The sequence below is a fragment of the Tenacibaculum amylolyticum genome (genome assembly GCF_964511145.1).
Taxonomy (GTDB): domain Bacteria; phylum Bacteroidota; class Bacteroidia; order Flavobacteriales; family Flavobacteriaceae; genus Polaribacter; species Polaribacter amylolyticum.
This window is the reverse complement of sequence record NZ_CAZEFZ010000066.1, coordinates 1-57,671: the sequence shown is the minus strand read 5'-3', so window position 1 is coordinate 57,671 and position 57,671 is coordinate 1. Positions and strand designations below refer to the sequence as shown.

47 protein-coding genes and 2 tRNA genes (1 of these 49 running past the window's edge) are annotated in these 57,671 nt (G+C 31.9%); 25 read left to right on the top strand and 24 right to left on the bottom strand.

Annotated features, from left to right (window positions below; translation table 11 throughout):
* The 4 genes from ACKTTC_RS15500 to ACKTTC_RS15485 all read right to left on the bottom strand — a co-directional run.
* A protein-coding gene (locus tag ACKTTC_RS15500; RefSeq protein ID WP_408040758.1) for an ABC transporter permease crosses the window boundary here: on the bottom strand, positions 1–852 show its 5' portion. The gene continues 225 nt to the left of window position 1, outside the view; the window shows 852 of its 1,077 coding nt (coding positions 1–852); the start codon lies at positions 850–852; its stop codon lies off the left edge, out of view.
* Positions 852–2,102, bottom strand: coding sequence for a mechanosensitive ion channel family protein (locus ACKTTC_RS15495; protein WP_408040757.1), 1,251 nt, complete (start codon positions 2,100–2,102; stop codon positions 852–854). The genes ACKTTC_RS15500 and ACKTTC_RS15495 overlap by 1 nt, the downstream gene beginning before the upstream one ends.
* 63 nt (positions 2,103–2,165) lie before the next feature.
* Complete coding sequence (locus ACKTTC_RS15490; protein ID WP_408040756.1) at positions 2,166–3,011, bottom strand: restriction endonuclease; 846 nt, start codon at positions 3,009–3,011, stop codon at positions 2,166–2,168.
* Positions 3,012–3,031: 20 nt separating this feature from the next.
* Entirely contained in the window at positions 3,032–3,736 is a 705-nt protein-coding gene (locus ACKTTC_RS15485; RefSeq protein ID WP_408040755.1) for a queuosine precursor transporter, read from the bottom strand.
* A gap of 65 nt (positions 3,737–3,801) precedes the next feature.
* On the opposite strand from ACKTTC_RS15485, the gene fabD reads away from it, so the two are divergent.
* Positions 3,802–4,686 carry an ACP S-malonyltransferase gene (gene fabD / locus ACKTTC_RS15480; protein ID WP_408040754.1) on the top strand — a complete coding sequence of 295 codons (885 nt, stop codon included), beginning with the start codon at positions 3,802–3,804 and terminating at the stop codon, positions 4,684–4,686.
* A gap of 241 nt (positions 4,687–4,927) precedes the next feature.
* Here fabD and ACKTTC_RS15475 read toward each other — a convergent pair whose 3' ends face one another.
* From ACKTTC_RS15475 to ACKTTC_RS15445, 7 genes are all read right to left on the bottom strand, one after another.
* Positions 4,928–6,487: a M16 family metallopeptidase gene (locus ACKTTC_RS15475; RefSeq protein ID WP_408040753.1), complete on the bottom strand. Its 1,560-nt coding sequence runs from the start codon at positions 6,485–6,487 to the stop codon at positions 4,928–4,930.
* A 234-nt stretch (positions 6,488–6,721) separates the two neighbouring features.
* Entirely contained in the window at positions 6,722–6,937 is a 216-nt protein-coding gene (locus ACKTTC_RS15470) for a hypothetical protein (RefSeq protein WP_408040752.1), read from the bottom strand.
* Positions 6,938–7,056: 119 nt separating this feature from the next.
* Positions 7,057–7,260, bottom strand: a complete 204-nt coding sequence (locus ACKTTC_RS15465; protein WP_408040751.1) for a hypothetical protein — start codon at positions 7,258–7,260, stop codon at positions 7,057–7,059.
* A 577-nt stretch (positions 7,261–7,837) separates the two neighbouring features.
* A complete protein-coding gene (locus tag ACKTTC_RS15460; RefSeq protein WP_408040750.1) occupies positions 7,838–11,932 on the bottom strand; it encodes a VPS10 domain-containing protein in 4,095 nt (1,364 codons plus the stop codon).
* A gap of 168 nt (positions 11,933–12,100) precedes the next feature.
* Positions 12,101–16,651 (bottom strand): T9SS type A sorting domain-containing protein, encoded by a 4,551-nt coding sequence (locus ACKTTC_RS15455; RefSeq protein WP_408040749.1) that lies wholly within the window; start codon positions 16,649–16,651, stop codon positions 12,101–12,103.
* A gap of 322 nt (positions 16,652–16,973) precedes the next feature.
* A complete protein-coding gene (gene galE / locus ACKTTC_RS15450; protein WP_408040748.1) occupies positions 16,974–17,990 on the bottom strand; it encodes a UDP-glucose 4-epimerase GalE in 1,017 nt (338 codons plus the stop codon).
* 189 nt (positions 17,991–18,179) lie between these two features.
* Positions 18,180–19,328: a DegT/DnrJ/EryC1/StrS family aminotransferase gene (locus ACKTTC_RS15445; protein ID WP_408040747.1), complete on the bottom strand. Its 1,149-nt coding sequence runs from the start codon at positions 19,326–19,328 to the stop codon at positions 18,180–18,182.
* Between the two features lie 69 nt (positions 19,329–19,397).
* On the opposite strand from ACKTTC_RS15445, the gene ACKTTC_RS15440 reads away from it, so the two are divergent.
* Positions 19,398–21,779, top strand: a complete 2,382-nt coding sequence (locus tag ACKTTC_RS15440; protein ID WP_408040746.1) for a penicillin acylase family protein — start codon at positions 19,398–19,400, stop codon at positions 21,777–21,779.
* 68 nt (positions 21,780–21,847) lie between these two features.
* Here the strand turns inward: ACKTTC_RS15440 and ACKTTC_RS15435 are convergent, their stop codons facing one another.
* The 6 genes from ACKTTC_RS15435 to ACKTTC_RS15410 are packed head-to-tail and all read right to left on the bottom strand — an operon-like array spanning position 21,848 to position 27,137.
* Entirely contained in the window at positions 21,848–22,579 is a 732-nt protein-coding gene (locus ACKTTC_RS15435; RefSeq protein WP_408040745.1) for a nitroreductase family protein, read from the bottom strand.
* A 25-nt stretch (positions 22,580–22,604) separates the two neighbouring features.
* A complete protein-coding gene (locus ACKTTC_RS15430; RefSeq protein ID WP_408040744.1) occupies positions 22,605–23,999 on the bottom strand; it encodes an aldehyde dehydrogenase in 1,395 nt (464 codons plus the stop codon).
* Entirely contained in the window at positions 23,996–25,036 is a 1,041-nt protein-coding gene (locus ACKTTC_RS15425) for an alkane 1-monooxygenase (RefSeq protein WP_408040743.1), read from the bottom strand. Before ACKTTC_RS15425 ends, ACKTTC_RS15430 begins: the two co-directional genes overlap by 4 nt.
* A gap of 25 nt (positions 25,037–25,061) precedes the next feature.
* Positions 25,062–25,751: an RluA family pseudouridine synthase gene (locus tag ACKTTC_RS15420; protein ID WP_408040742.1), complete on the bottom strand. Its 690-nt coding sequence runs from the start codon at positions 25,749–25,751 to the stop codon at positions 25,062–25,064.
* Positions 25,752–25,757: 6 nt separating this feature from the next.
* Complete coding sequence (gene yihA / locus ACKTTC_RS15415; RefSeq protein ID WP_408040741.1) at positions 25,758–26,369, bottom strand: ribosome biogenesis GTP-binding protein YihA/YsxC; 612 nt, start codon at positions 26,367–26,369, stop codon at positions 25,758–25,760.
* Positions 26,370–26,372: 3 nt separating this feature from the next.
* Entirely contained in the window at positions 26,373–27,137 is a 765-nt protein-coding gene (locus ACKTTC_RS15410) for an alpha/beta fold hydrolase (RefSeq protein WP_408040740.1), read from the bottom strand.
* Between the two features lie 198 nt (positions 27,138–27,335).
* On the opposite strand from ACKTTC_RS15410, the gene mraZ reads away from it, so the two are divergent.
* The 18 genes from mraZ (at position 27,336) to ACKTTC_RS15320 (ending at position 47,035) form a co-directional block, all read left to right on the top strand.
* Positions 27,336–27,797: a division/cell wall cluster transcriptional repressor MraZ gene (gene mraZ, locus ACKTTC_RS15405; protein ID WP_408040739.1), complete on the top strand. Its 462-nt coding sequence runs from the start codon at positions 27,336–27,338 to the stop codon at positions 27,795–27,797.
* Positions 27,790–28,689 (top strand): 16S rRNA (cytosine(1402)-N(4))-methyltransferase RsmH, encoded by a 900-nt coding sequence (gene rsmH, locus ACKTTC_RS15400; RefSeq protein ID WP_408040738.1) that lies wholly within the window; start codon positions 27,790–27,792, stop codon positions 28,687–28,689. The genes mraZ and rsmH overlap by 8 nt, the downstream gene beginning before the upstream one ends.
* On the top strand, positions 28,690–29,016 hold the full coding sequence (locus tag ACKTTC_RS15395) for an FtsL-like putative cell division protein (protein ID WP_408040737.1): 327 nt from the start codon (positions 28,690–28,692) through the stop codon (positions 29,014–29,016). It begins immediately after the preceding gene.
* A 57-nt stretch (positions 29,017–29,073) separates the two neighbouring features.
* A complete protein-coding gene (locus tag ACKTTC_RS15390; protein ID WP_408040736.1) occupies positions 29,074–31,035 on the top strand; it encodes a penicillin-binding protein in 1,962 nt (653 codons plus the stop codon).
* Positions 31,036–32,487, top strand: coding sequence for a UDP-N-acetylmuramoyl-L-alanyl-D-glutamate--2,6-diaminopimelate ligase (locus tag ACKTTC_RS15385; protein ID WP_408040735.1), 1,452 nt, complete (start codon positions 31,036–31,038; stop codon positions 32,485–32,487).
* Between the two features lie 14 nt (positions 32,488–32,501).
* Positions 32,502–33,728 (top strand): phospho-N-acetylmuramoyl-pentapeptide-transferase, encoded by a 1,227-nt coding sequence (gene mraY / locus ACKTTC_RS15380; RefSeq protein WP_408040734.1) that lies wholly within the window; start codon positions 32,502–32,504, stop codon positions 33,726–33,728.
* The gene (gene murD / locus ACKTTC_RS15375) at positions 33,728–35,062 is read left to right on the top strand and encodes a UDP-N-acetylmuramoyl-L-alanine--D-glutamate ligase (protein ID WP_408040733.1); all 1,335 of its coding nucleotides are present in this window, start codon (positions 33,728–33,730) and stop codon (positions 35,060–35,062) included. Before mraY ends, murD begins: the two co-directional genes overlap by 1 nt.
* 4 nt (positions 35,063–35,066) lie before the next feature.
* On the top strand, positions 35,067–36,254 hold the full coding sequence (locus ACKTTC_RS15370; RefSeq protein ID WP_408040732.1) for an FtsW/RodA/SpoVE family cell cycle protein: 1,188 nt from the start codon (positions 35,067–35,069) through the stop codon (positions 36,252–36,254).
* A gap of 9 nt (positions 36,255–36,263) precedes the next feature.
* Entirely contained in the window at positions 36,264–37,355 is a 1,092-nt protein-coding gene (gene murG, locus ACKTTC_RS15365; RefSeq protein ID WP_408040731.1) for an undecaprenyldiphospho-muramoylpentapeptide beta-N-acetylglucosaminyltransferase, read from the top strand.
* Positions 37,355–38,704 carry a UDP-N-acetylmuramate--L-alanine ligase gene (gene murC, locus ACKTTC_RS15360; protein WP_408040730.1) on the top strand — a complete coding sequence of 450 codons (1,350 nt, stop codon included), beginning with the start codon at positions 37,355–37,357 and terminating at the stop codon, positions 38,702–38,704. The genes murG and murC overlap by 1 nt, the downstream gene beginning before the upstream one ends.
* A complete protein-coding gene (locus ACKTTC_RS15355) occupies positions 38,701–39,447 on the top strand; it encodes a cell division protein FtsQ/DivIB (RefSeq protein WP_408040729.1) in 747 nt (248 codons plus the stop codon). Before murC ends, ACKTTC_RS15355 begins: the two co-directional genes overlap by 4 nt.
* A complete protein-coding gene (gene ftsA / locus ACKTTC_RS15350; protein ID WP_408040728.1) occupies positions 39,431–40,774 on the top strand; it encodes a cell division protein FtsA in 1,344 nt (447 codons plus the stop codon). Before ACKTTC_RS15355 ends, ftsA begins: the two co-directional genes overlap by 17 nt.
* 45 nt (positions 40,775–40,819) lie before the next feature.
* Complete coding sequence (gene ftsZ, locus ACKTTC_RS15345; RefSeq protein WP_408040727.1) at positions 40,820–42,715, top strand: cell division protein FtsZ; 1,896 nt, start codon at positions 40,820–40,822, stop codon at positions 42,713–42,715.
* 87 nt (positions 42,716–42,802) lie between these two features.
* The gene (locus tag ACKTTC_RS15340; RefSeq protein WP_408040726.1) at positions 42,803–43,249 is read left to right on the top strand and encodes a GatB/YqeY domain-containing protein; all 447 of its coding nucleotides are present in this window, start codon (positions 42,803–42,805) and stop codon (positions 43,247–43,249) included.
* Positions 43,250–43,261: 12 nt separating this feature from the next.
* Positions 43,262–43,335 (top strand) — tRNA-Arg (locus tag ACKTTC_RS15335).
* Between the two features lie 161 nt (positions 43,336–43,496).
* A complete protein-coding gene (locus ACKTTC_RS15330) occupies positions 43,497–43,643 on the top strand; it encodes a hypothetical protein (RefSeq protein WP_408040725.1) in 147 nt (48 codons plus the stop codon).
* An 86-nt stretch (positions 43,644–43,729) separates the two neighbouring features.
* On the top strand, positions 43,730–46,207 hold the full coding sequence (locus tag ACKTTC_RS15325; protein ID WP_408040724.1) for an O-antigen ligase family protein: 2,478 nt from the start codon (positions 43,730–43,732) through the stop codon (positions 46,205–46,207).
* A 12-nt stretch (positions 46,208–46,219) separates the two neighbouring features.
* Positions 46,220–47,035 carry a zinc-dependent peptidase gene (locus ACKTTC_RS15320; protein WP_408040723.1) on the top strand — a complete coding sequence of 272 codons (816 nt, stop codon included), beginning with the start codon at positions 46,220–46,222 and terminating at the stop codon, positions 47,033–47,035.
* Here ACKTTC_RS15320 and rpe read toward each other — a convergent pair.
* Both rpe and ACKTTC_RS15310 read right to left on the bottom strand, forming a co-directional pair.
* Positions 47,004–47,660, bottom strand: a complete 657-nt coding sequence (rpe, locus tag ACKTTC_RS15315; RefSeq protein ID WP_408040722.1) for a ribulose-phosphate 3-epimerase — start codon at positions 47,658–47,660, stop codon at positions 47,004–47,006. The two genes, ACKTTC_RS15320 and rpe, sit on opposite strands and share 32 nt — an antisense overlap.
* 106 nt (positions 47,661–47,766) lie before the next feature.
* Positions 47,767–48,630 carry a sigma-70 family RNA polymerase sigma factor gene (locus ACKTTC_RS15310; protein ID WP_132795493.1) on the bottom strand — a complete coding sequence of 288 codons (864 nt, stop codon included), beginning with the start codon at positions 48,628–48,630 and terminating at the stop codon, positions 47,767–47,769.
* 212 nt (positions 48,631–48,842) lie between these two features.
* On the opposite strand from ACKTTC_RS15310, the gene ACKTTC_RS15305 reads away from it, so the two are divergent.
* Genes ACKTTC_RS15305 through ACKTTC_RS15295 form a run of 3 tightly spaced genes read left to right on the top strand, consistent with a single transcriptional unit; the run spans position 48,843 to position 50,469 of the window.
* Complete coding sequence (locus ACKTTC_RS15305) at positions 48,843–49,415, top strand: RNA polymerase sigma factor (protein ID WP_408040721.1); 573 nt, start codon at positions 48,843–48,845, stop codon at positions 49,413–49,415.
* 2 nt (positions 49,416–49,417) lie between these two features.
* Entirely contained in the window at positions 49,418–49,639 is a 222-nt protein-coding gene (locus ACKTTC_RS15300) for a hypothetical protein (RefSeq protein WP_408040720.1), read from the top strand.
* 17 nt (positions 49,640–49,656) lie between these two features.
* On the top strand, positions 49,657–50,469 hold the full coding sequence (locus tag ACKTTC_RS15295) for a mechanosensitive ion channel family protein (RefSeq protein ID WP_408040719.1): 813 nt from the start codon (positions 49,657–49,659) through the stop codon (positions 50,467–50,469).
* A 444-nt stretch (positions 50,470–50,913) separates the two neighbouring features.
* Here ACKTTC_RS15295 and porT read toward each other — a convergent pair whose 3' ends face one another.
* From porT to ACKTTC_RS15270, 5 genes are all read right to left on the bottom strand, one after another.
* Positions 50,914–51,612 (bottom strand): type IX secretion/gliding motility protein PorT/SprT, encoded by a 699-nt coding sequence (gene porT / locus ACKTTC_RS15290; protein ID WP_408040718.1) that lies wholly within the window; start codon positions 51,610–51,612, stop codon positions 50,914–50,916.
* A gap of 1 nt (position 51,613) precedes the next feature.
* Positions 51,614–52,342, bottom strand: coding sequence for a bifunctional demethylmenaquinone methyltransferase/2-methoxy-6-polyprenyl-1,4-benzoquinol methylase UbiE (gene ubiE / locus ACKTTC_RS15285; RefSeq protein WP_408040717.1), 729 nt, complete (start codon positions 52,340–52,342; stop codon positions 51,614–51,616).
* Positions 52,335–53,243 carry a NifU family protein gene (locus tag ACKTTC_RS15280; protein ID WP_408040716.1) on the bottom strand — a complete coding sequence of 303 codons (909 nt, stop codon included), beginning with the start codon at positions 53,241–53,243 and terminating at the stop codon, positions 52,335–52,337. The genes ubiE and ACKTTC_RS15280 overlap by 8 nt, the downstream gene beginning before the upstream one ends.
* Positions 53,244–53,359: 116 nt before the next feature.
* Complete coding sequence (locus ACKTTC_RS15275) at positions 53,360–54,721, bottom strand: OmpP1/FadL family transporter (protein WP_408040715.1); 1,362 nt, start codon at positions 54,719–54,721, stop codon at positions 53,360–53,362.
* 44 nt (positions 54,722–54,765) lie between these two features.
* Complete coding sequence (locus ACKTTC_RS15270) at positions 54,766–55,908, bottom strand: hypothetical protein (protein ID WP_408040714.1); 1,143 nt, start codon at positions 55,906–55,908, stop codon at positions 54,766–54,768.
* A 145-nt stretch (positions 55,909–56,053) separates the two neighbouring features.
* Here ACKTTC_RS15270 and proS point away from each other — a divergent pair, with 145 nt between their 5' ends.
* Together proS and ACKTTC_RS15260 are read left to right on the top strand one after the other, a co-directional pair.
* Positions 56,054–57,532: a proline--tRNA ligase gene (proS, locus tag ACKTTC_RS15265; RefSeq protein ID WP_408040713.1), complete on the top strand. Its 1,479-nt coding sequence runs from the start codon at positions 56,054–56,056 to the stop codon at positions 57,530–57,532.
* A gap of 82 nt (positions 57,533–57,614) precedes the next feature.
* A tRNA-Glu gene (locus tag ACKTTC_RS15260) sits at positions 57,615–57,671 on the top strand.

The window sequence follows — 57,671 nt, the reverse complement described above, 5'->3', positions numbered from 1 at the left end:
GGCAGCAGAAATTACAATAATAGGTGCTAAAGTATTTGGTAAAATATGTTTAAAAATTATTCTAAGATCTGAAAAACCTAAGGCTCTTGCAGCTTCAATATATTGTTGCTGTTTTACAGTTATTACTTGTCCTCTTACAATACGAGCAACTTCAACCCACATGGTTAAACCTACAGCAATAAAAACTTGCCAAAAACCTTTTCCTAAAGTTAAAGTAATAGCAATAACTAATAATAAGGTAGGAATAGACCAAGTAATATTAATCACCCACATAATAAAAGCATCTATTTTCCCTCCATAATATCCTGCTATAGCTCCAATAGGAATGCCTATTAATAAAGAAATAAAAACAGCAATAAAGCCAATAAAGAAAGATATTCGAGCTCCAATGAGGATTCTACTTAATAAATCACGACCAAACTTATCTGTACCTAAATAAAAGGTTTGTGTTTTGATATAATTTTGAGGTTGGTTTTTAAAAATAGCAGAGTCAAAATCTTTTGTTGTTCCATCATATTTCGTAACTGAAATATTAGTATCATTTAGTTTATATGAAGTAATTGGTACTTCGTTAAAATTGATTTTTTTACCAGAAATTAGTGTAGAATACCATGAGTTTTTATGCTCCTTTGGTAAGGGAACTTGAAGTATTTGTGTTGTAAAACCAGGTGCTTTAGAATGAATTTCAACATGCATTACATTTGCAGAGTTACTATTATCTGGTGCTAAAGCATAACTAAAAATAGCTATAAACCCACAAAGAATAATGTATACAAAACTAATCATACCAATTTTACTTTTTTTGAGCTTTTGGAAAGCCATTGCATACAATGAATTACTAGTTGAAGACATTATTGCTTTTTTAAGTTAATTAGGTCTTGTCCAGTAGGGTTTTCAAAAATTGCTAATTGAAAGTATGGTACACTTGCAAAAATATGATCAAAAATATCTGCCATTACACGCTCATAAATGCTCCATTCTTTTTCACTACTAAAAGCATATACTTCTAATGGAATTCCATCTGGAGTAGGAGCTAATTGTCGCGTCATAAAAAGTAATTCCTGATTAATTTTAGGATGTTGTTGTAAATAAAGATCTAAATACTTCCTAAAAACACCAAAATTGGTAAGGTTTCTACCATTAATTAGAACAGATTTATCAATATTGTGTTCTGTATTATACGTATTTACTTCGTTGGAAGCTTCGGTAATATAATCTTTAATAAGAGCAATCTTTTTATAAGATTCAATTTCTTCAGAAGTTAAAAAATGAATACTATTTATTTTAATAAAAATAGCTCTTTTAATACGTCTACCACCAGAATGGTTCATCGCACGCCAATTCTTAAAAGAATCTGAAATTAAAGAATAGGTTGGAATACTGGTAATGGTGTTGTCAAAATTCTTGACAATTACAGAAGTTAAGTTGATTTCTATCACATTACCATCAGCACCAAATTTTTCCATAGTAATCCAATCTTGTAATCGTACGGTATCATATACCGAAATTTGAATACTAGAAACAAAACCTAAAATAGTATCCTTAAAAATCAATAACAATACAGCAGAAAAAGCTCCAAGGGCAGTAAAGAAACGTAACAGAGGTTTTCCTGTAATTATTGAAAAAGAAATAACCAATCCAATAACCCATAAGATAATCATGAAAATTTGAACATAACTTTCTAAAGGTTTGTCTTTAAAAACAGATAATGTCCTTAAGTAATCTTTAATGCTATGCAGTACACTTCTTAATAAAGAAATAAAAGCAATTACAATAAGTACATTAACAAAACGCTTTGCATAAGCTAATACATCAGAAAAGTGAATTAGAATATAAGGAAGTAAAGCAAAAACAATATATAGAACAAGAACTCTACTTAGTTTTAAAAAGAAAGCATTTTTAACTAGAATATCATCAAATTCAGTTTTTGTTTTATTGGCAACTTTTCGAATTAATTTGCTACCATAAAACCGAACGATTTTAAAAAAAATATAACCTAATGCAGCAATAATAAATAAGTTGCCTAATACATTTAGATAGGTGGCAGTTTCATGAGATAGATTAAGGTGATCTCTTGTGAAATTGTAAAAGAATTTATTCAAACTTTTTATTTAATTAACTTTAGAATTATATGAACTTATTTATATTAACTCGTTTTTTAATTATCATATATCATTCTCATAACTATTATAACTAATTGAGTTTATGTTCTCACTTGCAAAATTATAAATTGATTGCTTAGTATAATTTTTATTTTCCAAAAAATTATTTCTCCAAGATTTAATATCCCCTTTTAATTGTTTAAAAGTTACATTTAAAAATCTCTCTAATTGATTTCGATTTACTTTGGATAGATACAACCGTTTTTGGTTATTTTGATTAACGGGAACTTTAATAGTAACAACCTCCAAATCATTAAAGTCTCTGAACATACGTGCACTTTCTTTAATTATCTTTTTAAAAGCATAATATTCAGTATTTACAAATCCTTCTTTAAAAACAATTATTCTGTTATTGTAATCTGATTTATTTGTGTCGAAATAAGATGAATTTTGTTTAGCTCTTTTAAAAAACTCGTATTTAGAAAGCTCAAGATTTTGAATTTTTTGATTTATAAAATAGTCATGAGTTAACTTAATTTTTTCTAATTTATCAAACTCAATAATATCAAGCCTTAAGTTTCTGACACTAGCTCTATTTTTAGCTGAAGTGCTATATCCTTTATTGGTAATTATAAGTCCAAAGTTAGCTTTAGTGTCTTCAAGCATGCCAAGAAAACTTTCAATAACTTTTATATCAATTTTTTTTGAGAAATGTTTACAGTCTATTATACCTAAAATCTTATTACCTCCAATATGGCCGCGTACTGAAATATCAATTTGTCTATCTATTTTACTGTGTTTTCCAAAAATTCTATCATCAAACTCAAATTCACAATCATTAAAAACTGAGACTAATTCTTTATAGATCTGTCTTTCATATTTCCTCCAAGTTTTATTTTCTACTGACATTTTTATGTCTACTACTAATTTTAAATACCTTTAATTTCTTCACCAGGTTTTAAATCAAACTTTTTTCTAAACCAGTGTACAGCTACATATAATAATGGAGTGTCTAATGCGGCAATCATAATTTTAAAAACAACACCGCTAATTAAAAGTCCGAGGAATTTATCCCAAGGAATGATTCCAAAAGAACATAATAATAGGAGTACAGTTAAGGTGTCTATGAACTGAGAAAAGAAAGTAGAAAAATTATTTCGCAGCCATAAATGTGCTCCGTCTGTATAGTTTTTCCAGAAGTGATATACCCTAATATCTATAAATTGAGCAAATAAATATGCTAACATTGAAGCTAGCACAGCTAAAGGAGTTGCTCCAAAAACTAAGTTGAAAGTGTTATCATTTACAGGAGACCATGGAGTTGCTGGAACTTGTTCTCCTATTAAAATAATACCTAATGAAAATAACGAAGCAAAAATCCCTGCAATTACCACTTGATTGGCTCTTCGTTTCCCGTAAATTTCAGATAAAATATCTGTAATTAAGAATGTAATAGGATACGGTAATAATCCAACAGAAACTTCAAATAATTTTACATCATAAATTTCTAAATCTATAGGATACCAATAAAAAAACTTTTGAAAGATAAGATTTGAAGCAACTAACGAAGCAATAAATAATGCAGCCAGGATTAAATAAATATTTTGTGCTAAGAGTTTATTTTTCTCTGTCATAAAACGAAAATAGCAAAATTAAAATTGATTATGTTTGTAATCGTAAACAAAGATTAAAGAAACTTATGAAAGCTTATATTTTTCCAGGACAAGGAGCGCAATTCACAGGAATGGGATTGGATTTATATGAAAAATCACCAATGGCTCAGGAGCTATTTGAAGAAGCAAATTCTATTTTAGGTTTTAGTATTACAGATGCAATGTTTGAAGGAACAGCAGAGGAGTTAAAACAAACAAAAGTTACACAACCAGCTATTTTCTTACATTCAGTAATTTTAGCAAAAGTATTAGGAGAGGACTTTAAACCAGATATGGTTGCAGGACACTCATTAGGTGAGTTTTCTGCATTAGTAGCAAGTAACGCATTATCTTTTAAAGATGGATTGCAATTAGTTGCTAAGAGAGCAATGGCAATGCAAAAAGCTTGCGAATTACAAGCATCTACAATGGCAGCTGTTTTAGGATTAGAAGATGCTGTAGTAGAAGAAGTATGTGAATCTATTGAAGGAGTAGTTGTAGCAGCAAATTATAATTGTCCAGGACAAATTGTAATTTCAGGAGAGGTAGAAGCTATTAATAAAGCTTGCGATATTTTAAAAGAAAAAGGAGCAAGAAGAGCATTAGTATTACCAGTAGGCGGAGCTTTCCATTCACCATTAATGGAGCCAGCTCGAGAAGAATTAGCTCAGGCAATTGAAGAAACTACATTTAACACGCCAATTTGCCCAGTATACCAAAACGTAGTAGCAAAAGGGGTAACAGATCCAGCGGAAATTAAACAAAACTTAGTAGCACAATTAACAGGAGCTGTTCGTTGGACGCAATCTATTCAACAAATGATAGCAGATGGAGCTACAGAATTTGTAGAAGTTGGTCCAGGTAAAGTATTACAAGGATTAATGCGTAAAATTGATAGAAATGTTGCAGCTAGCGGAGCTAGCTTTGAATAACAATTAGTTCAATTTCAAAGTATAAAAAATAACTCCGTGCTTACAAGCACGGAGTTATTTTTTTGAAATATCAGAAGTTTTATGAGCATTTTGTTAGCGACAGATTCTTCATGTTCCTTCGATACACTCAGGAAACATTTCAGAATGACAAATTATACATAATGTCATCCTTCGTGAAACGAAGGAGCTATCAAGAAGAACAAAATTCTCTTACTAAATAAGATGCTTCATAATACATTCATTACTTCTTAACTGGTATTTGAAGTTTATTTAATAAAACAGGCTCTCCAAAACCTAATTCTTTCATTCTTTTTAGTTGTGTTTCAGCATCACCAACAACTAACCAAATCATGTTATCAGCTTTAATATATTTATTAGCTAATTCTTGAATACGAGGAATGGTCATATCCATTACAACTTGTTCACGATTCTTTACATAATCTGGAGATAAGTTATAGGCACTCATATTTTCTAACATACGAAGCTTTGCATTCATAGTTTCGAAAGCACGAGCATTGCTTTTTATTAAGAAACCTTTTGTAGTTTCTAAATCTTTCTCATTATAGTTTTTAGCATAATTCTCTAAAATTTGTTTTACCAATTGAGATGCTTCTAAAGTAACATTACTACGAACTCCACTAGAAATAGTGAAAGGACCTTTTACTTTAGAACCAGAAAAACGAGAACGAATTCCATATGTATATCCTTTACCTTCTCTTAATTGTTGTGTTAATTGAGAAGCAAAACCACCACCACCTAAAATGTAGTTCATTACAGTAGCTGGATAAAAATCTGGATCGTTAAATGCTAAAGCAGGAGCTCCAAAACGCAATTGAGATTGTTTAGCATTTGGAATGTCATAAAAATAAACAGTCGATTTTTCTGGTGGAGCAGGTGTTTTGTGCTCAGGAATAACTACTTCTTTTGCCTCCCATTTGGTAGCTAAATCTTGAAGAGAAGCAACTACATTTTCTTTGTTAATATCTCCAACAACATGCATTGTAGTTACAGATGGAGAAATAAAGTTCGTATAATATTGCTTAAGATCATCTAATGTAATTGTTTCTACAGATGCTATTGTTCCTAAAATGTTTTTAGAACGAATATTATCTTCACCGTAAATTAATGCATTATACTGATTGCTAGCAATAGCTCTTGGGCTCGCTTCTTGCTGCCTTAAATTGGTAATAGCTCTCTTTTTAAGGAGTTCAAATTCATTGGCATCCCATCTTGGAGTTAATAACATTTCTTTTACCAAAGTTAAAGTAGCATCATAGTTTCTAGCTAATGTAGTTCCAGAAATACGAATATCGCTTTTAGTCGCATAAATGTTTACAGAAGCTCCTAATTGTGCTAAAGCATCTTCTAATTCACTTACATCTTTTGTTTGTGTTCCTTTTTCTAATAAACTTGCAGTTAAATTAGCAACTCCAAGTTTGTCCATGCTTTCTACTAACTGACCACCGTCGATAGTCATATCAAAAGTTACTAAAGGAACTTCGTTGTTTTGTATTCCTAATACTTTTAAGCCATTGTCTAGTTGATCTTTCCAAACTTCAGGAGTTTTTATCTCAGGAGCTTTTCCGTAAGGAGGTTCCACAGAACGATCAAATGTAGAAGGTGTTTTTTCATAGGTAGCAGCAATAGAAGAATCAAATGTTTCTTCTGCTCCAATTACAATTTTTTCTTCTACAATTTCAGCAGGAACTGAATTTGTTAAGGCTAATTCAGCCTCTCCTCTAGGAACAAAACTAGTTGCAATAAAGTTTTTTCCTTTAATGTAGGTATTAAATACATTCATTACATCTTCAGCAGTAACTGCTAAAGTTGCATTTATTTCTTTGGTTACATAACCAGGGCCTCCAGCAGCTAATTTCAGATGAATAATTAATTAAGGTAGATAGGTTTTTAGTAAAGTGATGATTTAAAATGAGATCTTTTTAAAAGCTATTAACATAGGAAGTTATGTAGTTTTGTATGTAAAAAAAGACTGCCAAGCGGCAGTCTTTTACTTTATTAAAAAAAAAATACTTCATTAACGACCTGTTCTTTCCATTACGAAAGCTACTCTAGTACCGTCACAATAAGTTCTCTCTATGTAAGCTTCAGTTTCCGATTGTAAATCATGTGTTTCAAATGAAAAAGTTGTCCCACTCTCACACATACCATGGTATACAGTACCTCCAGTAATGTTTTTTGTTTCGTTTTTAGATAAAGTTTTTCCTAACATTTTAATTTTTGAGAAATTCATATTTTTCTTTTTTAAGTTCTTTTGCTAATCTAATATTTTTTGAATGTTAGTTATTATCCAATGATGTTAAATTTTTAATAAAAGTAAAGTTTATTGTAAAATGATTACTGATAAAAACTCTATGAACCTACATGAACCATTAGTTCAACAGCAACTACTGGGTCTGATTTATCAACATGAAAAATAACATCTAAACCATTGTCTAATGTGATTTTTTCATAATCAATTTTGAGATCTATTTTTTCTTGTTTTTGAGTAGTGTTGGGAGTATTACAGCTAATAAGAATTGTTGCAGTACAACTCAAAAGTATTCTTTTTATCATGATTGATTACTATTTAAAGCAAGCAAATTACTGAAATATATAAAGTTACCATTGGTACAAACTGTTAAATAGTGGCTCAAAGTTGCTGTGAAGTTGTAATTACATAGTTGAAAGTAATTAGTATAAACATCTTTATAAGTAAAGTATAGTGGTTGTTAACCTAAAAATATACGTTGATTAATTGTAGATATAGGTATAATACTATGTTAGAGGGGTAGTTTATTGAAATTTTGTAGTTACTAATTCCAATTTCTAGGTTAAATAATGGTAGTGTATGGTATTGGTAATAGATTATTTAGGTATTGTAATGCTCTCTAGAGGTATTATAGCCTAACCAATAGGTTCTTTAATTATATGATGCTATATTTTATTAAGATGAAGTAGTAAATAACCTAATAAGATCAATGTGTTACGTATATTATTGAGTATAATAGCTGATAAGAGAAGTTATTTATGTATCTAGAAGGGTAAATAACTGACTTTGAAAGCTATTATATAACAAGTTGCTAAAAAGGCAAAATAAAAAGTCCCTAGTTTTTAAAAACTAGGGACTTTTTTAAGAATTAAATAAAAAATATTATTTAACTAAGATTTTTTTAGTGATACGATCTTCTCCTTTTTGAATTTCAAGAATATACATTCCAGTAGAAAGTTCTTCTACATTTAGTTTTACTAAGTTTATTCCGTTACGTGTTTCAAAGCGATCTGTTTTTACAAGTATTCCCATAGTATTGTATAGGTTTACAGAAATTTGCTCGTTATTGGTAAACAATTGTATATGCATTTCCGTAGTTACCGGATTTGGATAAATAGCAATTGTTTCACTAGTAAATTCAAGATTTTCAGCAGTCGTATTGTATTTGTTATCTGAGTTATTTGTAATCGTAATATTATCGATAGCAATATCTCCTTTAGAAGAATCTCCTGTTACTCCTACAAATCGAAGTCGTACAATTTTACCAGCATATTCACTTAAATCTAAGGTACCTGTTTTCCAAGAATTCCCTTGAGCGCCTACTTCTGTCCATACACGCTTCCATCGAGTATCATTGGTTGTTAGTGCAATATTTAATCGATTAATATTTCTACCATACATATGGTACTTAAATGTTACTACTGGATTTGTAGTATTGGTAAGATCTAAACAAGGAGTTAGTAGCTTGGCATTTTTACTAGGGTGGTTTGGTCGAGAAGCTTCGATAAACATATAGTAGTTTCCATGTTGAGCACTACTAGGACCTGTTTCGTTCGAAGGAGTTCTTCCAGATTTTCGTGTCCAATTAAAGTGATCGTTGGTTGCATCTGCCCAATTTCCTAATCCGTTTTCAAAACTCTGACTATATGGGAATTCACTAATAGTATTGATACAGTTAGGAGTTTCTATAGGAGGAGAGATTTTTTTATCTTCAATAACTATTTGATCAATAGCAATATCACTTTGATAATAGCGAGAAGTACCAACGAATCTTATTTGAATAGCTTCTTTAGCATATTGCTGTAAGTTAATAGTAGCTGTATGCCACATGTTTCCTTGGTCTTCTTTTTTAAACCAAATTTCATCCCAAAAGTATCCGTCTTTAGAAGCTTCTAGCTTTAAGTTTCCGACATGCCCTCCATACATATGGTAGTTAAAACGAAGTTCAGGGTTTTGTAATTCAGTGAAATTTAAACAAGGTGTTTGTAGGATTGCACTTTTATTCGGATTGTTATTCCCAGAAGCTTCGATATATACATAATAAGTTCCGTCTTTAGCTTCTGAAGGTCCTGTAGAGGAAGAAGGAGTTCCTCCTTGACGATGTGTCCAATCGAAATCGTCTCCATCTATATTGGTCCAGTTATTAAATCCAGTTTCAAAACTTTCTGTATATGGGAATATGTCTATTTCTGAGTCACAAGTCAATTTAGGTGTTAGCTTTCTTACGGTAAACATATCAACTGCGATGTCTCCTTTTTCGCCTTCTCCTGTAGTAGCTTTTAATCTAAATTTAATAGTGTCAAACTTATATGGAATTAAATCGATTGTTTCTTCAATCCAATCACTTCCTTGGTCTCCTGATTTTTCCCATAAAGTATGCCAGTCGTAATCGTTTATCGTATATTCTAATTGAAGTGTACCAATATCCGAACCACTCATATGATACATAAATCGAACTTCTGAATATTCGTTCTTTGTTAAATCATAACATGGAGAAGTAATTGTAGCTATTTTTCCATTTGTGTTTCCTGATGCTTCTGCATAGATATAAAAATTATTATCAGGAGCATTAGAGGGACCTGTTTGGGAAGTTTCGGTACCCCCTTGGTGTCTACGCCAATTGAAATCATCGTTAGCACTGTGTTTCCAATTATTAAAATTTGTGCTAAAATTAGAATTATTAGGAAAACTATCAACGATATTCGTACAGTTAGAAGCATTGTTACCATTGGTTTGTGTATCGTATAATGAAGATTCCCATACGCCTCTTCCGTAGGTAGCCATCCTTATTTTAGAATCACTTGATTTTGTACCATAATACAATTCTATTTCAGAAATAGAAACATTAGGTAGGTTATTAGAAAAAGTTACCCAACCATTAGTCGTTTTATTTTTAAAATATACGGCACCTCTTAAAGAAGCATAGATTCCTTTATTAGCAGATTTATCAAATACTAAAGAAGTAACAGATATGCCGCTAGGTAATCCGTTGTCTATTCTACTCCAGCTATTACCTCCATTATTGCTAATGTATACATGACGAGATGAGGTTGCAATTGCTACATTATTTTCATTAAATGGGTCTACAGCAATATCGTTAATATATCCAGAGAATCCCGTTAAGCTAGTCCACTTAGGATTATTTGATGTTATGTTGGTTCCTTTGAATAAACGATCGTCTTTAGCTACATAAATTACTCGATTATTTGAAGGACAAAGTTCAATATGATCTAATAAACCTCCAAAATCTATTTTAGAAGAAATATTAATCCATTTACTCCCTGGTCTTGCACCATTATCATTTCTGTATAGATTTTTATAACCTGCATAAACTCTATCTCCATTTGAAAAATCTACGCCTAATGGAGTTACCCAGTTACCATTAGCGTCTTCTGGAGTACGCGCGATTGGTGTTTCTGTTCTTCCTCCATTAATGGTTTTAGTTAGGTACCCGTTTTGAATACTACTATATACAATGTTTGCATTTTTAGGATGCACTACGCAATCCATTCCATCACCACCATGCCATCGTTTCCAAACGTGGGCAGTTCCCGACATAATAGCACTACCATTATCTTGAGCACCCGCTACAATTCTATTTTTATTAGTAGGCGCATTACTTATTTTATAAAATTGCTGAATCCCCATACCAGCCGTAAGTTCAGCAAAAGTTCCACCTTTATTTTTACTTCTGTAAATACCGCCATCAGATCCAACGTATATGTTACCATTGATATATTGGATTACTTCGATATCGGCATGCACATAATTTCTACCATTGAAATTTGCCCAATCACATTCTTTAACAAATTTTCTACCTCCGTTGGTAGATTTAAACATATTGAGCCCTCCTATATGTACTTCGTTAGCATTGGTATTACTTACAGCGATAGCCATGTCTCTCCAAGCTTGTTGTCCTATTAAATCATCGTACCAGCTAGTAGAACCTGTTGCAGCTCTATCAATTCTAACGACAAAGTTTTCACCGCTATTTGTAGAACGATATAATTGCCCGAAATGATTACCTCCTTTTTGAAGAATGTAAACATAGTTTGGACTTGCTGGACTCACAGCAATTTTCATTCGATCTGAAGCTCGAATACCTGTTGTCTTTTTAGTAAATGAAGTTCCTCCATCGATTGATTTAAAGAAATTATCTCCACAAGCATATACTGTATTTGTATTGCCAGGTTTAAATAGTACATCTTCAATACCTTCATTGATAACCTTGGTCCAATTTAACCCACCATCAATAGAATGGAAGAGTCCACTATGTCTGGAAGAAATATAGATGTCGTCTACGTTTTCAGGGTTAATTAAGATTGTATTAATAGCTCTTGAGATAGAGTGAAGGGTTTGAAATGAATTTCCACCATCTGTACTTTTCATAAGTGCTCCTGAACCATTACCAATATAGATTGTTTTTTTATCGATAGGATGAATGGCAATAGCACCAATATGCATGTTGTCAAATTGATCACCTAAGGGAGTCCATGAATTTCCAGCATTGATTGATTTCCATAAACCACCACCAGGAGATCCAGCATATATTAATTGCTGCTTTTTAGGTTCTACAGCAATTGCTATAATTCTTCCAATACCAGTATGATTTCCATTGGCTGCATGAGAAATAGTTAAAGGACCTAACTCTTTCCAATTACTAGGAGATGTTTGTCTTGAGTTGTTTCTCAAAGACATAATCTTTTGAGAGGCTTTGGTCATGTCTCTTTGACTCATGACTGTTCCGTCAGGCTGTAAGTTTTTTAAGGCTTGGTACTCCCAACGCTTGAAGGTCTTGTATCCAGAATGAGATTGTCCTACTTTTTTAAAATACTTCTCTGCTTCGAGTTGTACTTCTTTTAGCGAGACACCTTCTGTGTTCATAAGTTCAAAGACACGTTGGGCTTTTACCGTTGTAGTAGTTAACAACGATAAGCCAAGTAAGCATAGCTTACCTGCTAAGGTTACTTTTTTCATTATTTATTATTTATTTGGGATTATATGTTTGTTTAACTAGCAGCACAAGTTTACTGTAGTTAAAAAAGAAAATTATAAGTGATTAATTCTTATATGATATTATGTATAGTTAGAAAAAGCCCTAGCTAATAAAAACTAGGACTTTAAAAGGAATCAAATAAAAAGTTATTATTTAACTAAAACTTTTTTAGTGATGCGAGTTTCTCTTTTTTGAATTTTAAGAATATACATTCCAGAAGAAAGTTCTTCAACATTTAGTTTTACTAAGTTTATTCCTTTATGTGTTTCAAAACGATCTGTTTTTATAAGTATTCCCATAGTATTGTATAGGCTTACAGAAGTTTGCTCCCCATTGGTGAATAACTGTACATGCATAATATCATTTATAGGGTTCGGATAAACAGCAATGCGTTCTTCATTAATATTTGTAACATCCGATGCGATAGCTCTATTTTCAGCAGTATTTGTAATACGAATATCGTCAATAGCGATGTCTCCTTTAGAAGCGTCACCAGTTACTCCTACAAATCGAAGACGTACAATTTTACCAACATAAGGACTAAGGTCTAAAGTACCTGTTTTCCAGGAATCTCCTTGCTCACCCACTTGTGTCCATACACGTTTCCATCGAGTATCATTGGTTGTAATAGCAATATTTAATCGATTAATATTTCTACCATACATATGATATTTAAAGGAAAGTGTAGGATTGGTAGCATTTGTCAAATCTAAACATGGCATTAATAGTTTTGCATTTTTAGATGGGTAGTTAGGACGAGAAGCTTCAATAAACATATAGTAATTACCATGATCTGCTGCGCTAGGTCCTGTTACGTTTGAAGGAGTACGTCCTGTTGTACGCGTCCAATTAAAATGATCGTTAGTTGCATCTGCCCAATTTTCGAGTCCATTTTCAAAACTTTGGTTGTATGGAAACCCACTAATAGTATTGGTACAGTTAGGAGTTTCTGAAGATGGAGGAGCGATTGTAGTTCCTTTTAGTTCAACTAGATCAATTGCCATATCTCCATTTTGTAATCCACCAGTTCCTACTGTTGCAATAAATCGAAGTTTAATTGTTTTTCCAGCATATTCGTTTAGCTGAACAAGAGCGTCTTCCCAATTTGCATCCATTTTTCCTTTGGCTAACCATATTTGTTTCCAAAGTTCGTTGTCAGTTGTCACTTCGATAGCAATTCTACTGAGAGTAGTATTAGGACGATTGACAGGACGGTTTATTCGGATAAAGTGTTTAAAAGATAAAATAGGATTGCTAAGAGTTGATAAATCAAAACAAGGAGTTTCTAAAATAGAAACATGTCCTTTCCTGCTTGAAGATATTCTAGCTCTTGCATAAAAGTTTCCATCTACAACGCGATCTGGTTTACGAGAATTTCGGTACTCACTTGGATTGGTGAACGTCCACTCCTGATTGTCTTTATCATAGTTATGCCAGTTTCCAATCCCATTTTCAAAACTATGCTTATAAGGGAAAGTCGTTACAACATCGAAACAAGTTGGCGCTACCGTAGAAACTTTCTTAATTGAAATATTATCAAGAAGTATGGTATTGGCAGAAGTTACTTCTGAACCTTTTGCTATGAATCGAAGTTTAATGATTTTTCCAGCATAAGCTTTTAAGTTTACTGTAGCCTTTCTCCACGCATAATCTTTATTGTCTGAACGTGCCCATATACGGTTCCAAGTATTTCCATCAGGAGAAATTTCTACAGCTAAATTAGCTCCTTTATTATTAGGAACTTCTAAAAAGTAATTGAAGGATAATTCAGAATTACTTAATTGTGTTAAGTCGATACAAGGAGATTCTAAAGTTGTTTCTCCTCTGGCTTTGGTGGTGAGATAATGTTTTCCTACAAGATTCTGTGTTGTATTATTTTCAATTTCCCATGGGAAAAACTGACTTGTACTAGATCGTTTAAAGTTGTTTAAAGTACCAGATTCGAAGTTTTCAAGAAAAGGAAAACTATTGATTAAATGCTCACATTCAATTGTTTTTTCATTAATGGTAAATGCATCTACAGCAATATTACCTTCTTGTGTATTAGTAAACAAAGCGTTCAATCTAAACTTTACGGTATTGGTAGTATGTGTATGTTCACTTATGTCAATACGAACATTTTCCCATTGTGAAGTTTTTGAATTGGTTGTCCAAATGGTTTTCCAATCTACATTGTTAGTTGTAATTTGTAAAGCCAAAGTACCTGCTTGTGTTCCTTTTACAAAATATGAAAAGTTTACAGTTGGATTTGCTGATGATGTTAAGTTGTAACAAGGAGAGGTTAATATTGCATTTTTAGGTTGAGTACTTTTAGTTGCAACTGCTTGAATATAAAAGTTCTGATGAGATGCTTTTAGCGTGTTATTACCTCTAATGCGTGTCCAATCTTGCGTATCGTTAGTGTTTTGTTCCCATCCTCCAAAATTAGTTTCGAAACTCATTTGATGTGGGTAATTGTTTACGATAGTATTACAAGTTAATGTTGCCCCATTAGTTGTGGTATCGTATAGATTCGATTCCCAAACACCTCTACCAAATGTTCCAATACGAATACGACTTTGTGAAGAACCTTTTCCATAGAAAATATCCATATCGTCAATTCTAACATTTGGTAAATTGGTATTAAATAATACCCAGTCATTAGTCGTTTTATTTTTGAAATATACAGCTCCAGTAACAGCTACGTACATTCCTTTGTTAGCAGATTTGTCAAAAACAATAGCTTTTACAGGCATTTTAGGTAAGCCTTCACTAATGTTTGTCCAAGTTATACCACCATCTGTACTTACATGTACTCTACTATTTGATGTTCCAACTGCAATATGGTTTTCATCAAAAGGGTTTACGGCTATACTATTAATATATCCATAAAACTTTTTTAAAGGCTTCCATTTGGTATTTTCTGTAGTAATATTATCACCTCTTACAATTGTAAATCCATCTGCTACATACATAATATTATTGTTTGCAGGACTTATCGTCATATGTCTAAGATTACGACCAAAAGTAGTATTGCTAGAAATATTTACCCATTTAGCAGAGCCTTTGTCTGCTGTTTTTCTACGAAAAACATTATCATTACACATGTATAAATGATCTCCTTTTAAAGGATCAATAATTAATGGTGTAAAGAAGCTAGTTCGAATAGGTCTAGACCCAACTTTTTCTCCTGGATTTGCTAGGTTATGTTCGCTTAACCCTCCATTTTGACTAGTAGTGTAAACTAAATTATTGTTTATAGGATGGATTGCACAATCAATACCATCTGCTCCTCCAATACGTCTCCATTTATAGGAATTATCTTGTAATAAAGAACTTCCGTTATCTTGTGTTCCACCAACAATTAAATGTTTATTTTTACTAGCACTGGCAATGTGATAAAATTGTTGTATTCCGATACCTGTAGTCAAATCTGTATAGGTTTTACCATGATCGGTACTTTTGTAAATTCCTCCATCTGAGCCTACATATAAGATACCATTTACATATTCTAATACTTCTATATCTGCGTGTACATAGTTATTTGCAGAAGGATTTCTCTCTGTATTCGATTGTGAAAAACTTTGTGCTCCATCTGTAGATTTATGAATAACCAATCCACCAACAAGTAATTGATTGGCATTTGTATTACTTACAGTAATAGCCATATCTCTATAAGCCTGGCTACCTAACAAGTTTCTCTTGTTAAAAGCAATAGAAAAGCTAGTACCGCTGTTAGTAGAACGATAAATTTGTCCAAGTGAGCTATCGTTTTTTTGTACTAAATATACGTAGTCAGGATTGGTAGAGCTTACAGCCATTTTCATACGTTCTGATGCAACAATTCCTTGTGTTATCTTAGTAAAAGACTTTCCTGTGTTTATAGATTTATAAAAATCATTACCACAAGCATAAAGAACAGAAGTACTCCCAGGTTTATACATTACATCTTCTATAGGAGCATTAATAATTTGTGTCCAATGCTGTCCTCCATCTATAGAATGATATAAACCATTTCGTCTTACAGCAATAAAAAGTTCGTTTGAATTGTTTGGATTTACCAAAATATCAGTAATACTACTTGGTAAAGTAGCTAAATCGGAAAAGTTAGCCCCTTTATCGGTACTCTTTAAAAAGTGTCCGCCAGCTCCAGTATATACAGTATTGGTATTGTTGGGGTCTATGGCTATTGCCCATACTTGCATGCTAGGAAATTTGTCTCCTAAAGGAGTCCATGAGTTTCCTGCATTTTCTGATTTCCATAAGCCTCCTCCTGGGGCACCTGCATATATTAATTGTTGACGTGTAGGTTCAACAGCAATGGAAACAATTCTTCCGATTCCTCCTTGTACATTTTTACGATCTGCTTCCTCAGTCATCAAAGGACCTAATTCTCTCCAGTTGCTAGGAGAGGTTTGTGTAGATCGCCTTGAGGACGTTCTATTTTGATAGGCTTTTTGATAATCGCGATCGTTAAAAATGGTTCCGTCTGGTTGTAAATTTTGTAGAGCATTGTACTCCCAGCGCTTAAACTGTTTGTAGCCGCTTCCTTTACCAGTACCAACTTCTTTAAAGTACTTTTCGGCTTCGAGTTGTACTTCTTTAAGTGTTACATTGTCTTTGTGCATAAGTTCAAAGACGCGTTGGGCTTTTACCGTTGTAGTAGTTAACAACGACAAGCCAAGTAAGCATAGCTTACCTGCTAAGGTTACTTTTTGCATTATTGATTATTTATTTGGGATTATATGTTTGTTTAACTAGCAGCTGAAAAAACAGGAGCGTAGCTAAAAAGAAAAGTATATATTATTCTTTCAAATGTTTCATGAGTAAACATTTCTTGTGAAGAAAAGAGTTTCTTTTATTCAACAAAATATACGCGTATTTTGATAGATTATTGGAAGTAATCATTTTTTAGGGGGATTAATTTTAGGGAGGGCAAATGTAGCTAAAAAAAATAAGCAAGCAAGTAATAAAGATATTTTTGCGGATATATTAAAATATGAGTTGTAAGCGTATTTATTTTTGAAGTGAATGTAGTTTTCTTTAAGAAGTTTGTTGCTTTTTTTGCCATAACCAAGCTGATTGTAATGCTTCTTCTAGTGTTTTTTCTGTCTTCCAGTTCAGTTCTTTATTTGCAATGGTTGTGTCTGCGTAAGCGGCAGTAATATCTCCTTCACGACGATCAACAATCTTATAGTTTAATTTTTGATTAGTTGCACTTTCAAAAGTTTTTACAATTTCAAGTACAGAACTACCTTTTCCAGTTCCAACATTAAAATACTCGAAATTATTTAGATTCTTTTTATCAATTAAACGTTGTAATGCTGCAATATGTGCATTTGCTAAATCTACTACATGTATGTAATCTCTAATAGCTGTTCCGTCTGGAGTATCGTAGTCATCTCCAAAAATAGAAAGTTGCTCTCTTATACCAGCAGCGGTTTGAGTGATATACGGAATTAAGTTTTGTGGTACACCTAAAGGTAATTCGCCAATTTTTACGCTTTCATGTGCTCCTATTGGATTAAAATAGCGAAGCGCAATAGCATTCAAACCATTAGCTTTACAAGTACCTCTTATAATTTCTTCACCTATTTGTTTGGTGTTACCATATGGAGATGTAGCAGGTTTAGTAGGAGCATTTTCAGTTATAGGTAATTCATCTGCTTGTCCATACACCGTACAAGAAGAGCTGAAAATAAAATGATCAATATTTCGATTTCTCATTTCTTGAAGTAAATAAACTAAGCTACCAATATTGTTTTCATAGTATTCTAAAGGCTTTTGAACACTTTCTCCAACAGCTTTAAATGCTGCAAAATGAATAATTCCATCTATATGATGGTTATCAAAAAATGCTTGTACATCTTTCTTAATACGTAAATCTATTTGATGAAAATCCGGTCTTTTACCTGTAATTTCAGTAATGTTATCTAATACTTCAATTTTCGAATTAGAAAGATCATCAATAATTACAACATTAAACCCTGTGTTTTGTAATTCTACTACAGTATGCGATCCAATAAACCCAAGACCACCAGTGACTAAAATTCTTTTCATAATCTGATTATTTGTAATTATTCGAATAATTAAAGGTTTAAAAAAAATAAAAAAAAGGTGCAGATGTGTTATCTATACCTTTTTTAATTGTAATATTTTTAAAAACAGCGCAGTACTTGATGTAATTTTTACAATTCTATTTACATAAATCATGTGCATGTTTTATTTTTTATACCATTACATATCTTCTTAACTCAAAAAGTTATTGATAGTATTTGTTATAAATTCTAATTGTTCTTCTTCCAACTCTGTGTGCATTGGAAGTGAAATAACGGTATTGATTAATGTATTAGTTACTTTGAAATCCTCTTCATTATAACGCTCATCAGCATAAGCTTTTTGTTTGTGTAACGGCACTGGATAATAAATTGCATTAGCAATACCATTATCTAATAAATGTTTATGTAATTCATCACGTTTTCCATTGGTTATTTGTAAAGTATATTGATGAAATACATGACCGTCATAATCTTCTAAATCCTTTATGTCACAGTCTACTTTTGGAGTAATGATATATTTATTTGTAGCAAAAGCTTCATTATAATATTTTGCTGCTTTTCTTCTCGCTTTACAGTACTTATCTAAGTGAGGTAATTTTGCCTTTAAAATAGCCGCTTGAATACTATCTAAACGTGAGTTTACACCAACTACATCATGATAATAGCGTTTATACATTCCATGATTTACAATTCCTCTAATGATATGTGCTAAATCATCATCATTTGTAAAAATTGCACCACCATCACCATAACAACCTAAATTTTTAGAAGGAAAGAAAGAAGTAGTTCCTACATGACCTATAGTACCAGCTTTCTTTTTAGAGCCATCCTTAAATGTGTAATTTGCACCAATTGCTTGTGCATTATCCTCAATTATAAATAGATTATGTTCATTAGCGACTTCTAAAATAGCTTCCATATTAGCTACTTGCCCAAATAAATGTACAGGAACAATAGCTTTGGTTTTTGGAGTGATTGCTTTTTTTAGTGCTTCAATATCAATATTGAAAGAATCTGGTTCAACATCTACTAATACAGGAGTTAAATTTAAGAGTCCAATAACTTCTACTGTTGCAGCAAAAGTAAAGTCAACTGTAATTACTTCATCTCCAGGTTTCAATCCTAATCCCATCATTGCTATTTGCAATGCATCTGTACCATTAGCACATGGAATTACATGTTTTACATCTAAATAACGCTCTAAATCTGCTTGGAATTCTTTTACATAAGGACCGTTAATATATGCTGAAGATTCTAATACTTCTTGAATAGAAGCATCTACAGTTTCTTTTATTTTTTGGTACTGACTTTGTAAGTCTACCATCTGTATTTTTTTCATCTAGCCTACTGTTTGTTTACTCAAAAGTACAAATTTAAAACCTTTATATTTGATAAAACATATTTAGGAATGAAACTACTAAAAAAACTGCTCTTTTTTTTATTAAGTCTTACACTCTTATTAGCAATTTCATATTGGATTATTAGTAAATCTTTAGCGCCAGATTATAGTGGAGAAATTAAAATTTCTGGATTACAAGATAAAGTAACTGTTTTTTACGATGAGAATGGAGTACCGCATATTAATGCAGAAAATCAAGAAGATGCTTTTAAAGTTTTTGGTTACGTACATGCTCAAGATCGATTATGGCAAATGGAATTGATAAGACGTATAGCAGCTGGTAGATTGTCTGAAATTTTTGGAAAGGATTTAGTGAGAGTAGACAAGCTTTTTTCAGGTTTAGGAATTGAAGAGGCTGCGGGCAAAAGTATAGCAGAAATAGATACCAACACAAAAGCATATAAGCTTACAAGTGCTTATTTAGATGGGATCAATCAATTTATAACTGAAGGACAAACACCATTAGAGTTTTATTTAGTCGGTGTTAAAAAAGAAAAATACACGATTAAAGATATTTACAATGTTTTTGGTTATATGGCATTTAGTTTTGCAGCGGCGCATAAAACAGATCCTATTCTTACTGAAGTAAAAGAGAAATATGGTAATGCACATTTACAAGAAATCATCTCATCTTTTTCTGAGAACTTAACCATTAATAAAACACAAAAGAACCCTGAAATAGGAGCAAAGATTTCTGAAGCTCTAAATATAATTTATGAAAAACTACCAGTATCTCCTTTTATAGGAAGTAATTCTTGGGTATTGGCTCCTGAAAAAACTAAAAACGGAAAAGTAATTTTAGCAAACGATCCTCATATAGGTTTTTCACAACCATCAGTTTGGTATCAATCACATATAAAAACACCAAACTATGAAATGTATGGGTTCAATTTGGCATTAACGCCTTTTCCTTTGTTGGGACATAATAGAGAATATGCTTATGGGTTGACGATGTTAGCTAATGACGATATTGATTTTTATGTAGAAGAGAATAATCCTGAAAATCCATCAGAATATAAAACAGAAAATGGATATTTAAAATATAAGTTAATCGATAAAACGATTAAAGTCAAAGATGGTAAAGACACAACTTACCAAATAAAAGTAAGTCGTCATGGACCTATAATGAATGATTTAATAGAACAGATAGATGATCAACGTCCAATAGCAATGCAATGGATATATACTAAACTTCCAAATCAACTTTTGTTAGACGTTTCTTATGATTTATCACATGCGTATTCTTTAGAAAGTTTTAAACAAGGAGCAGCAAAAGTTCATGCGCCAGGTTTAAATATTATGTATGGAGATGCCAAAGGAAATGTAGCTTGGTTTTCATCTGCAAAGTTATATGAAGTAAGAGATAGTTTATTTAGACAAACCTATTTAGATGGGGCTTCTGGAAAGGATGAAATACTAAGCTTTGTAGATTTTGAAGAAAATCCGCAAGCTATCAATCCAGATTGGAACTATGTGTACTCTGCAAATCATCAGATAGATAGCATTAGAGGAAAGTTGTATCCAGGTTATTATCAACCCCAAGATAGAGCAAGAAGAATTGTAGAGGTATTAGAAAGTCAAGAAAAGTTTTCTAAAGAAGACGTAAAGAAAATGATTTTTGATGTTACATCATCTACAGCTCCAACTATTATCAAAGATATGCTTACAGGTATAGATGTGAGTGATTTATCTCCTTCTGAAAAGAAAGTATATGATACTGTACTTGCGTGGGATGGAACGTATGCTAAAAACAGTGCTGCAGCTACTATTTATAATCGTTTGTTGTTTGAGTTTTATAAAGAAACATATAAAGATGAAATGGGAGATGGTTTTAATATATTTCTAAATACTCAAACAGCTAAAAAAGCATTAGCAGAACAAGTTAAGCGTCAAAAATCTGTTTGGTGGGATAATGTAAATACAGAAGAAGTAGAGACTAGAAAAGATATTGTAAGTAAAGTATTTAAAAATTCAGTTGCGTTTTTACAAAATCAACTTGGAGAAAATAGTGATGATTGGACGTGGGATCGTGTAACTTCTGTAGAACATGAACATGCAATAGGAAAAGCAGGTGGTGTATTACGAAAGTTCTTTAATGTAGGTCCTTTTAAAACTGTTGGAGGAAATGAAGTATTAAACAATCAAATTTTTAATTTAGATAGTACAGGGTATTATAAAGTACGCTCTGGGCCTTCCACTAGAAGAGTAATTGATTTTTCAGATATTGAAAATAGTGTAGCTGTTATTCCAACAGGACAATCAGGTAATGTATTTAGTCCTTATTATAAAGATCAAGCGGCCAAATATATAAATGGAGAATTTGTGAAAATGAAATTGAATAAAAACGAAATTGAAGAGTCTGAAAATAAATTAGTGTTTTTACCAAAGTAAAAAATAATCTAATCAATAATAAAGAAAAGGGAAGTGTAAAAGCTTCCCTTTTTTATGTAAAATAGAATTTAGACTTCATTATAAACTTCTTCGAAAGGAACTCTAAATCGTTCGCCGTATACACCTTCTGGTTTACGAATACCACAAGAAATTATCATATTTATTTCAGCTCCTATTGGTAAACCTAAAACTTTTTTTACTCTCCAAGTATCAGAACCTTCCATAGGACAAGTATCATAGCCTTCAGCAGCCATACTTAACATAAAGTTTTGAGCAGCTAATGCAGCACTTTTATGAGCAACTACACGTATATCTTTACTACGTACTTCACGATATATAGGTTTAAATATCCCTGAAACTAATACAGTAAGGTATTTAAAGATACCAAGAATACCTAGAAAGTCATTGTAAACAAAGGGAATTAATTTTTTATAATAATTCTTTGCAAATTTTTCACGACTACTTTGTTCCGATTTTGGTTTAGGAGGAAAGATGGTGTTTAAATATTGCAAATTAGCTTTTGCTCTTTGTTTCCATAAGTCTTTACGAACGACAACAACAACTAATTGCTGTGCTGTTTTTGCAGCATTTTGATTGAAACACAAAGGCGCAATTTTAGATACAGTTTGTTTCGAAGTAATATGATAAAACTCCCATAATTGCATATTACTACTATTGGGAGCTAATACAGCTTGCGCTATACATTTTTTTACTATTGAAGTTTCAATAGGTTTTTCAGAATCATATACTCTAACAGATCTTCTATAGGCAATTGCTTCTGAAACTGTTTTTTTACTCATCGAATTTAACTTTTTAGAAATAGGATTATCCTAATTTCATTAATGTTTTTAATTGTTTTAGTTTTCCTTTATAAGGAGCATATCGAGTAGGAACATCTAACCAGTTTCCTCTTGTAACAACACCTTTTTTATGAGAGAAAGTTTCGAAAGTTTGTCTACCATGATAGCCTCCAATTCCACTTTCACCAACACCTCCAAAAGGTAAGTTGTGATTTGCAAAATGAACAGTAGTATCATTAATAGTTCCGCCTCCAAAAGAATATCTTTTGATTAGTTTTCGGGCAAAAGACTTTTTATTGCTAAATACATAAAAAGCTAAAGGTTTATCATATTTACTTATAATAGTATCTAAATCTTCTGCTGTTTCATAAGAGATTAAAGGTAATATAGGACCAAAAATTTCTCCTTTCATAACTTCGCTATCTAAACTAGGTTCATCAATTAAGGTAGGGGCAATGTAGTTTTCATCTTTATTCGTTTCTCCACCAATTAATAAAGTTTCATTTTGAAGCATGTTCTGTAAGCGTTCAAAATTTCTAGAGTTTACGATACGAGGATAATCATTAGATTCTTGAGGATTTTCACCATATGCTTTGCGTATTTCTTCTCTAAAATGTGAAACAAATAGCTCTTTTACTTTTTTGTGAACTAGTAAATAATCAGGAGCAATACATGTTTGTCCGCCGTTTAAAAACTTCCCCCAAACAATTCTTCTGGCTGCTAATTTTATTGCTGCTGTATCATCTACAATACACGGACTTTTACCTCCAAGTTCTAGAGTAACTGGGGTAATGAACTCGGCTGCTGCTTTAGCAACAATTCTACCTACAGGAACACTTCCTGTAAAGAAAATATAATCCCAACGCTGTGCTAGTAAAGCTTGAGATACTGGAACGCCTCCCTCTATAACAGAAACAAAGTTTTTATCGAAAATAGACTCAACAATTTTCTTGATAATCTTACTGGTGTTAGAAGTTAATTCTGACGGTTTTAGTACTACAGTATTACCAGCTGCTATAGCACCAATCAAAGGAACTAATGCTAATTGATATGGATAATTCCAAGGAGCAATTATTAATACAGTTCCGTAAGGATCTTTGTGGATTTTAGCAGTCGATGGAAAATTAAGTAAAGAAGGTCTTACGCTTTTAGGAGCAGACCAAGAGCGTAGCTTCTTAATCATCATTTTTAGTTCAGACAATACAATAGAAGTTTCTGTCATTACTCCTTCGTATTCAGATTTTCTAAAATCTTTATGTAGTGCGTCTAAAATATCTTGTTCTCTTGCAACGAGTTCTTTAAGTAATTTTTGTAGTTGTTTTTTTCTGAAAGAAATGTTTTTTGTTTGTTGGGTTGCAAAAAAGCTTTTTTGAGCTAAAATAAGTTCAGGGATTGCTTCAATAGTTGCACTTTCTGTCATGTTGATTGAATTTCTTGAAGTTTTTTATTCATAAGTTTAAACCACAATGGAGGTATCAGAGATAATAACATCATACCTGGATACCCTGTTGGCATTTGTGGACTTTCTGGAAGGGACTTTAAAATTTGATAATGTTTGCTTCCATTATAATGATGGTCTGAATGACGAGATAAATTGAACAAAACCAACTTACCTACAATATGATTCGAATTCCACGAATGTGTATGTTTTACACGTTCATATCTTCCAAATTTATTCTTTTGTCGTAACAAACCGTAGTGTTCTATATAATTTACCGTTTCTAAAAGTAAGATTCCCATAATGGCAGCTGATAGAAAATAAAAAAGAACAGTTAAACCAAAAAAGAAATAAATACTTACTAATAGAAAAATATGAAGAATAGTGTAAACAACCATTCTGTTTTGTACGTGAAACCAACTTCTTTCAGAAGTCTGTAATCGTTTATTTTCCAATTTCCATGCATCTATATAACTCATGAACTGTGAGCGAACCCAAAAAATATATAAAGGTTCATTTTTTCTTGCTGTAGCAGCATCTTCTGTAGTAGCAACTTTAAAATGATGACCGCCATTATGATATGGTAAAAAATGTGTTTCTAAAGATGTCAATAATAAAATCTCTCCTAGTAATTGTTCAAAACGACTTTGTCTATGCCCTAATTCGTGTCCTACGTTTATTCCTATGACGCCACACATAATTCCCATAGCAGAAATTCTTCCAATAAGATCTAATGTAGAGGTTTCAGGAGCTTGTATTACAAATAAAAACCAAATAAAAAAAGCAACTTGAGTAGGTAGCGTGAGGTATAGAATATAGCTATATAATTTATTATTCTTTTCTATTTCCTCTTGTTCTTTATCAAAATTATTGGCATCCATAGCTATGAATAAATCAGATATAGGAACGATACCAAATACATATATTAAAGGTAAAAAAGTAATCCAACCACTAAAGGTAAACGAAATTGCTACAGTTATAGGAATGGTAAAAACTAATAGGTATTTTAATGCTTTCATAAAAATCGAAAACTAAATATACGAATTAATTACAGGCATCCCAAATTGGATCATTTAAAGGTGTTGGAGCTATAAGTTCAATAGGTAATTTGCTTACAGGGTGGGTGAAGTTTATTTTTCTAGCATGAAGGTGAATACTACCATTTTTATTGCTTCTAGGGAAACCATATTTTAAATCCCCTTTGATAGGAAATCCAATATTAGAGAGTTGACACCTAATCTGGTGGTGTCTTCCTGTTTCTAAATCAATTTCTAATAAAGAGTAGTTTTTTAATTCTTTTAAAACAACATAATGTAAAATAGCTTTTTTACTTCCGTTAATTTCTTTAGAATAAGCACTAGATTTATTATTCTTTGGATTTTTCTTTAAGTAATTAACGAGTGTTTGTTTTTTTTGAGATGGATGATTTTTTACAACTGCCCAATAGGTTTTCTTTATTTCCTTTTCACGAAGCATCTTATTTAACCGTTCTAATGCTTTAGAGGTTTTGGCAAAAATTACAATACCAGAAGTAGGTCTGTCTAAGCGATGAACAGTTCCTAAATATACATTGCCAGGCTTGTTGTATTTTTCTTTAATATAGTCTTTTACAATCTCGTTAAGAGGTTGGTCGCCAGTTTTATCACCTTGAACTATATCACCAGCTCTTTTATTTATAACAATAAGATGATTGTCTTCGTGAAGTATTTGAAGATTGTGTTTGGTAGAATGCATATAGATTTATTTAAAATCGTCTGCTACATCTTTATTAACTCCATCAATAAAATTAAGCACTTCGTCTCTTCCTAATTTTGAACTAGAAGAAGTTAAAAAGTTAACAGGCAATGTTTCCCAGTGCTGTAGTAACTTTCTTTTGTATGAAGTAATTTGTTTGTTTAATTTAGAACTCGGTAATTTATCTGCTTTGGTAAAAATGATAGCAAAAGGAATTTGATTTTCACCTAAAAAACGCATGAACTCTAAATCTATTTTCTGAGGATCGTGTCTACTATCTACCAAAACAAAAGCACAAACTAATTGTTCTCTTTCTTTAAAGTAATTTTCAATAAAGTATTGAAAGATGGTACGTTTCTTTTTAGAAACTTTAGCATATCCATAACCAGGTAAATCTACCAAGTACCATGCATCATTTACTATAAAATGATTTATGAGTTGAGTTTTTCCTGGAGTTCCAGAAGTTTTAGCTAACTTCTTTCGCTCCATTAACATATTAATTAATGAAGACTTACCAACATTTGAACGGCCAATGAATGCATATTCTGGAATTCGTTTTTTAGGAGCATTAATAACATTGCTGTTGCTCATAACGAACTCGGCGCTTTTAATCTTCATCGTTTAAATATTTCGTTTTTTAAACCAAGTTTCAAGAATGTCATTGAACTCTTGTGGATGTTCCATCATAGCAGCATGACCACATTTGTCTATCCAATATAGATCACTATCTGGAAGTAATTTGTGAAAATCTTCCGCAACTTCTGGCGGTGTTACAGTGTCATTTTTTCCCCAAATAATACAACTAGGCTGTTTCATATTGGGTAAATCCTTAGCCATATTGTGTCTAACAGCACTTTTTGCAATAGCTAATGTTCTAACTAAAGTATTACGGTCGTTAATTACTTCATAAACTTGATCAACTAACTCATCAGTAGCAATATTTTTGTCGTAAAAAACAGCTTGCGCTTTTGTACGTACAAATTCTTTATCACCACGTCTTGGATAGTTATTTCCCATAGAATTTTCATACAAACCAGAACTCCCTGTTAAAACTAAAGCGGCAACATCTTGCGGATAATGCTTAATATAATATAAAGCAATATGACCTCCTAGTGAGTTTCCAAGTAAAACAACATCTTTTAATTGTTTAAACTCAATAAAGTCATGTAAAAACTTCGCAAGATTTTTAACATTAGTCTTTATTATAGGTAATGTATAAATAGGTAGTTCAGGAATTAAAACCTTATAACCTTTTTCTGAAAAATGACTAAAAGTAGCATCAAAATTACTTAAGGCCCCCATTAATCCATGAAGAACAATAATTGCTCTTCCTTCACCGGCCTCTGCATATGTAAACTTATCTTCTTTCTTTAAAAAATCTGTCATTAGCTATATTTTGGCTAAATGCAAAAGTAATTCTTTTTTTGATACCTATCAATTTCTTTTAAGGACTCCATATGGTAATAATTTAACTGCTTGACAGTCAGTTTTTACTCTTTGTCTATGAAATTTATTAACAATGTGGTAAAAAGTGGTAAAAAGTGGTAAATATTTTATATTTTTGAACTATACTATATAGTTACTTTGGTTAATCTTATTGGAACATATGAATGCAAAGCCGATGCGAAAGGTAGGCTTATGGTTGCTTCTGGCTTAAAGAAGCAGCTTAATCCTGTTTTGGAAGAAGGCTTTGTGATTAAAAGGTCTGTTTTTCAGCCTTGTTTAGAGTTGTATCCAATGCAAGAGTGGAACCAAATGATGGCAAAGATCAACAAATTGAACCGATTTGTTAAGAAGAATAACGATTTTATCAGAAGATTTACTGCAGGTGTGAAGATGGTGGAAATGGATGCGGCTGGTAGAATTTTGATACCTAAAGATTTATGTGTTTTTGCTGGGATTTCAAAACAAGTTGTGTTGTCAAGTGCAGTGAATATCATAGAAATTTGGGATAAAGATAAGTATGAAGCGGTTATAGAAGATACGGCTTCAGACTTTGCTGATTTGGCTGAAGAAGTAATGGGAAATTTTGAGATAGATGAGTGATTACCATAAATCGGTATTGTTAAAAGAAAGTGTAGATGCCTTAGCTATTAAGGGAGATGGTGTGTATGTAGATGTGACATTTGGAGGAGGAGGGCATTCAAAAGAAATTCTTGCTAGACTTGGAGATAAAGGAAGGTTGTTTGCTTTTGATCAGGATGCAGATGCGCAGCAAAATAAAATAGATGATGAACGCTTTGTGTTGATTGGAGAGAATTTTAGATATATAAAAAGGTTTCTAAGGTTTTATGGTGTAAAAAAGGTGGATGGAATTCTTGCTGATTTGGGAGTGTCGTCACATCAGTTTGATGAAGCAGCTAGAGGTTTTTCGACTAGGTTTGATGGGGAGTTGGATATGCGAATGAATCAAGAGTCGGGATTGTCAGCGAAAACAGTTGTGAATGAATATGAAGAAAAGCAATTAGCAGATGTGTTGTATTGGTATGGAGAATTGCGAAATGCAAGAGTAATGGCGAAGCAAATTGTTGAAGCTAGACAAAATCAAGAAATCAATACGAGTTTTGAGTTGAAACAAGTGTTGAGTAGATTTTTACCAAAGTCAAAAGAACATAAAATCTTGGCGCAAATTTATCAGGCAATACGAATTGAAGTGAATCAAGAATTGGAAGTGTTGAAAGAATTTTTGATGCAGACGCCAGAGTTGTTAAATGAAGAGGGGAGATTGAGTGTGATTTCATATCATTCTTTAGAAGATAGATTGGTGAAAAGATTTATAAGAACAGGGATGTTTGAAGGTGAACCAGAGAAAGATTTTTATGGTAATACAAGTGAGCCATTGAAAAAAGTAGGGAAATTAATTGTTCCAACAAAAGAGGAAGTTGTTGAGAATAATAGAGCAAGAAGTGCAAAGCTAAGGATAGCAACATTAAAATAGATGAAGGAAAATTCAGGGGGAATATATGATTTGTTAAGAGGGAGTTTCCTAACGGATGAATCAGCAATTAAAAATTGGAAAGTGATTTTTTTTGTGGTGGTGTTGTTGTTAATAATGATATGGAGTGCACATTCAGCAGATGAGAAGGTGGTTAAGATAGCTGAGTTGAATAAACAGAAAAGAGAATTAAGAGCAGAGTATGTAGATACGAGCACAATTTTAATGCGGATGAAGTTGGAAAGTGCTATACGGAAAAAAGTAAGTAGTACAGGATTGTCTCCAGCTAAAGATCCGCCACAGAAAATAAAAGTAATCATTAATAAATAATAACTGTCAGCCATAAAAAAGAGTATACTAAATAAGTTATATGTAATAGCAGCATTTATGTTGCTTTTTCTGGTTGTTATTGGAGGTAAGGTTTTTGAGCTTCAATATGTAAAAGGAGATAAGTATAAAAAACTAGCAGTTGAAACTACGGTTAAAAACGATACTATTTTCGCAAACAAAGGAAATGTATATGCAGCCGATGGAAATTTACTTGCTACATCTATTTCAAATTATACTATAAGAATGGATGTAATTGCGGTAGATGATGATGTTTTTGAGAGAAATTTAAAAGGATTGACTGAAGAACTTGCTAAAATGTTAGGGAAGACGCCTAGCTATTATGTGAAAAAGCTTAGAAATGCTAAAGAGGCTAGAAATAGATATTTGTTAATTGCTAGAAACCTTGGGTATAACGATTATATGAAAATGAAGAGTTTCCCCATTTTTAATTTAGGAGTGTATCGAGGAGGTTTTATTGCAGAGCAAAAAACAGTGAGAGAACATCCAATAGGTAAAATTGCAGAAAGAACAATTGGTTACAACGATCATAGAGGTGGTGCAGGTATTGAAGGAGCTTTTTCTGAATATATGAAGGGGAAAAATGGTTGGAGATTAAAGCAGAAAATTGCAAAAGGGCAATGGAAACCTATTAATGATGTAAATGAGCAAGAGCCAGAAGATGGAAAAGATGTAATTACAACTATAGATGTAAATATTCAAGACATAACACATCATGCTTTATTGAAACAGATGGAGCGTTATGATGCAGATCATGGCTGTGCGGTAGTTATGGAAACCGCTACAGGAGAGATTAAAGCTATTTCTAATCTTGGTCGTACTTCTAGTGGAAGATATTATGAGAAAAGAAACTATGCTGTATGGGAGAGTCATGAACCAGGGTCAACATTTAAGTTAGCAAGTTTAATGGCTGGTTTGGAAGATGAAGTGATAGATACAGCGACAATAGTAGATACTGAAAAAGGAAAAATTTTCATCAATAATAGAAAAGTAGAAGATAGTCATAAAGAAGGGTATGGGAAAATCTCTTTAGCTAGAGTTTTTGAGGTGTCTTCAAATGTGGGAATTGTAAAAGCAATTCAAAAACATTACGATAAAAATCCAAAGAAATTCTTGAAGAGAATCAAACAGTTTGGTTTAGATAAACAAACAGGAGTTAAGATAGTAGGAGAAGGAAAACCTTTTATACCGTCACCAGATAGTGAACGTTGGAGCCCAATAACATTAGAATGGATGGCGTGGGGATATGGAGTTTCGTTGACACCATTACAAACATTGATGTTTTATAACGCTGTAGCAAATAATGGAGAATTGGTAAAACCTCGATTTGTAAAAGAGTTGAAAATTGGAGGTAAAACAGTTAAGAAATTTAAGAAAGAAGTTCTTAAAAAGAGAATAGCATCAAAAAATACAATTGATAAAGTTGTGAAAGTGATGGAAAATGCTGTAAAAAAAGGAACAGCAAAAGAAATATATTCTCCGAATTTTTCAATGGCAGGGAAAACAGGAACAGCTAAAAAATGGATTCCAAGAAGAAAAAATAAAGAAGGAAAATACGAAGGAGGTTATTACTCTAATCAAAAATATGTAGCTTCTTTTGCAGGCTTCTTTCCAGTTAAAAACCCTAAGTATTCTTGTATTGTGGTAATACACGAGCCAGATGCTATTAAAGGTTATTATGGAGCTAAAGTAGCTGCGCCAGTATTTAAAGAAATAGCGCATAAAATTTATACTTCAAAACCGTCAAGTGTACAAATGGTTACGGATTCTGTAGTTAGTAAATCTATAGATAAAGATTACAAAAATTATTACAGTGTATTAAGTAAGTATAAAACGATTATGCCAAAGGTGTTGGGAATGAGTGGTATGGATGCGATTTCGTTATTGGAGAATATGGGGTTGAAAGTTAAGTTTTCTGGTATGGGAAAAGTAACTGAGCAATCGATACCTAGAGGGGAAAAAGTAAAAAAGGGAGCAACAGTATATTTAAAATTATCATAGTTGAAGGTTTTAAAAGACATATTGTATAAAGTAACAGTAAATTCTGTTTTCGGGGATACAACTGTAGAAGTGAATTCAATTCATTTTGATAGTAGAAAAGTAGCAAAGAACGATGTCTTTGTAGCGTTGAAAGGAGTAACTGTAGATGGACATGATTATATAGCTAAAGCTATAGATTTAGGAGCTAATGTTGTAGTGTGTGAAAAAGTACCTGAGAAGAAAGTGACTGGAATAACATATGTAGAAGTAGCTAATTCTAGCAAAGCTTTGGCAATTATGGCTGCTAATTATTATGATAATCCATCTAAGAAATTGCAGTTGATTGGTGTAACAGGTACAAATGGAAAAACTACAATTACAACGTTATTATATGAGTTGTTTAGAAAACTCGGATATAAAGTTGGATTGTTGTCTACCGTGAAAGTAATGGTAGATGTAAAGGAATACCCTGCAACACATACAACACCAGATTCATTAGCGATCAATGAATATATATCTAAGATGGTTGCTGAAGGAGTTGAATATTGTTTTATGGAAGTGAGTTCGCATGGAATTCATCAAAATAGAACAGCTGGATTAGAGTTTGCAGGAGGAGTATTTACAAATTTATCGCATGATCATTTAGATTATCACGAAACGTTTGCTGAGTATAGAGATGTGAAAAAACGTTTTTTTGATGAGTTGCCAAAAGAAGCATTTGCATTAACAAATATCGACGATAAGAACGGAACGATAATGCTTCAGAATACAAAGGCTAAGAAATATAACTATGCCTTAAAAACATTAGCAGATTATAAAGCGAAAATTTTAGAAAAAAGTTTTTCGGGTTCATTGCTAACAATTAATGGAATTGAAGTTTGGAGTAAGTTAATCGGAGACTTTAATGTGTATAATTTGCTGGCAATTTATGGAGTCGCGGAATTGTTAGGGTTAGATAAATTAGAAACACTTACAACTATAAGTAACCTTGAAAGTGTAAGTGGTCGTTTTGAATATATTGTTTCAAAAGAAAATGTAACAGCAATTATAGATTATGCACATACACCAGATGCATTGAAAAATGTGTTGGAAACAATTAACAATATTCGAACAGGAAATGAAAGTGTAATTACTGTAGTAGGATGCGGTGGAGATAGAGATGTAGCAAAACGTCCAAAAATGGCACACATTGCATCTCAATTAAGTAATCAAACAATTTTCACATCAGATAATCCAAGAACAGAAAATCCGCAAACTATTATTGAGGAAATGGAAGCTGGGGTTTCTGCTGAGAATTTTAAAAAGACATTGTCAATTTTAGATAGAAGACAAGCAATAAAAACCGCACATAGGTTAGCACAATCTGGAGATATAATTCTTATTGCAGGAAAAGGGCATGAGCATTATCAAGAGATTAATGGAGAAAGACATCATTTCGATGATTTAGAAGAAATAAAATTATGTTTTAATTAAAAACGATAAAACGAATGTTATACTATTTATTTCAATACTTAGAAAATGAATTCAATTTAACAGGAGCAAGTGTGTTTCAATTTATCACATTTCGTTCAGCTACTGCATTCATTTTATCGTTACTATTATCTACCATTTTTGGAAAACGAGTAATTAATTATTTGAGAAGATTACAAGTAGGAGAAAGTATTCGAGATTTAGGATTGCAGGGGCAAATGCAAAAAGCAGGTACTCCTACAATGGGAGGAGTTATCATTATATTATCAACATTAATCCCTGTATTGTTATTAGCTAAACTAGAGAATATTTATGTAATAATTCTTTTAATAACAACGGTTTGGATGGGGTTAATTGGTTTTGCAGATGATTACATAAAAGTATTTAAAAAAGATAAGGCCGGTTTAAAAGGAATTTTTAAAGTTATCGGTCAGGTTGGATTAGGTGTAATTGTTGGAGCGATGTTGTATTTCAGTCCTTCGGTAACAATAAAAGAACAACTACCAGCCGATCAACAAATAGTGCAGCAAGATGGGAAAAGAAAGGTTTTTGGAGAAGCACATAAATCAACGAAAACTACAGTTCCATTCTTTAAAAATAATGAATTAGATTATGCTAAAGCCTTAAGTTTTTTAGGAGATGATTATCGAAAATATGCTTGGTTAATATTTATTCCAATAGTAATTTTTATAGTTACGGGAGTTTCTAATGGAGCGAATTTAACAGATGGGATTGATGGTTTGGCAGCTGGATCTTCCGCTATTATGGTATTAGTACTGGCATTGTTTGCTTGGGTTTCGGGAAATATAGTTTTTGCAGAATATTTAGATGTAATGTATATCCCAAATTCAGGAGAAATGACAGTATATATATTGGCATTTGCAGGAGCTCTTATAGGTTTCTTGTGGTATAATACATATCCAGCACAAGTGTTTATGGGAGATACAGGGAGTTTAACTATTGGAGGAATTATAGCAGTAATTGCTATTGCTACAAGAAAGGAGTTGTTGCTTCCTTTATTAGCAGGAATCTTTGTGGTAGAAAATTTATCTGTGATTCTACAAGTAGGATACTTTAAGTATACGAAAAAGAAGTTTGGTGAAGGAAGACGAATTTTCAAGATGGCACCATTACATCATCACTATCAAAAGTTAAATTACCATGAAAGTAAAATTGTAACTCGCTTTTGGATTGTAGGAATTTTATTGGCGGTATTCACAATAGTGACATTGAAATTAAGATAATGAAAAGATTAGTTGTTTTAGGAGCAGGAGAAAGCGGTGTAGGTACAGCAATTTTAGGAAAAAAAGAAGGATACGAAGTATTTGTGTCAGACAAAGGAAGTGTCGATGAAACATATAAAGAAGTTCTTTTACATCATAATATAGATTTTGAAGAGCGTCAGCATTCAGAAGAAAAAATCTTTAATGCAGATGTAGTCATGAAAAGCCCAGGGATACCAGATAAAGTGGCTTTGGTAAAAGCTTTAGTAGCAAAAGAAATTCCAGTTATTTCTGAAATTGAATTTGCTTCACAGTTTACAAATTCGACAATTGTTGGAATTACTGGTTCTAATGGAAAAACAACGACAACAATGCTTACGCATCACTTGTTAAAAAATGCAGGTTTGAATGTTGGAATTGCAGGAAATATTGGAGATAGTTTCGCGAAGCAAGTAGCGGAAAAAAACTTTGAAAACTATGTGCTGGAGTTAAGTAGCTTTCAATTAGATGGGATTGAAGATTTTAGATGTTTTATAGCAATAATAACAAATATTACTCCAGATCATTTAGATAGATACGAATATGATTTTAATAAATATATAGCTTCAAAATTTAGAATAACAAAAAATCAAACAGCAAATGATTTTTTGATTTACGATTCAGATGATGAAGTAATTACAAATTGGTTAATTAAAAAACCAATTGAGTCAACGCTAGTTCCATTCTCATTAGAAAAAGAATTGGATTATGGAGCGTTTTTAAAAGAAGATAATATAATAATAAGATTAAAAGAAGAGGATTATATAATGAGCACATCATACCTAACAGTTAAAGGAAAACACAATACAAAAAATGCAATGGCATCTATGCTTGCGGCTAAATTATTGCAAGTAAGAAATCAGTCAATTACAGAAAGTATGTCTGGTTTTGAAGGAGCTGAGCATCGTTTAGAAAAAGTGGTTAAAATAGAGGGGGTGTCGTATGTAAATGATAGTAAAGCAACAAATGTAAACGCAACATTTTATGCTTTAGAATGTATGGAAACTCCAACAGTGTGGATTGTTGGGGGAGTAGATAAAGGAAACGATTATAGCGATTTATTGCCTTTAGTAAGAGAGAAGGTAAAAGCGATTGTTTGTTTAGGTTTAGACAATACTAAAATTGTAGAGACATTTGAAAATGTGGTAGATGTTATTGTTGAAACAGCAGGAGCGGAAGAAGCAGTAAAAGTTTCGCATAAAATAGCAGGAAATGGAGATACAGTATTATTATCACCAGCATGTGCAAGTTTTGACTTATTTGAAGATTACGAAGATAGAGGTAGGCAGTTTAAAAAAGCAGTAAGAAGTTTATAGGAATTTGAAAACTATATTCACACATATAAAGGGAGATAGAGCAATTTGGGCTATTGTGGCGGTTTTAGCAATCCTGTCATTTATGCCTGTATATAGTGCAAGTACAAATTTAGTGTACGTGGTTGGGAATGGTTCAACTACAGGACATTTAATAAAACATATTGCGCTATTAATTATGGGGTTTGGAATTTTATATGGTGTGCATAAAATTCCATATCGATACTTTAGTGGAGGATCGGTTTTGATGCTTCCGATAGTAATTTTATTATTAATATTTACACTCGCCCAAGGCACTACCATAGGTGGAGCAAATGCGAGTAGATGGATTCGAATTCCATTTGTAGGAGTTGGATTTCAAACATCAACTTTAGCAGCACTAGTGTTGTTGGTGTATGTAGCAAGATATTTAGCAAAGAATAAAGAAAAGGAAATAGTTTTTAGAGAAAGTTTGATTCAATTATGGCTGCCAGTAGGAATAATTTTGGTGTTAATTCTACCAGCAAACTTTTCTACAACAGCTATTTTATTTCTTATGATTGTGTTATTAACATTCATAGGAGGTTACCCATTAAAATATATAGCAAATGTTATAGGGATGGGAATTGTAGCGTTAGGACTATTTATTTTAGTGGTAAAAGCGTTCCCAGATTTAATGCCTAACAGGGTTACTACATGGGAAAAGAGAATTACTGGATTCTTTTCTGAAAAACAAGTAGAAAATTATCAGGTAGAAAAAGCAAAAATTGCGATAGCAACAGGAGGAGTAACTGGAAAAGGACCAGGAAAAAGTGTTCAGAAAAATTTCTTACCACAATCTTCTTCAGATTTTATTTACGCAATTATTGTCGAAGAGTATGGGCTAGTAGGTGCTTTGCTAGTAATTTTTATTTACTTTCTATTACTCTTCAGAATTATAATATCAGCAAGGAAAGCGACAACTATTTTTGCAACGCTTTTAGTAATAGGAGTAGGTTTGCCTATTGTATTTCAAGCTATAATTAACATGGCGGTAGCGGTAAATCTATTTCCGGTAACAGGACAAACATTACCACTTATAAGTAGTGGAGGAACATCTATTTGGATGACATGCTTTGCGTTAGGAATGATTTTAAGTGTAAGTGCATCTAAAAATGAAACAGAGGAATCAATTTTAGATGACAATCCACTTGATATTTTACACGAAACAATATAAATAAGCTGTATGAAAAAGGCGTTACATATAATCATAAGCGGTGGAGGAACCGGAGGTCATATTTATCCTGCGATTGCAATTGCAAACGAGGTTAAACTTCGTTATCCAGAAGCTAAGATTTTGTTTGTGGGGGCAAAAGATAAAATGGAAATGGAAAAAGTACCACAGGCAGGATACGAAATAGAAGGTTTGTGGATTTCTGGAATTCAAAGAAAAATAACGGTTAAAAACCTATTGTTTCCTTTTAAGCTATTAAGTAGCTTGTGGAAAGCAAATAGAATATTAAGAAAGTTCAAGCCAGTTGTGGCAATAGGTACGGGAGGGTTTGCAAGCGGACCTACTTTAATGATGGCAAATCGTAAAAAAATTCCAACATTAATTCAAGAGCAAAACTCATATCCAGGAATAACAAATAAGCTATTGAGTAAAAAAGCAAAGAAAATATGTGTGGCTTATGATAATTTAGAACGCTTTTTTCCAAAAGAAAATATTATAAAAACAGGGAACCCAGTTCGTCAGGATTTATTATCAATACATTCAAAAAAAGAAGAAGGTCAAGCTTTTTTTGATTTAAAGAAAGATAAAAAGACAGTATTAGTAATTGGAGGGAGTTTAGGAGCTAAAAGAATTAATCAATTAATTGAACTAGAACTAGGCTTTTTTCAAAAGCAAGATATTCAAATTATATGGCAGTGTGGAAAGTTATACTACGAAGAATTTCGAGTATATAACGATGATGAAGATGTACAGGTGCATGCTTTCTTAAATAGAATGGATTTAGCCTATGCTGCTGCAGATTTTATCATATCTAGATCAGGAGCAAGCTCAGTGTCTGAGTTGTGTATTGTAGGAAAACCAACAATTTTTATCCCGTCGCCAAATGTTGCGGAAGATCATCAAACAAAAAATGCGAAAGCAATTGTAGATAAACACGGGGCGATTATGTTAAAAGAAAGTGAGTTACATACATTTCCTGTAGTGTTTGAAACCCTTATGAAAGATAAAGGGAAACAAGAGAGTTTAAGTGAAAATATAAAAACGTTAGCGTTACCAAATGCAACAAGTGATATCGTTAACGAAATTGAAAAGCTAATTAATTAGTGAATTTAAAAGAGATACATAACATCTATTTTATAGGGATTGGAGGAATCGGAATGAGTGCCTTAGTACGTTATTTTTTCAAGAATGAAAAAAACGTAGCAGGTTACGATAAAACACATTCTCCAATAACAACAGAATTAGAAAGGATAGGAATCGCAATTCATTATAGTGATGAAATTAATGCGATTCCAAAAGCTTTTCTAGATAAAAAAAGTACGTTAATTGTTTACACACCAGCAATTCCTAAAAATCATAAAGAACTAACGTATTTTATGGAAGAAGGATATACAGTGTTGAAGCGAGCAGAGATTCTAGGAAAAATAACAGAAAATACTTTTTGTTTAGCAGTGGCGGGAACGCATGGTAAAACAACAACATCTTCTATTTTAGGACATATTATGCAACCTTTGCATGCAACAGCATTTTTAGGTGGGATAGCAGAGAACTATAATTCAAACCTAATTTTAGGAGAAGATAAGGTTTCTGTAGTCGAAGCGGATGAGTATGATCGATCGTTTTTGCAGTTGTCTCCAGATATAGCATGTGTAACTTCTATGGATGCAGATCATTTAGATATTTATGAAAAGCATGATTTTTTACTAGATTCTTTTAGGGAATTTTCGAATAAAGTTTCTCAAAAATTAATCGTAGCCAAAGGCTTACCTTTAGAAGGATTGACGTATGCTATAGATGAAGAGGCTGATTTTGTAGCGTTTAATTTACGTGTAGGAAATGGTGCTTATTTATTTGATGTAAGAACTCCATCTGAAACAATTCAAGATATTGAATTTAGTTTACCTGGTAGACATAATATCATGAATGCTTTAGCGGCATTAGCAATGGCAAACTTGTATGGAGTTGAGCTAATAGAAATTAAAAATAGATTAAAAACTTTTACGGGAGTACAAAGAAGATTTTCATATAAAATTAAAACAGAAAAAACAGTTTTAATAGATGATTATGCACATCATCCAACAGAGATTAAAGCAGTGCACAATGCTGTTAGAGAAATGTATCCTAATGCTAAAGTATTAGCAATATTTCAACCACATTTATACTCTAGAACAAAAGATTTCGTTGATGACTTTGCAATTGAGTTATCTAAGTTCGATGAGTTGCTATTGTTAGATATTTACCCAGCACGAGAATTACCAATTGAAGGTGTTACTTCTGAATGGTTATTGGGTAAAATAAACCTAGAAAATAAAGCATTAGTAACTAAGGAAGCAATGATTGAAATAGCAGGGAAAACTGAAGCCAAAGTTATTTTAATGTTAGGAGCTGGAGATGTAGGTTTGTTAGTTGGAGATGTTAAAAAAGAAGTAGAAAATAACTATAATAACGTATGAATAAAAAGTTAGGAACATACATATTATTTTTTAGCTTACTAGTACTATTGCTTTTCTTGTATGGTTTTACAAAGAAGAGAAATCAGGAAAGAAAAATTCATGCTATTGAGGTTTTATTTGAGGAAGGGAAGAATTCTTTTCTCACACATGAGGCGGTTAATAAATTGTTAATACAAAGTCAGGTTACAGTTAAAAACCAACCAAAAAGAATCATAGATTTACATAACCTGGAGGGGAAGGTGTTGTCAAACCCATTTGTAGATGAAGCTACGGTTTTTATAACGCTAGGGGGACTAATAAAAACTCAAATTACACAAAAAGAACCTGTTGCCAGAATTATTTCTGACGACGGGACTTACTATGTTGATAAAAAAGGATTTAAAATTCCATTGTCGACAAATTTTTCTGCGAGAGTACCTTTGGTAAACGGAGTAGAAACTGCAGAAGAAATTAAAGAAATAACGGAATTAGTTCAGATTATTTCTGAAGATGATTTCCTGAAAAAAGAGATCACTGCGATCCAAAAACTGAAGTCAAATGAATATGTTTTTAATGTAAGGAGTGGAGATTATCGAGTTTTTTTTGGGAAATATGAAGATGTAGGTCTAAAATTTAAAAAATTAAAAGCTTTTTATAATAAGGCTTTAAAAGATAAAACAATAAATAAGTATAAAACAATTAACGTAAAATACCACAACCAAGTGGTGTGTACAAAACGAAATCAAGATGGAAAACAACAATAAAATCGCTGTTGGTTTAGATATTGGAACTACCAAGATTGTTGCCATGATTGGTCGCAAGAATGAGTACGGCAAAATTGAAGTTCTCGGTATAGGGAAAGCAAAAAGCTTGGGGGTAAAACGTGGTGTAGTTAATAATATAACACAAACAATACAGTCAATACAACAAGCTATAGACGAAGCTGAAAGTGTTTCAGGCCAAAAAATTAACGATGTAGTCGTTGGAATTGCAGGACAACACATAAGAAGCTTGCATCATAGCGATTACATTACTAGAACAAAAGCAGATGAAGTAATTGAAGAAGCAGATATAGACGATCTTGTAAATCAAGTGCATAAGTTAGTAATGTTACCTGGAGAAGAAATCATTCATGTATTGCCTCAAGAATTTAAAGTAGATAGTCAACCAGACATAAAAGAACCTATAGGGATGTATGGAGGAAGGCTAGAAGCGAATTTCCATGTAGTTGTAGGACAAGTTTCTTCTATTAGAAATATAGGGAGATGTGTAAAAAGTGCTGGTTTGAGTTTAGCTGATATTACCTTAGAACCTTTAGCATCTGCTTCAGCAGTATTAAGTCAGGAAGAAAAAGAAGCTGGAGTTGCTTTAATAGATATAGGAGGTGGTACTACTGATTTGGCAATTTTTAAAGATGGAATTATACGTCATACAGCAGTAATTCCGTTTGGAGGAAATGTAATTACAGAAGATATTAAAGAAGGATGTTCTATTATAGAGAAACAAGCAGAATTATTAAAAATAAAATTCGGTTCAGCTTGGCCTGGAGAAAATAAAGAAACAGAAATCGTTTCTATACCAGGTTTACGAGGAAGAGAGCCTAAGGAAATTACATTAAAAAATCTATCTAAGATTATTCATGCAAGAGTACAAGAGATAATTGAACACGTTTATTTGGAGATTAAGAACTACGGACATGAAACGCAGAAAGGAAAACTTATTGCGGGAATTGTGTTAACTGGGGGTGGTTCTCAATTAAAACATTTACGTCAGTTAGTCGAGTATATAACAGGAATGGATACACGTATTGGGTATCCTAACGAGCATTTAGCTGGAGATAGTGATGAAGTTTTATCAAGTCCATCATATGCAACAGCCGTTGGATTGTTAATGGAAGGATTAGAAAAACAATCAAGAGAGATAGTAGAAGAAACTATTGAAATTGTTGAAGAACCAATAGTAAACGAAACAGAAATTGAAGAGCCTAAAGCTGAACCAGAACAAGAAGAGCCAAAAAGAACGAAAAGAGGGAAATCGTTCTTAGAGAAATTTACAGAGAGGTTTAAAGAATTTTTAGACAACGCAGAATAAAAAACAATAAAGGGATTAAGAACATAAATAAAAAGGAGAGTTATTATGAGCGCAGAATTTGATAACATTTCATTTGATATGCCTAAAACACAATCAAACACTATAAAAGTGATTGGAGTAGGCGGGGGAGGTAGCAATGCAGTAAACCACATGTATAGTAAACAAATTCATGGTGTAGACTTTGTAATTTGTAATACAGATTCACAGGCATTAGAAAATAGTCCAATACCTAATAAAATACAATTAGGAGCACATTTAACTTCTGGTTTAGGGGCAGGTGCAAATCCAGAGATTGGAGCACAAGCTGCAGCAGAAAGTATACAAGAAATTCAGCAGATGTTAAATACACATACCAAAATGGTATTTATTACTGCTGGTATGGGAGGTGGTACCGGAACAGGTGCAGCACCTATCATTGCAAAAATTGCAAAAGATATGGATATTTTAACAGTAGGAATTGTTACAATGCCATTTCAGTTTGAAGGGAGAAGGCGCTCACAACAAGCTCAATTAGGAATTGATGAATTACGTAGAAATGTAGACTCTTTAATTGTAATTAATAATAATAAACTGCGAGAAGTTTATGGAAACTTAGGTTTTAAATCTGGGTTCTCTAAAGCTGATGAAGTATTAGCAACAGCTGCTAAAGGTATTGCAGAAGTAATAACTCACCACTATAAACAAAATATAGATTTACATGATGCGAAAACAGTACTTGCTAATAGCGGTACTGCAATTATGGGGTCTGCAAAAGAATCTGGAGAAAGTAGAGCTAAGAATGCAATTATAAAAGCTTTAGATTCTCCATTACTTAATGATAATAAAATTACAGGAGCAAAGAATGTATTATTATTAATTGTTTCTGGAACAAATGAAGTAACATTAGACGAAATTGGAGAAATTAACGATTATATCCAAACAGAAGCTGGTTACGATGCGAATATTATTATGGGTATCGGTGAAGATGAAACCTTAAATGAAGGGATTTCAGTTACAGTAGTAGCTACTGGTTTTGCGCAAGACCAACAGAATACGATTAATAATACAGAAACAAAAAAGATTGTTCATACGTTAGAAGATGATCAAAAAGCAACGTATGAATTTGATCAGAAAACGGTACAAAAATCGACTCCTTTAAACGAAGCTGTTCAAGCTCCTAAAAAAGACGAAAAAATAGTACATGTTTTAGATACAGAGGAAGAAATAATAGAGCCTAAAATTAATGATGGTTTAATCAAAACAACAGAAGCAATAAAAAACATTGAAGTTGTTTTTGATGAAGTAACGCCAACTTGTGTTTCTGAAGCAGACTTTGTTATTAAAAATGTTACTAAAAAAGCACCAAGAAAAGTTGAAGAACCAAAACCTATTCAACAAAACTTATTGTTTGATTTACCTTTAAATTCTTACGAAGAAATTAAACCTGATACAACAATAGAAAAGAATGAGTTAATCGAAACTACTGAAGCAATTAAAAATATAGAAGTTGTAACTGAAGATGTTAAACCTGTATATGAGAAGAAATATGTTTTAGAAGATTTTGATATTCAGCCAACTATTGGAAAAAGCTCTGTGCCAGCCATAGATAACACTGAAGAAGAGGCAGCGTTGCAATTTGAAGTAAAGACAAAATCTAATGATGTTGAACAAAATGTATCTGATAGCAATGAAGAAGCCTCTCCATTGAGCTTAACGATTACAGAATTGCAAAGAAGAGCAAAGGAACGTAGAGAGAAAATGAAAGGATTTAATTATAAGTTTACAGATCAGGTGAATAAAAATATAGACGATATAGAGCGTCAGCCTGCCTACAAACGTTTAGGTGTAGACTTAGATGTAAACACTAAAATAAGTGAGAAGCAAACTCCTTTAGATAAAAACTCAGGAGATGATTTTCCATTACGCTCTAATAATTCTTTTTTACATGATAATGTAGACTAGTTTAAAAAGAGAAATAAAAAAACTGAATCCTGAGAGGAATCTCAGGATTTTTTTATCAGTATATTTGAATATTAAAAAAATCTAAAAATGAGCATACAGAAAGAACTTACAGAGAAAATGAAAGAGGCTATGAAAGCTAAAGATACTGTTAGTTTAACAGCATTAAGAGCTTTAAAGTCAGCTTTCTTATTAGCAAAAACAGAAGCTGGAGCTGGTGAATTATCTGATGAACAAGAGTTGAAGATTATTCAGAAACAAGTGAAACAGCGAAAAGATAGTGCGCAGGTATTTTTAGAACAAAATAGACAAGATTTAGCAGATCCAGAATTAGCAGAAGCAAAGGTTTTAGAACAATTTTTACCAGAGGCTTTAAGTGAAGAAGAAATTGCAAAAGTAGTAATAGCAACCATCCAAGACTTAAATGCTGAAGGAATGAAAGATATGGGAAAAGTAATGGGAGTAGTTTCTAAAAAATTAGCTGGTCAAGCAGATGGAAAAACAATTTCTACCATTGTAAAGCAACAATTAGCGTAATAACATAGTTTTGGCCCAGTAGTTCAACTGGATAGAATATCAGATTTCGGCTCTGAGGGTTAGGGGTTCGAATCCTCTCTGGGTCACTCAAAAATATTATAAAACATAGTTTCTCTAAGCTATGTTTTTTGTTTTTATATAGATATTTCATCTCTTTAGAAGTCCATTTGTATAACTGAGAAATTTCCTAAGCGATTCTTGTAACTTCAAATTTAACTTGCTAATCAAATCATTTAAATCATAAACTATGTTAAACAAGATTTCAAGTTTAGGAAAAGCTTTAGATAAAGCAGAACAAAAAGTAGTTAGTGGAGGAAAAGTTCCTATTTGTCCACCTCCATTAAAAGAAGTATATAATCCAGTGACTCGCGAATGGTCTTGTGAATATGTATAATATTCGGATTATAAAAGTAGAAAGCGGGGTTTATTCCCGCTTTTTCTTTTAAATTAGCTATTGTACACTCATACACTTCATTGAGCATGAAAAAAAAGCCATTCCATAAAAATTCTAAAAGAGCAGTATCTCCTAAAAAAAAGCAAAACAAACAAAAAGGTAGTAAAAAGTACGATCTTATAAGTATCGTTAATAGAGTTATACTGGCATTATATTTATCATTTGGTTTTTTAAAAGGAGGAGGTGCATTTGATGTCGCTTTTACGCAATGGTATTATGTATCTATTCTTAATACCTTAAGTTTAGGTTTTATTTTCTATAACAAAGATTATTATAAGTTTGAGTTTCATAACAAAACAGTTAAGTATGTCTTTTTAGGTGCTTTGGTCTTTGTTTTTTTATCCTTGATTTCAATAACAAAATCAATTTCAATTTCAGAAAGTATAGTATTTTTAAATATACTTCTAACAACATTAATAACTTTTTTTACAATATACTTAATTGTAAAAGATAGGTTAGAAGAGTATTTCTCTTTTATAGCTTATGTACTTATGATTGTTCTTACTATAGATTCATTACAGGTTATAGATCACTTTATGATTAAAAATGGAAACCAACCAAGGAGTAATGAGTTGTTTTTAGGATTAAACCCAACTTATGGAAATAGAAATATTTTAGCAGCTAGCTTGGTGATCAAAACAGCATTTACTTTATATATAGTTTTCACTAAAAATAGATTGAAATACATTTTGGGCTTACTAACGATGTTTATAGCTATTACAGCAATACTACTAGTTGGTGCTAGAACAGCTATTTATAGTTTGCCTGTCATTTTTTTGTTATTACTTACAGGGAATATATATGTAAATAAGAATGAAAATTTTTTAGTGCAGATTAAAAAATATTTTGCACCAACAATTGTGATTGTTTCAACTAGCATTTTTTGTGCTGTATCAATTAATAAAATACATAAAGGAAAATTAAATACTTTTTCTGACTTAGTTTTTGTAAAAGAAAAAAAAGATTTATATAAAGAAGGGGAGAATTCAGTTTCTTATGCAAGTGATAGCGGGCGAAAGTTTTTTTGGGAAGCTGCTATAGATGGTTTTCAATCAAGTCCATTGCGAGGTGTAGGTATTGGGAACTGGAAATTAATTGAGAAAGAAGAGCTAGTAAAAAGTATTAAAAATTCAAATCATTTTTATCCAAGAAGAGTTCATAATGATTTTCTGCAAGTATTATCTGAAATTGGAATTTTAGGCTTTTTACTATTTATAAGCTTATTTGTAGTAGTTTATTATTTATTATTAAAAGTAATTTTAAAGAAAAGAGCGAATCAAAATAGAAAGTTATTAGCGTTAATTTGCTTAGCTGCATTTGTAGCCTATAGCTTAGATTCATTAATTAATTTCCCTTCGGAACGTACCCCAATCCAATTACTCGGATTTGTTTTAATTGTAATCGCATTGTGTGTTAGTAGTAATCAAAATAAACCAATTAAAATTCCTTTATATTTTAAGATTATAATTTTATTGATAGGAGTATTGACAGTATATTTAAATAACCAAATTTTTACTTCGAGTAAATACCAATTACTCATCCGTAAACATATAAGAGGTAAAAATATTTTAACAAGTAAATATAAAATTGGTTATGATCAAATGAATAATGTTCTAACGGATTTTCCTACGATGAATGGAATGGGTCAGCCTATGGATTATGCGAAAGCAGTTTTAGCATATAGTGAAGGGAAATATGCAAAAACATTTGAACATTTAGATAAAGCTATAGAAGTTTCCCCATATAGCTTAGAGCACTACGGTTTTAAAGCATTAATCTACAATAATAATAAAACGTATAAGAATTTTGATAGTGCATTTTATTATGCTAAAAAGGTGTTAGATAAACGCCCTTCAATGATTAATCAGTATAATATTGTAAGAAATTATTACAAAGCTAAAAATGATACAGTAAACCTACTAAAGACGATTAATGTGCATTTAAATTCTCTACCAAAAGGAAATGAAAGAGTTTGGTTTGATAAAATTAACTTTTATTTGAAGTATAAAAAAAATCTTGAAAAAGCGACTGAAGTAATGGATTCAGCGAAACTATTAAATCCCGAAAAAGAGAAAATTCAGGCAATAAAATTAGCTAAAATCAAGAATGAAAATATTATAGTTAATAAGAACGATAGTGCAAAGATTAAAAAGTTTACAATGCAGCAACATTTGAATACTGCTGTGAAACTTTTTTCTATTAAAAATTATGGTCAAGCAAAAAATGAATTTTCAAAAGCATTGTCTTATGATAAGAAAAATTATGATGTTCTTCTAAACTTAGCTGTAACAGAGATAAAATTAAAAAACTATAAAAAAGCAATCGAACATTTGAATGAAGTAATTGCATCTGGACAAATAAATACTGGAAAACCTGAGTATAATAGAGGTTTTTGTTATTTGAAATTCAATAAAAAAAAGGAAGCAGGAATAGATTTTAGAACAAGTTTAGAAAAAGGATTTCCATTGGCAAAAAAAGTGAGTAAAAAAATATTAGCGTATTAATTTCTGTATTATATGAAATCTTTTCATTTACTAAAACTTACACTTTTTGCAGTAGGAGGTTTAACAACGGTTCTAAATGTGGTAGAATCCTTTTATGTATATATTTTTCATAAACCGATTTTTGTTCATTTATATTTTATGAAAAAGAAACTGCCTAAGAATAAAAAAGAATTCTTAGTGTCTAGCATTGAGTTTTATCAAAAATTAGAGCCAAAATACCAATCGTATTATGAGCATCGCGTAGCTAAATTTATACGTTCTTATGAGTTTGTAGAAAGAGATGGTTTTGAAATAACTCCAGAAATGAAAGTATTAATAGCGTCTTCTTATGTGAAATTAACATTTGGAATGAGAAGGTATCTTACGGCTACGTTTCAAAGAGTAATCATTTATCCAGAAGTTTATTATTCGTTACTGACTAAACAATATCATAAAGGAGAATTTAACCCTGCTTTTAAAACAATTAGTTTTTCTTGGGAAGATTTCTTGATGGGAGATATTATTACAAATGATAATATTAATCTAGGGATTCATGAATTTGCCCATGCACTAACTTTTCATGGAAGTAGCTCCAGAGATGCAAGTGCTAGAATATTCTACAGATTTTTTAAAAGAATTTCTAACTTTTTAGATGAAGAAGAAAATATAAAAGAAATTCAAGAGTCAGCATTTTTTAGAGAATACGCTATGACTAACAAATTAGAATTTGTTGCTGTAATTCTAGAACATTTTTTTGAATCCCCTAAAGAATTACAACAACAATTTCCAAGATTATATGCTAAAATAGAAGCAATGCTTAATTACAAATCGATTTTAGATCGGCAATAGTTTCAGTAGGATTTTCACTTTTAAATACAAAACTACCTGCTACTAAAACATCAGCACCAGCATCTACTAACGCTTTTCCATTTTTATTGGTAACGCCGCCATCTATTTCAATTAAAGTTGGAGCGCTAGTCTTTTCGATTAAAGTTTTTAATTGAGTAACTTTTTTATAAGTATTTTCTATAAATGATTGCCCGCCAAAACCAGGATTTACACTCATAATACATACTAGATCTAAATCTTGAATAATGTCTTCTAAAACAGTAATAGGAGTATGAGGGTTAAGTGCAACACCAGCTTTCATACCATTAGCCTTTATAGCTTGAATTGTTCTGTGCAAATGCGTACAAGCTTCGTAATGAACAGTAAGAACATCTGCGCCTAAATCAGCAAATGTTTTCACATATCTATCCGGATCAACAATCATCAAATGGACATCAATTGTTTTTTTTGCATGAGTAGCAATAGCTTTTAAAACTGGCATTCCAAAAGAAATATTCGGTACAAAAACACCGTCCATAATATCTATGTGAAACCAATCTGCTTCACTATGATTTACCATTTCTACATCACGTTGTAGGTTGCCAAAATCGGCTGCTAAAATTGAAGGAGCAATACGTTTATTCATTTTTAATAGTTGTGTTTGAGCGGCAAAAGTACAATATAAAAAAAGAAAAACTCTCAATAATTATTTATTGAGAGTTTTCTGTAATATCATTTATGTAGAATATATCTTATCCTAAATAAGTCATTAATATTTTACTTCTAGAAGTATGTTTTAATCTACGAATTGCTTTTTCTTTAATTTGACGAACTCTTTCACGAGTTAAATCAAAAGTTTCTCCAATTTCTTCTAAAGTCATTGGTTGGTGCTCTCCTAAACCAAAATATAATCTAACAACATCAGCTTCACGAGGAGTTAATGTTTCTAAAGCTCTGTTAATTTCAATTCTTAAAGACTCATGTAATAATGTTCTATCTGGGTTTGGAGATTCACCAGAATTTAATACATCATATAAATTAGAATCTTCACCTTCAATTAAAGGAGCATCCATAGATACGTGACGACCAGAATTTTTCATAGATTCTTTTACATCACTAACAGTCATATCTAACTTTTTAGCAATTTCTTCAGCACTTGGAGGGCGCTCATTCTCTTGCTCTAAGAAAGCATACATTTTGTTAATCTTATTAATAGAACCAATCTTATTTAATGGTAAACGTACAATACGAGATTGCTCAGCTAATGCTTGTAAGATTGATTGACGAATCCACCATACAGCATACGAGATAAATTTAAAACCACGAGTTTCGTCAAAACGCTTAGCAGCTTTAATTAATCCTAAATTTCCTTCATTAATTAAATCAGGTAATGTTAAACCTTGATTTTGATATTGTTTTGCAACCGATACTACGAAACGTAAGTTTGCTTTAGTAAGTTTTTCTAGAGCTCTTTGATCACCAGCTTTAATACGTTGTGCTAATTCTACCTCTTCATCAGCAGTAATTAAATCTACTTTTCCAATTTCTTGTAAATATTTATCTAACGATGCAGTCTCTCTATTGGTAACCTGTTTCGTAATTTTAAGTTGTCTCATACGCTTTTAATTAATTTAACATACACTTTACACTCCCTTATACGTAATAGTAAGACGAAATGTTACAAAACTTATTACTTTTTTTGAAAAAAGTTTTAGCGAGTACTTTAAAATGTTAATTTTAACAAGTTGCTAGGTAGTAATTGTGACCTAAGTTTATTTTTTGTGTCTCAATACTGTAAAACTAAACTTAGATATAAGTAAGAGAACTTTTGAATACTAATAAAGTAGATAACATAAGTGATGAAGAACTCGTACGTAAAATAGTAGAGAAGAATGATACTCATTTATTTGCTGTTTTATACGATAGATACGCTGGTGTAGTGTACAATAAATGTTATGGTTTCTCAAAAAGTAAAGAGGAAGCACAAGATTTAACTCACGATGTCTTCGTACGCTTATTTATCAAATTAAGAAGTTTCAAAGGAAAATCTAAATTTTCTACCTGGTTATATTCATTCACATATAATTTTTGTGTGAACTATGTACAAAGAAATAGTGCAAAGAAGAATGAAAAAATGACCGTTGTTACAGATGTAATAAAAGATGAAGATGCAGATGTTGAAGAAATAGACGATGCTTCTTTATTTGAATTAAAATCTGATAAGTTAGCTAAAGCCTTGGAAATTATTGATCCTTCAGATAAAATGATTCTTTTAATGAAATATCAAGACGATATGAGTATAAAAGAAATTCAAGCGTTATTAGAAATAGGAGAGAGCGCAGTAAAAATGCGTGTTAAGAGAGCTAAAGAAAAAGTAGTAAAAGCTTATAATAGTTTGTAATTATGGAAAATCCGTTTAAGAAAATACTACATAATGAGGAACTTCCTCAAGTACTTAAGAAAAAAGTACTTGACGATGTTGCTATGATAAAGTTATCGATAGATTTGGCGGATTTATTTGTAGTTAAGTATCCAAATGCTGTTGGTGATTTACTTACTGGTGGTGGAGCGGATGAAGTTGATAAAGAAAAAAAGAATCCAAACAATAAGAATAAAAAGAACTAACTAAAGAGTGGGAAATCATGGCAAAAAAAAATTTACTTGAACCTTTTTATGAAGTATATGACAATATAGTGAACTCGCTTCCGAGTGTAGCAGGTTTTATCGGTTACATAGTACTGGTATGGATTGTAATAAAACTTGTTTTATATGTTGTAAGAAAAGTTTTGTCTAAAACGAATATTGATCAATGGTCGAAAAAATTAAGTGAGACTAAAATTTTTGGAGATGCTACTATAAATATTGTATTAACAGAAGTTATTTTAAATGTGTTAAAATGGTTTTTGATACTAATATTTGTAATGGCAGGAGCAAGTATTTTTGGAATAACTGTCGTTTCAGATGGATTAAAAAGCTTCTTTGCTTATTTGCCTAAGCTAATCACTGCGCTAGGAATTTTTGTTGCTGGTGCGTATTTAGGCACAATGGTAAAGAAAGCTATCCAAGGAATGTTTAAGTCATTAGAAATAACAGGAGGTAACTTAGTTGGTAATATTGCATTTTACTTAATTGTTGTATTTCTATCAATTACTGCTTTAGATCAAGCAGGTGTGGATACTTCTGTTATTAAAAGTAATTTAACATTAGTTATTGGGTCTGTATTAGCTGCTTTTACATTAGCTTTTGGACTTGGAGCTAGAGATGCAGTTGCTAGATTACTGTTTGGATATTACTCGAGAAAAAATATAGCTATAGGTTCTATTGTAGAAATAGATGGTGTTAAGGGTGAAGTAATAGCCATAGATAATATCTGTTTTACCTTAAAAACTTCTACAGAAAATGTAATATTTCCTATTAAAGATGTGGTTAATAGTAGAATAATTGTAAAAAAGTAATTTTTATATAAAAAAAGTATTATATTTGTGAAGTTTATTTTGTAATGTATTCAATAAATGTGTGATTAAATCACACTGAGATAATAGATTATTTGGTAGATTTCGGGGGACTTCTATCTACAGAGTTGCGTAGTGGGCAACTCATAAAAGGGCTAGTTTTACTAGCTCTTTTTTCTTTTATATGTATTCTCTTAAATAAAAGTTTAAAATATTTTATTTGCCTTTTTTATTGACAATCAGTTTGTTGTGTTTTTTTCTTGAAAAAGAAGAAAAATTATGTGACTAGGCTAGAAATAATGTGTCTAAAAAGTATATGGAGGTTGGTTTCTGGGGGGACGCCAACAATATCATATATAAATATCAAGAGTCGCTATATAGCGACTCTTGTTGTTTTGTATAAATTGATTTTATAACCTTAGTAATTATAAAAGATAAAATGACGTTTTATTCAAAAGATAGATGTAAAAATACACCTCTGGTTCCCATAAAGTCAATTGGGTCTGTCCATTGACTAGGTCCTCTATTATCAGGTTTTAACTCGTTAGTAATTGCAAATATTCCTCTAATAGAAGGAGAAAATTTAAAATAAGGAAGGTAAAAGTCTACACCAATACCAACTTCGTACATAAAGTTACTAGCATTCTGTCTAAATTGTCCAGAAAAATTATCATTCTGATTACTTTCGTTACTTGAAAAATTATAATCAAAAGAAGCTCCACCTAACACATACGGACGAATATTGTTTAATCTATCTGTACTAAATTTAAAAATTATAGGTAAATGTAAATAGGTATTTCCAACTTCTCTAATAGCTTCTCCATCATTGGCGGTATGTGTAAATCGAAGTGTTTTAGTGTTAGAAATTAATCCAGGTTCAAAACGTACGTTAACATTTTTATGAAGCTTTAAATCGCCAATTAAACCAACATTAAAACCTACTTCAGAAGTTACTTCAACATTTGCATTGGCAAAAGAACTAGGTTTATAGGAAACTTTAAATCCGTTTGTATTTAATCCAAGATAAAAACCATAATGAATTAAAGGTTTATCGAAATTAGGCAAATTTTCTACACGTTCTCTCTGAGCGGAAGCGCTGTAAGAGATGAATAGTAAAGAAACAGAAATAAAAAGCTTTTTAAACATATTATTTTGATGATGTATAAATTGAAGCTACCCCAAAGGTAACTGGTAAACACTCTGCATTCTTAAACCCATTTTTTGTTAAAATATTGTTGAAAGCATTACCAAAAGGAAAAGAATTTGCGCTTTCAGATAAATAGGAGTAAGCTACTTTATCTTTTGAGAATAGTTTACCTATAATAGGAAGTATGTAATTTGTATATAATTTATAACCTTGCTTAAAAGGAAACTTAGTTGGATTGGAAGTTTCTAGTACAACGAATTTACCGCCTGGTTTTAATACTCGATAAATTTCTGTTAATCCTTTATCAAGATTCTCAAAATTTCGAACACCAAAAGAAACAGTAATAGCATCAAAAGTATTGTCGTTAAAAGGAATATTTTCACTATCGCCAACCACCATCTCAATTTTATCAGATAAATTAGCTTTGGTTACTTTCTGTTTTCCTACTTCTAACATTCCAGGAGAAATATCTAATCCCACAATTTTTTCTGGGTTAAGAGAAGCCATCATTAAAGCTAAATCTCCAGTTCCTGTAGCAATATCTAAAATTTGCTTTGGGCTTTTTTCGGAAACAAGTTTTACTACTTTTTTTCTCCAACTTACATCAATTCCTAAAGATATTACTCTATTAAGACCATCATAATTTTCAGAAATAGCATCAAACATCTGAGTAACTTGTTGCTTTTTTCCAAGCTCAGAATCCTTATAAGGTTTTACTTGTTTATCCATTTATTGCAATTACTTCGTTAATTTGATTAGGAAGCATTTCCTTTAACATTGTTTCAATCCCATTTTTTAAGGTAATTGTTGAAGAAGGACAACCACTACATGCACCTTGTAAAATAACACTTACTTTTTTGGTAGCAGGATCATACTCTCTAAAAGCAATATTTCCTCCATCTGAAGCAACTGCAGGTTTTATGTATTCATTTAAAATCTCAACAATTTTAGTTGAAGTTTCATCAAGATTTTTAGGGGCAATAGTATTATTACTAGTTTCGTCTTGTTGTGAAGCTTCAGGTTGAGGAACACTAGAAATAATAGTTTTACCTTCCTGTAAATATGTTCTTATGAAGTTTCTAAGATCTTGGTATACTTCATTCCACTCAACTACATCATATTTAGAGACTGAAACATAGTTTTCAGAAATAAAAATTTCTTTTACAAATGGGAAATTGAATAAAGCTGCGGCTAAAGGAGCATGTTTTGTAGCTTCTTCAATATTTTTTAATTCTACATCTGTCTGTGTTAATGCTTTGTTAGTACCAAACTTCATTACAGAAGGATTTGGAGTAGATTCAGCATATACTTCTATAGCTTCCTTTTTTGTAGTTTCTTCTTTAATTATAGTATTACCGCTGTTTAAATAGTTCTCAATTTGTTCTTTAACCTCTTCTTGAACATCTGACCAGCTTACAATGTCATATCGTTGAACAGCTATAAAATTTGCGGTTACAAATACCTTTTTTACGAAAGGTAAATAGAATAATTGTTGAGCTAGAGGAGAGTTTTTAGCTTCATCTATATTGTTATACTCATAACTTCCTCCATTAATAAGTATAGTGCTACTAACAAACTTAATAATAGTATCGTTGTTAGTATTTTGTATCTGAATTTTAATATTTTCCATAAAAAAAAATGAGCCACAAAATTACGGTAAAAAACTGATTAAATAAAAAGACCTCTCAGGTATTGAAAGTAATAATTTCACCTGAGAGGTTTTTTGTAAAAATCCCCAATTTATTTTTATAGGCTAAAAGTAACTGTTGCCGCTATTTGTGATATGTTATTATCAATGTCTATATCTCCTGAATTGTATAGAGAATAGAATTGTCTATTCTGAGAATTCTGGTAAGACACATCTATTTTTGTGTTTCCGAAGTTGTATCCAATACCTGCAGTGTATCCTCTTATATTATCTTCATTTGTATTTCCTCCAACTACTAAATTTGGATCTTTTTCATAAAAATAACCACCACGTAAACTCACTCTGTCAAATCTCCATTCTGTACCTACTTTTAAAGCATGTGAAGCTCTGAAATCAGATTTAAAAAATTGATTGGCATCATTAAGAATAGGATCAGTTTCTCTAAAATTAAAGTTTCTGTAGTCTCTATATACATAGTCTACACTAATTAAACCATGTTTTCCAAAAACTAAAGCTCCACTGGCAGTTACTTTACTTGGAGATGTAAATCTAAGAGATAATGGTCCTTCAAAACTTCTTTCCTCTAATCCATTAATTCCTAAGCTGTTTACATCAAGCATAGTCAGGATATTGGCTCTTTCTTCAATTACTTCTTGATACCACGTTGGAGACTCATAAGAAGCACCAAGACGGATATATTGATTTGGTTTATAAATAAAACCTACATTGAAAGAAAACCCATTTCCTTGTATAAAACGTTCATTAAAATTTTCAGCTTCCAATACATTTCCATTCACATCATCATTACGTTCTCTTAAAAAAGAGCGTTCTCTAAATTCTATATTATGAAATTTTATTGCAGCACCAACAAATAATTTGTTATCATGTACAGAAGAAACTCCAATATTAAAAGCACTATTTAATCCTCTTATTTGATTAGAGAAATTCTGTCCTAAAGATCTATCAAATTGATTTTTAGGATCTGCAGGATCATTAATGTGTTCATTATAAAATAGGAAGTTACTATTACCATTACCAGAATACGAATTATCAAAATCTGCTTTTACATTATAATTGAAGAAAAGCGAAAATCGATTCCAGTTTGAGTTGTTGTGGTTTGTGTCAAAGACAAAAACACCACCAGCTTGAGTAATATTAAAACGCTCATCTTGTAAGCTGGTTGTATTACCATAATAATTTACATCTAGTTCAGAATTTCTATTACCTAATGTAACTGAGAATTTACTATTTCTTGCCACTGAAGCACCAGCAGGGTTAATATCCATTGAAGAAATATCGCTCCCTAAAGCTCCAAAAGCTCCTGCCATAGCATTGAATCTTGCAGTACCATTAAGTTGTTCTCTAGTAAATAAAATTCCTAAATCGTTATAATCTAATGCTTGAGAATAGGCAGTAGCTATCGTGGTAGCAAATGCTACAAATAATAAAAGTCGTTTCATACTAAAATATGTTGTGATTTTTTAAACTAAGTCAGAAAGTGTTTTTATCGTCTTCTAGAAAAACTTCTACCACCGCTGCTTCTTGAAGAAGAACGAGATGATCTACCAGATGAAAAACTTCTTGAAGAACTTCTGCTACTTGAGAAACCTCTACTTCTGCTACTGTTACTACGATTATTTGAATAGCTGCTGCTTCGACTTCTACTACTTCTTCTTGTACTTACAGGTGGTTTTTGACCTCCAGTACTGTAAGAGCTAGTTCTTCTTTTACTTTTAGAAGGTTTGTATCCTCCTGTTCTTACGCCAGATGGTTTATAACCTCCAGTTCTAGAGCGATAAACTCTTTTTCCATTAGATCTTCTAATAGAATTTGATCTTGTGTTACTTCTAACACTATTTCTGTTTCTTCTGTAGTTAGTTGAAGAACGTCTACTAGCTACACGCGAACTGTTTCTGCTGTATGCTCTTCTATTGTTATAGGCAAGAGAGTTATTTCTGCTATAAATACCTCTTCTACTACCTCTGTAATATCTATTGTAATAACCTGAACGATATGGTCTTCCATAATAAGCATATCCTCCGCCATATACAGGTGGACAGAAGAAAGGATCATAAAATCCACCGCCCCATCCCCAGCGATTCCAACGGTTCCATCTGTTCCAGCGATTCCAACCAAAGTAGAATCCAGTATTCCATGCATATGGAGCATAAGAATTATATCCTCCCCATCCATATCCCCAAGCATAAGGACCATCCCAAAACGGATCGTATCCCCATCCCCAACGATTTCCACCGAAAGTATTTACATTTATTACAACATCAGAATCTGAATCGAATCCCCAAGGCTCATTTTGAGAAATTTGAGTTTCTGGTTCCTCTTCTTCAATTACAGGCTCTTCAAAGTCATACTCTCCAGATCTGTATTCTTCAATATCTGTAATAATATCAGTACCATTTAATTGATCTAAACGTTCTAATTCTTTTGTGAAATAATTTTCATTATAATCGTTGTAATTTTTGTCGTTTGTTTGCACCACTCTACGTTGTGGTTGCTCTTCTTCATTAGAATATATTCCATCATCACTACCAGCAACAGTTTGAGTAGTTCCGCAAGAAACTAGTGTAGTTACCACAAGTAATGATAAGAAATAAAGTGGAAGTCTGGTTTTGATGTAATGTGGTTTCATATCCTTATCTTTTTTAATTAATCTAAACTTTACTGTAAACTATTTCAAAAATTACGAACTATTGTAAAAATACACAACTTTATTGTAGTTTTGTACACATAATTTACGCATAAAAATAAGCAAATTTTATGCCAAACTATTAAACATGGGTAAACATTTAACAAAAAGATCTGAAGATTATTCAAAATGGTATAATGAATTGGTTGTGAAGGCCGATTTAGCTGAAACTTCTGCTGTAAGAGGTTCAATGGTAATAAAACCGTATGGTTTTGCCATCTGGGAAAAAATGCAAGCTGAATTAGATAGAATGTTTAAAGAAACAGGACATCAAAATGCATATTTTCCGCTTTTTGTACCCAAAAGTTTGTTTGAAGCTGAAGAGAAAAATGCAGAAGGTTTTGCAAAGGAATGTGCAGTAGTAACGCATTATAGATTAGAAAGCGATCCTGAAAGAGAAGGGAAATTAAGAGTAGATCCTAAAGCAAAATTAGAAGAAGAGTTGGTAGTACGTCCAACATCAGAAGCAATTATTTGGAACACTTATAGAGGATGGATTCAATCACATAGAGATTTACCACTATTAATAAATCAATGGGCAAATGTTGTTCGTTGGGAAATGAGAACACGTTTGTTTTTAAGAACAGCAGAGTTTTTATGGCAAGAAGGACACACGGCTCATGCTACAAAAGAAGAAGCTGTTGCTGAAGCAAAGCAAATGCAAGAAGTATATGCAACTTTTGCTGAAGAGTTTATGGCTATGCCAGTTGTAAGAGGAGCTAAATCTGAAAGTGAACGTTTTGCAGGAGCAGATGATACTTATACAATTGAAGCACTAATGCAAGATGGTAAAGCATTACAAGCAGGTACTTCTCATTTCTTAGGGCAGAACTTTGCTAAGGCTTTTGATGTAAAGTATACTTCTAAAGAAGGAAAACAAGAACATGTATGGGCTACTTCGTGGGGAGTTTCTACACGTTTAATTGGTGGTTTAATTATGACACACTCAGATGATGCAGGTTTAGTATTGCCACCTAAGTTAGCTCCAATTCAAGTTGTAATTGTGCCTATCTTTAAAAATGAAGAGCAATTAGAAACTATTTCTGAAGCTGTAGAGGTAATCGTTAAAGAGTTAAAAGCTAAAGGAGTTTCTGTAAAGTTTGACCATAGAGAAACAATGAGACCAGGAGCAAAGTTTGCAGAGTATGAATTAAAAGGTGTACCTGTAAGAATAGCAATGGGGAATCGCGATTTAGAAAATGGTACAGTTGAAGTAGCAAGAAGAGATACTTTTGAAAAGAAAACGATTTCTAAAGATGAAGTAGTTTCGTACGTAGCAGATTTATTAGAGGAAATCCAAGTGAATTTATACACTAAGGCATTAACTTTTAGAAACGATCATATTACTGAAGTAAACTCGTTTGAAGAGTTTAAAAATGCTATAGAACAAAAAGGTGGATTTGTATCTGCTCATTGGGATGGTACAGAGGAAACAGAAGAAAAGATTAAAGAAGCTACCAAAGCAACGATAAGATGTATCCCTAATGATGCAAAAGAAGAAGAAGGCGTTTGTGTTTTTTCTGGTGCAAAGTCTTCTAAAAGAGTACTTTTTGCAAAAGCGTATTAAAAAAACAAAAAAAAGTTTGCGTAGTATGTAGAAGAGATATATATTTGCACCCGCAAACTGATAAAGATTGTTTTGCTCCGTTCGTCTAGGGGTTAGGACGCCAGGTTTTCATCCTGGTAACACGGGTTCGAATCCCGTA

Excerpts from the sequence above, each read along its gene's own strand:
- ACKTTC_RS15390 (WP_408040736.1), top strand. The coding sequence starts at position 29,074 with ATGTTGCTTTTTCTGGTTGTTATTGGAGGTAAGGTTTTTGAGCTTCAA.
- ACKTTC_RS15470 (WP_408040752.1), bottom strand. The coding sequence starts at position 6,937 with ATGAATTTCTCAAAAATTAAAATGTTAGGAAAAACTTTATCTAAAAAC.
- ACKTTC_RS15465 (WP_408040751.1), bottom strand. The coding sequence starts at position 7,260 with ATGATAAAAAGAATACTTTTGAGTTGTACTGCAACAATTCTTATTAGC.
- ACKTTC_RS15475 (WP_408040753.1), bottom strand. The coding sequence starts at position 6,487 with ATGAATGTATTTAATACCTACATTAAAGGAAAAAACTTTATTGCAACT.
- ACKTTC_RS15325 (WP_408040724.1), top strand. The coding sequence starts at position 43,730 with ATGAAAAAAAAGCCATTCCATAAAAATTCTAAAAGAGCAGTATCTCCT.
- ACKTTC_RS15485 (WP_408040755.1), bottom strand. The coding sequence starts at position 3,736 with ATGACAGAGAAAAATAAACTCTTAGCACAAAATATTTATTTAATCCTG.
- murD (WP_408040733.1), top strand. The coding sequence starts at position 33,728 with ATGAAAAGATTAGTTGTTTTAGGAGCAGGAGAAAGCGGTGTAGGTACA.
- ACKTTC_RS15320 (WP_408040723.1), top strand. The coding sequence starts at position 46,220 with ATGAAATCTTTTCATTTACTAAAACTTACACTTTTTGCAGTAGGAGGT.
- rsmH (WP_408040738.1), top strand. The coding sequence starts at position 27,790 with ATGAGTGATTACCATAAATCGGTATTGTTAAAAGAAAGTGTAGATGCC.
- ACKTTC_RS15310 (WP_132795493.1), bottom strand. The coding sequence starts at position 48,630 with ATGAGACAACTTAAAATTACGAAACAGGTTACCAATAGAGAGACTGCA.
- ACKTTC_RS15410 (WP_408040740.1), bottom strand. The coding sequence starts at position 27,137 with ATGACAGATTTTTTAAAGAAAGAAGATAAGTTTACATATGCAGAGGCC.
- ACKTTC_RS15420 (WP_408040742.1), bottom strand. The coding sequence starts at position 25,751 with ATGCATTCTACCAAACACAATCTTCAAATACTTCACGAAGACAATCAT.
- ACKTTC_RS15295 (WP_408040719.1), top strand. The coding sequence starts at position 49,657 with ATGGCAAAAAAAAATTTACTTGAACCTTTTTATGAAGTATATGACAAT.
- ACKTTC_RS15435 (WP_408040745.1), bottom strand. The coding sequence starts at position 22,579 with ATGAGTAAAAAAACAGTTTCAGAAGCAATTGCCTATAGAAGATCTGTT.
- porT (WP_408040718.1), bottom strand. The coding sequence starts at position 51,612 with ATGTTTAAAAAGCTTTTTATTTCTGTTTCTTTACTATTCATCTCTTAC.
- ftsA (WP_408040728.1), top strand. The coding sequence starts at position 39,431 with ATGGAAAACAACAATAAAATCGCTGTTGGTTTAGATATTGGAACTACC.
- ubiE (WP_408040717.1), bottom strand. The coding sequence starts at position 52,342 with ATGGATAAACAAGTAAAACCTTATAAGGATTCTGAGCTTGGAAAAAAG.
- ACKTTC_RS15455 (WP_408040749.1), bottom strand. The coding sequence starts at position 16,651 with ATGCAAAAAGTAACCTTAGCAGGTAAGCTATGCTTACTTGGCTTGTCG.
- galE (WP_408040748.1), bottom strand. The coding sequence starts at position 17,990 with ATGAAAAGAATTTTAGTCACTGGTGGTCTTGGGTTTATTGGATCGCAT.
- ftsZ (WP_408040727.1), top strand. The coding sequence starts at position 40,820 with ATGAGCGCAGAATTTGATAACATTTCATTTGATATGCCTAAAACACAA.
- ACKTTC_RS15270 (WP_408040714.1), bottom strand. The coding sequence starts at position 55,908 with ATGAAACCACATTACATCAAAACCAGACTTCCACTTTATTTCTTATCA.
- ACKTTC_RS15490 (WP_408040756.1), bottom strand. The coding sequence starts at position 3,011 with ATGTCAGTAGAAAATAAAACTTGGAGGAAATATGAAAGACAGATCTAT.
- fabD (WP_408040754.1), top strand. The coding sequence starts at position 3,802 with ATGAAAGCTTATATTTTTCCAGGACAAGGAGCGCAATTCACAGGAATG.
- yihA (WP_408040741.1), bottom strand. The coding sequence starts at position 26,369 with ATGAAGATTAAAAGCGCCGAGTTCGTTATGAGCAACAGCAATGTTATT.
- ACKTTC_RS15445 (WP_408040747.1), bottom strand. The coding sequence starts at position 19,328 with ATGAAAAAAATACAGATGGTAGACTTACAAAGTCAGTACCAAAAAATA.
- ACKTTC_RS15440 (WP_408040746.1), top strand. The coding sequence starts at position 19,398 with ATGAAACTACTAAAAAAACTGCTCTTTTTTTTATTAAGTCTTACACTC.
- rpe (WP_408040722.1), bottom strand. The coding sequence starts at position 47,660 with ATGAATAAACGTATTGCTCCTTCAATTTTAGCAGCCGATTTTGGCAAC.
- ACKTTC_RS15355 (WP_408040729.1), top strand. The coding sequence starts at position 38,701 with ATGAATAAAAAGTTAGGAACATACATATTATTTTTTAGCTTACTAGTA.
- ACKTTC_RS15330 (WP_408040725.1), top strand. The coding sequence starts at position 43,497 with ATGTTAAACAAGATTTCAAGTTTAGGAAAAGCTTTAGATAAAGCAGAA.
- ACKTTC_RS15340 (WP_408040726.1), top strand. The coding sequence starts at position 42,803 with ATGAGCATACAGAAAGAACTTACAGAGAAAATGAAAGAGGCTATGAAA.
- ACKTTC_RS15300 (WP_408040720.1), top strand. The coding sequence starts at position 49,418 with ATGGAAAATCCGTTTAAGAAAATACTACATAATGAGGAACTTCCTCAA.
- ACKTTC_RS15430 (WP_408040744.1), bottom strand. The coding sequence starts at position 23,999 with ATGACAGAAAGTGCAACTATTGAAGCAATCCCTGAACTTATTTTAGCT.
- ACKTTC_RS15280 (WP_408040716.1), bottom strand. The coding sequence starts at position 53,243 with ATGGAAAATATTAAAATTCAGATACAAAATACTAACAACGATACTATT.
- ACKTTC_RS15425 (WP_408040743.1), bottom strand. The coding sequence starts at position 25,036 with ATGAAAGCATTAAAATACCTATTAGTTTTTACCATTCCTATAACTGTA.
- mraY (WP_408040734.1), top strand. The coding sequence starts at position 32,502 with ATGTTATACTATTTATTTCAATACTTAGAAAATGAATTCAATTTAACA.
- proS (WP_408040713.1), top strand. The coding sequence starts at position 56,054 with ATGGGTAAACATTTAACAAAAAGATCTGAAGATTATTCAAAATGGTAT.
- ACKTTC_RS15460 (WP_408040750.1), bottom strand. The coding sequence starts at position 11,932 with ATGAAAAAAGTAACCTTAGCAGGTAAGCTATGCTTACTTGGCTTATCG.
- murG (WP_408040731.1), top strand. The coding sequence starts at position 36,264 with ATGAAAAAGGCGTTACATATAATCATAAGCGGTGGAGGAACCGGAGGT.
- ACKTTC_RS15395 (WP_408040737.1), top strand. The coding sequence starts at position 28,690 with ATGAAGGAAAATTCAGGGGGAATATATGATTTGTTAAGAGGGAGTTTC.
- ACKTTC_RS15275 (WP_408040715.1), bottom strand. The coding sequence starts at position 54,721 with ATGAAACGACTTTTATTATTTGTAGCATTTGCTACCACGATAGCTACT.